Origin of the sequence: Streptomyces sp. NPDC046831 (genome assembly GCF_040645305.1) — a bacterium.
GTDB lineage: Bacteria > Actinomycetota > Actinomycetes > Streptomycetales > Streptomycetaceae > Streptomyces.
Map to the genome: position 1 here is coordinate 14,380 of NZ_JBEYXZ010000036.1, position 57,121 is coordinate 71,500.

The 57,121-nt window shown below is 73.4% G+C and carries 44 protein-coding genes, 2 pseudogenes and 2 riboswitches; of the genes and pseudogenes, 19 read left to right on the plus strand and 27 right to left on the minus strand.

Translation table 11 applies throughout. From position 1 onward, the window contains the following. Positions 1-310: 310 nt before the first annotated feature. The 5 genes from ABZ920_RS25350 to ABZ920_RS25370 form a co-directional block, all read right to left on the minus strand. Positions 311-2,548 carry a bifunctional diguanylate cyclase/phosphodiesterase gene (locus tag ABZ920_RS25350; protein WP_361509251.1) on the minus strand — a complete coding sequence of 746 codons (2,238 nt, stop codon included), beginning with the start codon at positions 2,546-2,548 and terminating at the stop codon, positions 311-313. Between the two features lie 260 nt (positions 2,549-2,808). Beyond that, positions 2,809-5,001 (minus strand): NAD-dependent DNA ligase LigA, encoded by a 2,193-nt coding sequence (gene ligA, locus ABZ920_RS25355; RefSeq protein WP_361509254.1) that lies wholly within the window; start codon positions 4,999-5,001, stop codon positions 2,809-2,811. 15 nt (positions 5,002-5,016) lie between these two features. Further along, on the minus strand, positions 5,017-6,021 hold the full coding sequence (locus ABZ920_RS25360; protein WP_361509257.1) for a methionine synthase: 1,005 nt from the start codon (positions 6,019-6,021) through the stop codon (positions 5,017-5,019). Positions 6,022-6,107: 86 nt separating this feature from the next. Then, entirely contained in the window at positions 6,108-6,806 is a 699-nt protein-coding gene (locus tag ABZ920_RS25365) for an SDR family oxidoreductase (protein WP_361509259.1), read from the minus strand. Between the two features lie 15 nt (positions 6,807-6,821). After that, a complete protein-coding gene (locus tag ABZ920_RS25370) occupies positions 6,822-7,361 on the minus strand; it encodes a TIGR00730 family Rossman fold protein (protein WP_361509261.1) in 540 nt (179 codons plus the stop codon). 51 nt (positions 7,362-7,412) lie between these two features. Between ABZ920_RS25370 and ABZ920_RS25375 the strand changes: the two genes are divergently transcribed. Then, positions 7,413-7,742, plus strand: a complete 330-nt coding sequence (locus tag ABZ920_RS25375; RefSeq protein WP_361509264.1) for a DUF427 domain-containing protein — start codon at positions 7,413-7,415, stop codon at positions 7,740-7,742. Between the two features lie 55 nt (positions 7,743-7,797). Continuing rightward, complete coding sequence (locus ABZ920_RS25380) at positions 7,798-8,577, plus strand: alpha/beta fold hydrolase (protein WP_361509267.1); 780 nt, start codon at positions 7,798-7,800, stop codon at positions 8,575-8,577. Between the two features lie 100 nt (positions 8,578-8,677). Here the strand turns inward: ABZ920_RS25380 and mnmA are convergent, their stop codons facing one another. After that, positions 8,678-9,802 (minus strand): tRNA 2-thiouridine(34) synthase MnmA, encoded by a 1,125-nt coding sequence (gene mnmA / locus ABZ920_RS25385; protein WP_361509270.1) that lies wholly within the window; start codon positions 9,800-9,802, stop codon positions 8,678-8,680. A gap of 60 nt (positions 9,803-9,862) precedes the next feature. Here mnmA and ABZ920_RS25390 point away from each other — a divergent pair, with 60 nt between their 5' ends. Then, a complete protein-coding gene (locus ABZ920_RS25390) occupies positions 9,863-10,567 on the plus strand; it encodes an N-acetylmuramoyl-L-alanine amidase (RefSeq protein ID WP_361509271.1) in 705 nt (234 codons plus the stop codon). Between the two features lie 51 nt (positions 10,568-10,618). Then, positions 10,619-10,791, plus strand: a riboswitch (TPP riboswitch). 55 nt (positions 10,792-10,846) lie between these two features. On the opposite strand, the gene ABZ920_RS25395 is transcribed toward ABZ920_RS25390, so the two are convergent. The 3 genes from ABZ920_RS25395 to ABZ920_RS25405 form a co-directional block, all read right to left on the minus strand. Next, the gene (locus ABZ920_RS25395) at positions 10,847-12,010 is read right to left on the minus strand and encodes a cysteine desulfurase family protein (RefSeq protein ID WP_361509274.1); all 1,164 of its coding nucleotides are present in this window, start codon (positions 12,008-12,010) and stop codon (positions 10,847-10,849) included. 123 nt (positions 12,011-12,133) lie between these two features. After that, the gene (locus ABZ920_RS25400) at positions 12,134-12,400 is read right to left on the minus strand and encodes a DUF4190 domain-containing protein (protein ID WP_361509277.1); all 267 of its coding nucleotides are present in this window, start codon (positions 12,398-12,400) and stop codon (positions 12,134-12,136) included. 39 nt (positions 12,401-12,439) lie between these two features. Further along, positions 12,440-12,607: a hypothetical protein gene (locus ABZ920_RS25405; RefSeq protein WP_361509280.1), complete on the minus strand. Its 168-nt coding sequence runs from the start codon at positions 12,605-12,607 to the stop codon at positions 12,440-12,442. A gap of 155 nt (positions 12,608-12,762) precedes the next feature. Between ABZ920_RS25405 and ABZ920_RS25410 the strand changes: the two genes are divergently transcribed. Beyond that, the gene (locus tag ABZ920_RS25410) at positions 12,763-13,389 is read left to right on the plus strand and encodes a TetR family transcriptional regulator (protein WP_361509283.1); all 627 of its coding nucleotides are present in this window, start codon (positions 12,763-12,765) and stop codon (positions 13,387-13,389) included. Between the two features lie 384 nt (positions 13,390-13,773). On the opposite strand, the gene ABZ920_RS25415 is transcribed toward ABZ920_RS25410, so the two are convergent. The 10 genes from ABZ920_RS25415 to ABZ920_RS25460 form a co-directional block, all read right to left on the minus strand. Then, positions 13,774-14,634, minus strand: a complete 861-nt coding sequence (locus tag ABZ920_RS25415; RefSeq protein ID WP_361509286.1) for a thioesterase family protein — start codon at positions 14,632-14,634, stop codon at positions 13,774-13,776. Positions 14,635-14,761: 127 nt separating this feature from the next. After that, a complete protein-coding gene (locus tag ABZ920_RS25420) occupies positions 14,762-15,418 on the minus strand; it encodes a trimeric intracellular cation channel family protein (RefSeq protein WP_361509289.1) in 657 nt (218 codons plus the stop codon). 254 nt (positions 15,419-15,672) lie between these two features. Then, on the minus strand, positions 15,673-17,343 hold the full coding sequence (locus ABZ920_RS25425) for a dipeptide ABC transporter ATP-binding protein (protein WP_361509292.1): 1,671 nt from the start codon (positions 17,341-17,343) through the stop codon (positions 15,673-15,675). 23 nt (positions 17,344-17,366) lie between these two features. Beyond that, the gene (locus ABZ920_RS25430) at positions 17,367-18,464 is read right to left on the minus strand and encodes an ABC transporter ATP-binding protein (RefSeq protein WP_361509295.1); all 1,098 of its coding nucleotides are present in this window, start codon (positions 18,462-18,464) and stop codon (positions 17,367-17,369) included. Next, positions 18,461-19,459: an ABC transporter permease gene (locus ABZ920_RS25435; RefSeq protein WP_361509298.1), complete on the minus strand. Its 999-nt coding sequence runs from the start codon at positions 19,457-19,459 to the stop codon at positions 18,461-18,463. The genes ABZ920_RS25430 and ABZ920_RS25435 overlap by 4 nt, the downstream gene beginning before the upstream one ends. A gap of 108 nt (positions 19,460-19,567) precedes the next feature. Beyond that, the gene (locus tag ABZ920_RS25440; protein ID WP_361509301.1) at positions 19,568-21,361 is read right to left on the minus strand and encodes an ABC transporter substrate-binding protein; all 1,794 of its coding nucleotides are present in this window, start codon (positions 21,359-21,361) and stop codon (positions 19,568-19,570) included. Positions 21,362-21,431: 70 nt separating this feature from the next. Then, entirely contained in the window at positions 21,432-22,439 is a 1,008-nt protein-coding gene (locus ABZ920_RS25445; protein WP_361509304.1) for an ABC transporter permease, read from the minus strand. Positions 22,440-22,764: 325 nt separating this feature from the next. Further along, positions 22,765-23,559 (minus strand): enhanced serine sensitivity protein SseB C-terminal domain-containing protein, encoded by a 795-nt coding sequence (locus ABZ920_RS25450; protein ID WP_361509307.1) that lies wholly within the window; start codon positions 23,557-23,559, stop codon positions 22,765-22,767. A gap of 222 nt (positions 23,560-23,781) precedes the next feature. Beyond that, entirely contained in the window at positions 23,782-24,573 is a 792-nt protein-coding gene (locus tag ABZ920_RS25455) for an enhanced serine sensitivity protein SseB (RefSeq protein WP_361509310.1), read from the minus strand. Positions 24,574-24,846: 273 nt separating this feature from the next. Next, on the minus strand, positions 24,847-25,536 hold the full coding sequence (locus ABZ920_RS25460; protein ID WP_361509373.1) for an AAA family ATPase: 690 nt from the start codon (positions 25,534-25,536) through the stop codon (positions 24,847-24,849). 177 nt (positions 25,537-25,713) lie between these two features. Continuing rightward, positions 25,714-25,813, plus strand: a riboswitch (glycine riboswitch). Positions 25,814-26,007: 194 nt separating this feature from the next. Here ABZ920_RS25460 and gcvT point away from each other — a divergent pair. The 5 genes from gcvT to ABZ920_RS25485 all read left to right on the plus strand — a co-directional run bounded on the left by gcvT (position 26,008) and on the right by ABZ920_RS25485 (position 31,237). Then, positions 26,008-27,135 (plus strand): glycine cleavage system aminomethyltransferase GcvT, encoded by a 1,128-nt coding sequence (gcvT, locus tag ABZ920_RS25465; protein WP_361509313.1) that lies wholly within the window; start codon positions 26,008-26,010, stop codon positions 27,133-27,135. A 150-nt stretch (positions 27,136-27,285) separates the two neighbouring features. Next, complete coding sequence (gcvH, locus tag ABZ920_RS25470; RefSeq protein ID WP_361509316.1) at positions 27,286-27,663, plus strand: glycine cleavage system protein GcvH; 378 nt, start codon at positions 27,286-27,288, stop codon at positions 27,661-27,663. A gap of 15 nt (positions 27,664-27,678) precedes the next feature. After that, the gene (gene glyA / locus ABZ920_RS25475) at positions 27,679-28,941 is read left to right on the plus strand and encodes a serine hydroxymethyltransferase (RefSeq protein ID WP_361509319.1); all 1,263 of its coding nucleotides are present in this window, start codon (positions 27,679-27,681) and stop codon (positions 28,939-28,941) included. 162 nt (positions 28,942-29,103) lie between these two features. After that, the gene (locus ABZ920_RS25480; protein WP_361509322.1) at positions 29,104-30,471 is read left to right on the plus strand and encodes an L-serine ammonia-lyase; all 1,368 of its coding nucleotides are present in this window, start codon (positions 29,104-29,106) and stop codon (positions 30,469-30,471) included. A gap of 211 nt (positions 30,472-30,682) precedes the next feature. Next, positions 30,683-31,237, plus strand: coding sequence for a glycoside hydrolase family 25 protein (locus ABZ920_RS25485; protein WP_361509325.1), 555 nt, complete (start codon positions 30,683-30,685; stop codon positions 31,235-31,237). 149 nt (positions 31,238-31,386) lie between these two features. On the opposite strand, the pseudogene ABZ920_RS25490 reads toward ABZ920_RS25485, so the two are convergent. The 7 genes and pseudogenes from ABZ920_RS25490 to ABZ920_RS25520 form a co-directional block, all read right to left on the minus strand. Then, positions 31,387-32,058, minus strand: a pseudogene (locus tag ABZ920_RS25490) (NAD(P)-binding domain-containing protein); the annotation flags it as partial. 209 nt (positions 32,059-32,267) lie between these two features. Then, positions 32,268-32,480 carry an EF-hand domain-containing protein gene (locus tag ABZ920_RS25495; RefSeq protein ID WP_361509327.1) on the minus strand — a complete coding sequence of 71 codons (213 nt, stop codon included), beginning with the start codon at positions 32,478-32,480 and terminating at the stop codon, positions 32,268-32,270. Positions 32,481-32,538: 58 nt separating this feature from the next. Next, entirely contained in the window at positions 32,539-32,778 is a 240-nt protein-coding gene (locus tag ABZ920_RS25500; RefSeq protein ID WP_361509330.1) for a hypothetical protein, read from the minus strand. A 108-nt stretch (positions 32,779-32,886) separates the two neighbouring features. Continuing rightward, positions 32,887-33,673: pseudogene (locus tag ABZ920_RS25505) on the minus strand (ATP-binding protein). Positions 33,674-33,934: 261 nt separating this feature from the next. Continuing rightward, positions 33,935-34,702 (minus strand): enoyl-CoA hydratase-related protein, encoded by a 768-nt coding sequence (locus ABZ920_RS25510; RefSeq protein WP_361509332.1) that lies wholly within the window; start codon positions 34,700-34,702, stop codon positions 33,935-33,937. Between the two features lie 98 nt (positions 34,703-34,800). After that, positions 34,801-36,036, minus strand: coding sequence for an Ig-like domain-containing protein (locus ABZ920_RS25515; RefSeq protein ID WP_361509335.1), 1,236 nt, complete (start codon positions 36,034-36,036; stop codon positions 34,801-34,803). Between the two features lie 165 nt (positions 36,037-36,201). Then, positions 36,202-37,431, minus strand: coding sequence for an Ig-like domain-containing protein (locus tag ABZ920_RS25520; protein ID WP_361509338.1), 1,230 nt, complete (start codon positions 37,429-37,431; stop codon positions 36,202-36,204). A gap of 153 nt (positions 37,432-37,584) precedes the next feature. On the opposite strand from ABZ920_RS25520, the gene glgX reads away from it, so the two are divergent. The 9 genes from glgX to ABZ920_RS25565 all read left to right on the plus strand — a co-directional run bounded on the left by glgX (position 37,585) and on the right by ABZ920_RS25565 (position 53,383). Continuing rightward, positions 37,585-39,858, plus strand: a complete 2,274-nt coding sequence (gene glgX / locus ABZ920_RS25525) for a glycogen debranching protein GlgX (protein ID WP_361509341.1) — start codon at positions 37,585-37,587, stop codon at positions 39,856-39,858. 90 nt (positions 39,859-39,948) lie between these two features. Continuing rightward, positions 39,949-41,895 carry an ABC transporter transmembrane domain-containing protein gene (locus ABZ920_RS25530; RefSeq protein WP_361509344.1) on the plus strand — a complete coding sequence of 649 codons (1,947 nt, stop codon included), beginning with the start codon at positions 39,949-39,951 and terminating at the stop codon, positions 41,893-41,895. Beyond that, positions 41,892-43,751, plus strand: coding sequence for an ABC transporter ATP-binding protein (locus tag ABZ920_RS25535; RefSeq protein ID WP_361509347.1), 1,860 nt, complete (start codon positions 41,892-41,894; stop codon positions 43,749-43,751). Before ABZ920_RS25530 ends, ABZ920_RS25535 begins: the two co-directional genes overlap by 4 nt. A gap of 13 nt (positions 43,752-43,764) precedes the next feature. Next, positions 43,765-45,531: an ABC transporter ATP-binding protein gene (locus ABZ920_RS25540; protein WP_361509350.1), complete on the plus strand. Its 1,767-nt coding sequence runs from the start codon at positions 43,765-43,767 to the stop codon at positions 45,529-45,531. Next, positions 45,528-47,471, plus strand: coding sequence for an ABC transporter ATP-binding protein (locus ABZ920_RS25545; RefSeq protein WP_361509353.1), 1,944 nt, complete (start codon positions 45,528-45,530; stop codon positions 47,469-47,471). The genes ABZ920_RS25540 and ABZ920_RS25545 overlap by 4 nt, the downstream gene beginning before the upstream one ends. 123 nt (positions 47,472-47,594) lie before the next feature. After that, entirely contained in the window at positions 47,595-47,945 is a 351-nt protein-coding gene (locus tag ABZ920_RS25550) for a DsrE family protein (RefSeq protein ID WP_361509356.1), read from the plus strand. 791 nt (positions 47,946-48,736) lie between these two features. Beyond that, entirely contained in the window at positions 48,737-50,776 is a 2,040-nt protein-coding gene (locus tag ABZ920_RS25555) for a M4 family metallopeptidase (protein ID WP_361509359.1), read from the plus strand. Between the two features lie 236 nt (positions 50,777-51,012). Beyond that, entirely contained in the window at positions 51,013-52,677 is a 1,665-nt protein-coding gene (locus ABZ920_RS25560) for a M4 family metallopeptidase (RefSeq protein ID WP_361509362.1), read from the plus strand. A 193-nt stretch (positions 52,678-52,870) separates the two neighbouring features. Further along, positions 52,871-53,383: a DUF1990 domain-containing protein gene (locus ABZ920_RS25565; protein WP_361509365.1), complete on the plus strand. Its 513-nt coding sequence runs from the start codon at positions 52,871-52,873 to the stop codon at positions 53,381-53,383. Positions 53,384-53,386: 3 nt separating this feature from the next. Here the strand turns inward: ABZ920_RS25565 and ABZ920_RS25570 are convergent, their stop codons facing one another. Then, the gene (locus tag ABZ920_RS25570) at positions 53,387-56,005 is read right to left on the minus strand and encodes a glycosyltransferase family 1 protein (protein ID WP_361509368.1); all 2,619 of its coding nucleotides are present in this window, start codon (positions 56,003-56,005) and stop codon (positions 53,387-53,389) included. Between the two features lie 427 nt (positions 56,006-56,432). Here ABZ920_RS25570 and ABZ920_RS25575 point away from each other — a divergent pair. Then, positions 56,433-57,121: maltotransferase domain-containing protein (locus ABZ920_RS25575; protein ID WP_361509370.1), on the plus strand; the 689-nt coding region annotated here is incomplete at its 3' end.

Sequence of the window (57,121 nt, forward strand, 5' to 3'; positions counted from 1 at the left end):
GGCGGATGTCGAGTGGCACAGGCCGCCCCGGTGGGCGGACCGGTCCGGGCCGGACGGCGCGGCCGGGCGCAGGTCGGCAGGTCACTCGCGGGGCGGGCGGCACGGCCGGGCGGCGCCGGAGGCCGGGCGCCGAGCGATCGGCACGGCCGGGCGGATGTCGAGTGGCACAGGCCGCCCCGGTGGGCGGACCGGTCCGGGCCGGACGGCGCGGCCGGGCGCAGGTCGGCAGGTCACTCGCGGGGCGGACGACACGACCGGGCGACGCCGGGCGGCGCGGCCGGGCGTGGGACGGGCGGCGTGGCTCGGTGGGTCACTCCTCGGTCGCCGCCGCCGGCAGCGCCGCGGCGGGCCGCTGCCAGCCCCGCGATCCCCGGGCGCGCAGCCACGCCGTGGTCTCGCCGGGCGGCATCGCGGCCGCGACCAGCCATCCCTGGACGGCGTCGCAGCCGAGGTCACGCAGCCGCTCCCAGGTCTCGTCGTCCTCCACGCCCTCGGCGACGACGAGCAGGCCGAGGGAGTGCGCGAGGTCGACCGTGCAGCGCACGATCTCGGCGTCCTCGGTGTCCACGGCCAGCCGGGCCACGAACGAACGGTCGATCTTCAGCTCGCTCACCGGCAGCCGGCGCAGGTGCACCAGCGAGGAGTAGCCGGTGCCGAAGTCGTCCAGCGACATCTTCACGCCGTGCCCGGTCAGCGCGTGCAGCGTGTCGGCGGCGCGCTGCGGGTCCTCCAGCAGGACGTGCTCGGTGATCTCCAGTTGCAGCGCTCCGGCCGGGACGCCGTGCCGCGCCAGCCGGGCGGCCACCGATCCGGCGAAGCCGGGGCTGTGGACGTCGCGCGGGGAGACGTTGACGGCGACCGGCACGACCAGGCCCTCGGCCCGCCACGCGGCGACCTGCCCGAGGGCGGTCTCCAGCACGTACTCCGTCAGATGGGGCATCAGCCCGGAGGACTCGGCGATCGCGATGAACTCGTCCGGCGGCACCTTGCCCCGCTCGGGGTGCACCCAGCGCACCAGCGCCTCCAGCCCGGCGACCTGCCCGTCGAAGCGGACCTTGGGCTGGTAGTGCAGCTCGACCTCGTGCGCGTCGAGGGCGCGGCGCAGGTCGCCCAGCAGGCCGAGCCGGTCGGGCGTGTTGGAGTCCCGTTTGGACTCGTAGACCTCCACGCCCGTGCGGTCCCGCTTCGCCTGGTACATCGCCACGTCGGCCCGGCGCAGCATCCCCTCGGCGTCCACGGCGTGGTCGGGGAAGACGGCGACCCCGGCGCTGGCCTCCAGCACCAGGGTGAGCCCGTCGAGGTCGAGCGGGGAGCTGAGCGCGGTGACCAGCGCGCGGGCGGCCCGGGTCGCGGATGTGGTGGAGTCGGCGACCGGGAGTAACACGGCGAACTCGTCGCCGCCGAGCCGCGCGGCCTCCGCCCCGCGCGGCAGCGCCAACCGCAGCCGGTCGGCGATCTGGAGCAGCAGCCGGTCCCCGGCGAGGTGACCGAGTGTGTCGTTGACGGACCGGAAGCGGTCGAGGTCGATCAGCACCAGGGCGGACCGGGCGCCGATGCGTTCGGCGTCGTCGAGCGCGGTCCAGATCCGCTCCAGCAGCCACTGCCGGTTGGGCAGCCCGGTGAGCGGGTCGCGCAGCTGCTCCTCGGCTCGGGCGCGGGCCATCCACAGGGTGGAGTCCAGGGCGATGAGCGGGACGGAGAACAGCGGCAGCAGCACGGGCTTGGCGACGGCGACCACGCAGATGAGGGGCGCTATGCCGAGCAGCGCGACCGCGACCAGGCCGTGCCGGAGGAGGGCGGTGCGGGCGACGGTGGGCACGCCCCCGCGCGGGGTGTTCAGGTACCACAGCAGGACGCGGGAGACCGTGAGGTAGGCGGCCGCGACGAGGACCACCTGGACCCCGGTGCCGACGTCCCAGGTGCCCGGGTCCCAGGGCTCCTCCACGGTCGGCACGCGGCCGGACGCGCCCAGCACCAGGGCGCCGGCGCCGATGCCGAGGAGGTCGACGGAGCCGAGGAGCACGCCCTGTCGGCGGCGGTGGCGGCGGGCCGCGCCGACCAGGACGACGACGGTGAGGCTGACCAGGCCGGCCGCGACCCAGCCGTAGAGCAGCAGCGCGGCGAGGGTGAGGGCGGCGCCCGAGCCGGTGCCGCCCCACCAGCGGGCGCGGCCGAGCGCGACGAGGTGGCCGACGATGACGCCGGTGAGCACGGCCAGGGACCAGCCGGCGGTGCCGGAGGGGAAGAGCGCGCGGCCGCCGGCGAACGCCCCGTACAGGCCCGCGCCGAGGGCGAGGCCGGCGGCCGCGACGACCACCGTGGGCAGTGCGGGCCAGGACCGGCGGCGTTCGGTGCCGCCGGGATGGGAGGGGCGGGGTGCGGCTTCGGCGGCGGGCTGCGCGGAGCCGCGCGCCTCGGTGACGGCGTACGGCCCGAGGGCGCACGCCTCCGTGCCCGCACGCTCCGAAGTCAGCCGCCGGCACCCCCGCCATGCGCCGGTCATCCGGCGCAACCGCGAGGGCGCGGTGGCGCTCTCGGTCGGTTCCATTCCCGTCCCTCTCACAACCGGCGGTGCCCACGCCACGCGGCCCGGTGCCCGACTCCCCTGCGGCGGCACCGCGTTGGAAACCCCTTCCCCGCGCCCGTGATGTGCGCGGGGAGGCCCCGACCGCAGCTGGGCACGGCAGGTGGCAACCTCAACAGTAGGCCGCTGAAGGCCGTCACGGGCAGCGGTCGCCGACGGTTGCCCGAATGCGCCCCGGCCACCCGTATGCAACTGGTATGCGCCGATCGGATGGCCTTCAACCGCTACTCCTCGGTCGGAAGGGCGACTTCGGCCGCGGCGTCCGGTCCCCGGTCCAGCAGGACGGCGAAACCTCCCTCGTTCAGCACCGGCACCTTGAGCTGCATCGCCTTGTCGTACTTCGACCCGGGGTTGTCACCCACCACGACGAACGAGGTCTTCTTCGAGACCGAGCCGGTCACCTTCGCTCCCCGGCTCTGCAGCGCGTCCTTGGCGCCGTCGCGCGTGAAGCGCTCGAGCGTGCCGGTGACCACCACGGTCAGCCCTTCGAGCGGGCGCGGGCCCCGGTCCTCGTCGGCGCCCTCCTCCTCCATCCGGACGCCGGCGGCCCGCCACTTGCGCAGGATCTCCTGGTGCCAGTCCTCGGCGAACCACTCCTTGAGGGAGGCGGCGATGATCGGGCCGACGCCGTCGGTGGCGGCCAGCTCCTCCTCACTGGCCTGTTCGATGCGGTCGACGGAGCGGAACTCGCGCGCGAGGGCCTCGGCGGCGACCGGCCCGACATGACGGATCGACAGGCCGGTGAGGATCCGGGCGAGGGGACGCTCCTTGGCGGCGGCGATGTTGTCCAGCATCGCCTGCGCGTTCTTCTTCAGTTCGCCCTGCTGGTTGGCGAAGACCGTGACGACCTTCTCCTCGCCGGTCTTCGGGTCGTGCTTGGGCAGACCGCTGTCCTGGTCGAGCACGTACGCCTTGATGGGCAGCAACTGCTCGACGGTGAGGTCGAAGAGGTCGCCCTCGTCCTTCAGCGGCGGCTCGGCGGGCTCCAGCGGCTTGGTGAGGGCGGCCGCGGCGACGTAGCCGAAGTGCTCGATGTCCAGCGCCTTGCGGCCGGCGAGGTAGAACAGGCGCTCACGCAACTGGGCCGGGCACGCCCGCGCGTTCGGGCAGCGCAGGTCGACGTCGCCCTCCTTCATCGGCCTCAGCGGCGTCCCGCACTCGGGGCACTCCGACGGCATCACGAACTCGCGCTCGGTGCCGTCCCGCAGGTCGACGACCGGGCCGAGGATCTCCGGGATGACGTCACCGGCCTTGCGCAGCACCACCGTGTCGCCGATCAGGACGCCCTTGGCCTTGACCACGTCCTGGTTGTGCAGCGTGGCGAACTCGACCTCGGAGCCGGCCACGGTCACCGGCTCGACCTGCGCGTACGGCGTGACCCGGCCCGTCCGGCCCACTCCCACCCGGATGTTGACGAGCTTGGTGTTGACCTCCTCCGGCGCGTACTTGTACGCGATGGCCCAGCGCGGGGCACGCGAGGTGGAGCCGAGCCGGCCCTGGAGCGGGATCTCGTCGAGCTTCACGACGACGCCGTCGATCTCGTGCGCCACGGAGTGACGGTGCTCGCCGTAGTGGGCGATGAACTCGCGCACGCCGTCGAGGTCGTCGACCACCCGGTTGTGCGGGGACGTGGGCAGGCCCCAGGACTCGAGCAGGCCGTAGGCCTCGGAGAGCCGGGAGAAGCCCTCGAAGCCCTCCAGCGCGCCGATGCCGTGCACGACCATGTGCAGCGGCAGCGTCGCCGTGACCTTCGGGTCCTTCTGGCGCAGCGAACCGGAGGCGGAGTTGCGGGGGTTGGCGTACGGCTTCTCGCCGGCGGCCACCCGGCGCGCGTTGAGGTCCTGGAAGGCCTCCATCGGGAAGTACACCTCGCCCCGGATCTCCACCAGGCGCGGGACGGAGTCGCCGCGCAGCCGGTGCGGGATCTCCGCGATCGTCTTGACGTTGGGCGTGATGTCCTCCCCGACCCGGCCGTCGCCGCGGGTGGCCGCCCGGGTGAGCCGGCCGTCCTCGTACGTCAGGTTCACCGCGAGGCCGTCGACCTTGAGCTCGCACAGGAAGTGGTGGTCGGGTGTGCCGACGTCCTTGGCGACACGGTCGGCCCAGGCGGCGAGCCCCGCGTCGTCGAAGACGTTGTCCAGGGAGAGCATGCGCTCGCGGTGCACGACCTCCGCGAGGCCCGTCTCGTACGCCACCGCGACCTTCTGGGTCGGCGAGTCGGGCGTGCGCAGCTCCGGGTACTCCTCCTCCAGCGCCTCCAGGGAGCGCAGGAGCCGGTCGAACTCGGCGTCGCTGATGACGGGCGCGTCCTTCACGTAGTACCGGAAGCGGTGCTCCTCGACCTGCTCCGCGAGCTGCGCGTGCTTCTCCCGTGCCTCGGCGGGCACCGTCGTCTCCGCTTGCTTGTCGCCGGCCACCGTGTTGTCCTCCCGTTACTCTGGGTTGTCCGCGAGTGATCTCGCCGCCCGGACGCAGTGGGCGAGCGCCTGGCGTGCGTACGCGGGAGAAACGCCCGCGAGCCCGCACGCCGGGGTCACGGTGACCGTCTCCGGGAGAAGCCCCGGACGCAGTCCCAGCCTGCGCCACAGCGTCCTGACACCCATGACGCTACCCGCAGGGTCCGACAACGGGCCCTCCGCCGACGGGACCACACCGGCGAAGAGGTGGGTACCCCCTTCCACGGCTTCCCCGATCGCCTCGTCGTCACGCTCGGTGAGGAGCGAGACGTCGAAGGAGATGCCGTCGACGCCGGCCCGGCGCAGCAGCGCGAACGGGACGTCCGGGGCGCACGAGTGCACGACGACCGGGCCGCGGTGGACGCCCGCGACGTCGCGCAGCGCCGCCTCGACGGCCTGCCGGTCCACGGCCCGGTGGGTCCGGTAGCCGCTGGCGGTCCGCACCCGGCCGCGCAGCACCGCGGTCAGGGAGGGCTCGTCGAGCTGGAGGACGGGCCGCGCCCCCGGCACGCGCCGCCGCACCTCGGCCAGGTGCAGGCGCAGCCCCTCGGCGAGGGAGGCGGCGAGGTCGCGGCAGGCGCCGGGGTCGGAGAGGGCGGCCTCGCCGTTCCTCAGCTCCAGGTTGGCGGCGAGCGTCCACGGCCCGACGGCCTGCACCTTCAGCGGGCCCTCGTAGCCCTGGGTGAACTCCTCCAGCGCGTCGAGGTCCTCGCCGAGCCACGAGCGCGCCCGCCGGGTGTCCCGGCCCGGCCGGTCCCCGAGCCGCCACCCGCTGGGCTCCACGCGCGCGTAGAGCTCGACGAGCATCCCCGCGGTCCGTCCGATCATGTCCGCGCCGGGCCCGCGCGCGGGCAGCTCCGGCAGAAAGGGGAAGTCCTCGAAGGTCCCGGTGACGGTCCTGGCGGCCTCCCGGGCGTCCCCGCCGGGCAGGGATCCGACGCCGGTGGCGGCCGCGAACCTGAACTCGCTGTTCTCACTCACGCGGGAAGCCTACGGAACGCCGCTCGAGCGGGCCGCCGCGGCCGCCTCCGGGCGCCGTCGAGGCGGGCCGGAGCGGCCGGGCCGCGTCACCGCCCCGGGCGCACGGTCAGGTCGTTGACCTCGGCGTCCCGCGGGAGGTCGAGGGCCATGAGGAGGGCCGTCGCGACGGACTCCGGGTCGATCCACCGGTCCGGGTCGTACTCCTTGCCCTCCTGCTGGTGGACCTTGGCCTGCATCGGGCTCGCGGTGCGGCCCGGGTAGACGGAGGTGACCCGGACGCCGGCCGCGTGCTCCTCCTGGCGCAGGGAGTCGGCGAGGGCCTTCAGGCCGTGCTTGGACGCGGCGTACGCGGCCCAGTCGGCGTTGGCGTTCAGGCCGGCGCCCGAGTTGACGAAGACGACGTGGCCGCGGGCCGCGCGCAGCTGCGGCAGCAGCAGCCGGGTCAGCTCCGCGGGCGCGATCAGGTTGACGTCGAGCTGGTGGCGCCAGGTCTTCGGGGTGAGCTCGCCCACCGGGCCGAGATCGACCACGCCCGCGATGTGCAGCAGCGAGTCCACGCGGTCCGGCAGTGTCTGGTGGGACAGGGCCCAGCTGAGCCGGTCGGGGTCCGCCAGGTCGCCGACCAGGGTCCGCGCGCCGGGGAACGCGGCCGCCAGTTCCTTCGCCCGGGCCGCGTCGCGTGCGTGCAGCACGACCTCGTCCCCGCGCGCGTGCAGGCGGCGGGCGACGGCCGCGCCGATGCCGGAACCGGCACCGGTGATCACATGAGTAGCCATGCCCGCCATGCTCGCACCCCCGTCTCAGCGGTCCGCGAGCGACTTCTCCAGGTAGGCCATGGCCTCGGCCGGCTCGTCGGCGAAGCACATCAGCTCGGCCAGCGGGCGGGGCAGGAACCCCTCGGCGTCCATGCGCTGGAACTGCTCCTTCAGCCCGTCCCAGAAGCCGGCCGTGTTGAGCAGCACCACCGGCTTGTCGGTGCGGCCGTGCTTCTTCAGCTCCAGGATCTCGGTGGCCTCGTCGAGCGTGCCGGTGCCGCCGACCAGGATCACCACCGCGTCGGCCTTCTCCAGCAGCAGCTTCTTGCGCTCGGCCAGGTCCCGCGCGATGACCATCTCGTCGGCGCCGGGCCGCGCCTTCGCCGACAGGAAGTCGACCGAGACCCCGACGAGCCGGCCGCCCGCCTCCTGCACGCCGTCCGCGACCACCTTCATCAGGCCGCTGTCGCTGCCGCCCCAGACCAGGGTGTGCCCGCCCTTGCCGATCAGCCCGGCGAAGTCGCGGGCGGGGCGGGTGTAGCGGTCGTCGAGGTCGGCGGCGGAGAGGAAGACGCAGATGTTCATGCGCTCAACGGTACGCGGGAAGAATCGCGGGCCCGCGGGCGCTTCCCTCACATGGGCTCTGCACACGAGATCACCATCGAGCACGGCACGCAGCGCGTACGGGTCGTCCGCGACGGCCTGGTCCTGGCCGAGAGCGACCGGCCGCTGGTGCTGCGGGAGACCGGCTGCCCCGCGCGCTACTACCTCCCCGCCGAGGACGTGCGCCTGGACCTGCTGACCGCGTCCGGGACGCACACCCACTGCCCGTTCAAGGGCACGGCGTCGTACTGGTCCCTGCCGGACGCTCCGGACCTGGTGTGGGCGTACCCCGACCCCAAGCCCGGCGTCGCCGAGATCAAGGACCACCTCTGCTTCTACGACGTGGAGGTCGTGACCGGCTGACTCCCGGCGCCTCGCCTCCCCGCCGACCCCGCCCCCGCGTGGCAGTCTCACAGTCATGGACAACAAGACCCTCTCGCGTGACGGCACCCCGCTCGCCCATCACCGCAGCGGACAGGGCCCCGCGGTCGTCCTGGTCCACGGCGCGATGTCGACGGGCGGCACGCTGGCGCCGCTGGCGGCGGCGCTGTCGGAGCGCTTCTCGGCGGTCGTCTACGACCGCCGGGGCCGGGGCGGGAGCGGGGACACGGCGCCCTACGCGGTGGAGCGCGAGGTCGAGGATCTCGCCGCGGTGATCGAGGCCGTCGGCGGGGAGGCGTCCCTGTACGGGATCTCCTCGGGCGGTGCGCTGGCGCTCAGGGCGGCGGCGAGCGGGCTGCCGGTGCGCCGGGTGGCCGTGTACGAGCCGCCCTTCGTCCTGGACGAGGACGGCGTGCGGGAGCGCGCGCAGTACAGCAGGGACCTGAACGAGGCGCTGGGGCAGGGCCGGCACGGGGACGCGGTCGAGCTGTTCCTCCGGCTCACCGGGCTGGCCCCGGAGGTCGTCGCGAACGCCCGCCAGGCGCCCCTGTGGGCGGGCATGGAGGCCCTGGCCCCGACGCTCGCCTACGACGACGCGGTGATGGGCGACGGCCGGATCCCGCGTGACCTGCTCGCCTCGGTCACCGTGCCGGTCCTGGCCACCGCGGGCGGGGCGAGTCCCGGCCCGCTGCGGGTGGCCGCCCAGCAGGTCGCGCAGCTCGTGCCGCGGGGCACGTTCCGCACGCTGGAGGGCCAGAGCCACGCCGTGGAGGCGGAGGTGCTGGCGCCGGTGCTGGCGGAGTTCTTCGGCTCCTGAGGAACCGAGCACGGGCGGGACTGGCAGGACGGGCGGGACCGCAACGGCGCTCGGGAGCCGGACGCCCGGACGGGCGCGCCGCCGGCGGAACGGGCGGCGGTCAGGCCGCCCCGGCCGTGGCACGGACCGTCGACGCGATGGTGGCCGAGCCCACCACGCGCGTGCCGTCGTACAGGACGATCGCCTGGCCGGGGGCGACCCCGCGCACCGGCTCGGTGAAGGCGACCCGGAGCTCGCCGTCGACCAGTTCGGCTCTCACCTCGGTCTCGCCGCCGTGGGCGCGCAGCTGGGCCGTGTAGGTGCCGGGGCCGGCCGGGGCGGCGCCGCACCAGCGCGGCCTGATCGCCGTGAGGGCCTGGACGTCGAGGGCGGAGGCCGGGCCGACGGTGACGGTGTTGGTCACCGGGGAGATGTCGAGGACGTAGCGGGGCTTGCCGTCGGGTGCGGGGGTGCCGATGCGCAGGCCCTTGCGCTGGCCGATGGTGAAGCCGTACGCGCCCTCGTGCGTGCCGACCCTGGCGCCGGACTCGTCGACGATGTCGCCCTGCGCCGTGCCGAGCCGGTTCGCGAGGAAGCCCCGGGTGTCCCCGTCGGCGATGAAGCAGATGTCGTGCGAGTCGGGCTTCCTGGCGACGGCGAGGCCGCGCCGCTCGGCCTCCGCGCGGATCTCGTCCTTGGTGGTGACGGTGTCCCCGAGCGGGAACATCGCGTGCGCCAGCTGCCGGTCGTCCAGGACGCCGAGGACGTAGGACTGGTCCTTGGCCATGTCGGAGGCGCGGTGCAGCTCGCGCGTGCCGTCGGGCAGCGTGACGACCTTCGCGTAGTGGCCGGTGCAGACGGCGTCGAAGCCGAGGGCGAGCGCCTTGTCGAGCAGCGCGGCGAACTTGATCTTCTCGTTGCAGCGCAGGCACGGGTTGGGCGTGCGGCCGGCCTCGTACTCGGCGACGAAGTCCTCCACGACGTCCTCGCGGAAGCGGTCCGCGAGGTCCCACACGTAGAAGGGGATGCCGATGACGTCCGCGGCGCGGCGGGCGTCCCGCGAGTCCTCGACGGTGCAACAGCCGCGCGCGCCCGTGCGGAACGACTGCGGGTTCGCGGAGAGCGCGAGGTGGACGCCGGTGACGTCGTGGCCGGCTTCCGCGGCACGCGCGGCGGCGACGGCGGAGTCGACGCCGCCGGACATGGCGGCGAGGACGCGGAGGGGGCGCTGCGGGGTCTCAGTCATAACCACTCCAGAGTACGGGGCGGCGGGAACCGTCACTCGCGCGTATCCGTTGTCGATCACATGGGGGAGACGAAGGACGGGGCGGGCCGGCGGACGGCACGGCGGGCGGTGCTGATCGGCGGCGCGGCGGCGGTCGTGGGCGGGGCCGCGCTGGCCCGTGGGCAGCTGTCCCACCTGTGGTGGCGGCTGCCGGGCGCGCAGCGGCCGCGGGTGGAGGGCGCGGTGGACTTCCGCGGCGCCCGCTGGGTGGCGGCCTCCCCGGCCAACTACCGGCGGGCCGACCGCCCGGACGACTACACGATCGACCGGGTCGTCGTGCATGTGACGCAGGGCAGCTACGCGAGCGCCGTGAAGGTGTTCCAGGACCCGGCCCACCAGGCCGCCGCGCACTACATCGTCGGCGCCGACGGGCACGTCACGCAGATGATCCGCGAGCTGGACGTGGCCTTCCACGCCGGCAGCCGCGCCTACAACGAGCGCAGCGTGGGCATAGAGCACGAGGGCTTCGTGGACAGGCCGTCGTCCTTCACGGACGCGATGTACGCCGCCTCGGCGCGGCTGACGGCGGGGATCTGCGCGCGCTACGGCATACCCGTGGACCGGGAGCACATCGTCGGCCACGTCGAGGTGCCGGGCACCGACCACACGGACCCCGGGCCGCACTGGGACTGGGACCGGTACCTGCGGCTGGTGCGGCAGGCGCGCACCGCGCCGACGCAGCCGACCGGAAACGGCACAGCGGAACCCGTCGGTACCGAAAAATAGCGCGACCCTCTTGTGCCCGATTTCATCCGTTCTATCCTGAATACAGGCCTACGGGACGAGTGAGGGAGTTCGACCGGAGTAGCCGACAGCGGCGTGAGACCACGGTGTCCGCCGGTGCCGACGTCGACGGTCGGGCTGAGAGGCCGGAAGGTCGCAAGACCGGACGGCGACCCCGAGAACCTGATCCGGACAATGCCGGCGAAGGGAACCCGTCTCGTAGGTTCCTTTCGTGTCCTCGCCCGCCCGGGGCCCGGCCGCCCCGGGCCCGGCACCCCGCTGTCAGCTCAGGCCCGCCGCGCGGGCGCGCTCCACGGCGGGGCCGATGGCCTTCGCGACCGCCTCGACGTCCGCCGGCGTGGAGGTGTGGCCGAGGGAGAAGCGCAGGGTGCCGCGCGCCAGGTCGGGATCGGCCCCGGTGGCCAGCAGGACGTGGCTGGGCTGGGCGACGCCCGCGGTGCAGGCGGAGCCGGTCGAGCACTCGATGCCCTGGGCGTCCAGCAGGAGCAGCAGCGAGTCGCCCTCGCAGCCGGGGAAGGTGAAGTGCGCGTTGGCGGGCAGGCGGTCCACCGGATCGCCGCCGAGGATCGCCTCCGGCACCGCCGTGCGGACGGCCTCGATCAGATCGTCCCGCAGGGTGCCGATCTCCCGCGCGAACCACTCCCGCCGCTCGGTGGCCAGCCGGCCGGCCACCGCGAAGGAGACGATCGCGGGGGCGTCGAGGGTGCCGGAGCGGACGTGCCGCTCCTGCCCACCGCCGTGCAGGACGGGCACGGGGGTGTACTCGCGGCCGAGGAGCAGGGCGCCGATGCCGTACGGTCCGCCGATCTTGTGCCCGGAGACCGTCATCGCGGCCAGGCCGGAGGCGGCGAAGTCGACCGGGACCTGTCCGAGGGCCTGGACCGCGTCGGCGTGCAGCGGGACGTCGAACTCCCGCGCCACCTCGGCCAGTTCACGGACCGGCAGCACGGTGCCGATCTCGTTGTTGGCCCACATGACGGTGGCGAGGGCCACGTCGCCGGGGTTGCGGGCGATGGCCTCGCGCAGGGCCTCGGGACGGACGCGGCCGTAGGCGTCGACGGGCAGGTACTCCACGGTGGCGCCCTCGTGCTCACCGAGCCAGTGCACGGCGTCGAGGACGGCGTGGTGCTCGACGGGGCTCGCGAGCACGCGGACGCGGGCCGGATCGGCAGCGCGGCGGGCCCAGTACAGGCCCTTGACCGCGAGGTTGTCCGCCTCGGTGCCGCCGGAGGTGAAGACGACCTCGCTGGGGCGGGCACCGAGGGCCTCGGCGAGGGTCTCGCGCGACTCCTCGACCGTGCGGCGGGCTCTGCGGCCGGATGCGTGGAGGGAGGAGGCGTTACCGAGGACGCTCAGCTGGGCGGTCAGCGCCTCTGCCGCCTCCGGAAGCATCGGGGTGGTCGCGGCGTGGTCGAGGTATGCCATGGTGAGGCCGATTCTACGGCGCCACCGTCGTGGCACCCGGACCGGCGTGCGCCGCGTCACGGCCGCCCGCCCCGCCCGCCCGGTCGTCCCCGGGGCGCCGGCCGCGGCCGGCCGCCGGACGGCTCAGAAGCTCCAGGAGACAGTGCTGTCGGCCTGCACGAACGCGAGCAGGACCAGCAGGTCGGCGACGCCCAGGACCAGCCCCAGCAGCGCGCGGCCGCGGCGGGCCGTGCCCCGCAACAGGGCGGCGCCGGCGAGGGCGATGGCGATCGGGCCGAGGAAGACGTTGAGGACCAGGAGGCCGAGCAGGCCGAGGACGAAGGACGCGACGGCCATGCCGTCGACGTCTCGGATCCCGGTACGGCGGGCGGCCGGTGCGGTCAGGTGCATGGTGGTCACTCCCGACGGTCGGTGGGACGGGACGGGTGGTCAGCGGGCGGACGTGCCCCGCCGGCGGCCGTGCCGCTCGCGGAACGCGAAGACGGTGAGCCAGACGGCGATGACGGCGGCGGCGACGGCGCTGAAGCCGAGCGGCGCGTGGGCCACGGTGCCCATGACGACGCCGAACAGCATGAGTGCGGCGACGAGGAACAGCATGGGATCGGATCCCCCTCCGGTGTGCGTCCGAGGACGTTCGGGTGAACTCCCGGAGCGTTTCGGTGAACGCTTGTGGTTACATTTGTTCACTGACTCTCCAGTCTAGCGCGCCACCGGTCTTTGCAATTCCGGAGAACAGTTGTTAACTGCATGGCATGAGTCACACCCCCGGCGTCCGGCAGGCGCAGAAGCAGCGGACCCGGCAGGCGCTCCTCGACGCGGCGCTGGCGCTGCTGGAGGAGCAGAGCCTGAGCAGCCTGGGTCTGCGCGAGGTCACGCGCGCTGTCGGCGTCGCGCCCACGGCCTTCTACCGGCACTTCCGCTCCACGGCGGACCTCGGTGTGGCCCTGGTCGAGGAGGCCCTGGGCAGCCTGCACCCGATGATCCGGACGGCGGTGTCCACGGCGGACGACAGCGGGGAGCGCATCGCCCGCGCCGTCGAGGTGATCGCCCGTCATGTGGAGGCGCACGCCGCCCACGTCCGGTTCGTCGCGCGGGAGCGGCACGGCGGGGTGCAGCAGGTCCGGGACGCCATCCGGGAGCAACTGGCCCGGTTCGCGCGGGAGGTGAAGGACGAACTCGCCAAGGACCGGGAGTCCGCGGGCTGGGACGACGCCGACCTGCTGATGCTGGCGCACCTGTACGTGGACCAGATGCTGGTGACGGCCTCCCTGTTCCTGGAGGCCCTGGACGCTCCGTGGGAGGAGCGGGAACGCGTGGCCCGGCTGGCGACCCGGCAGTTGCGCCTGATCAGCCTGGGCCGGCGGCACTGGCTGGACTGACGGGGGCACGTGGGGTGGACGACGGCCGGTGCGCGGCCCGGACTGACGGCCGGTGTGCCGCCCGGACTGACGGCCGGTGCGCGGCCCAGGCCGACGGGGGCTCGCGGCGGCTGGACCGACGGGCGGTGTGCGCCCCGGACTGACGCGCGGTGTGCGCCCCGGACTGACGCGCGGTGTGGCCCCGGACTGACGCGCGGTGTTCGGCCTGGGCCGACGGGGGCTCGCGGCGGCTGCCCCGTGTCCGGCGGGTCCGCGCGAGGCGATCTGACGGCGCCGGTGCGCCGCGGTCGCGGCGTGGCCGAGATCGAGGGTTGTGGTCGAGATGTGGCCCGCGGTCCGGGCCGCCGCCTGTCGTGGCGGCGGCCCGGACCGTGGGGCAGTCGGTCAGCTCAGCCGGACGCGTGCCAGCTGCCGGGACTGGGCCACCAGGCGGTCGGCGCTGTCCCAGACCTCGGCGTCCTCCTCCAGGAAGCCGCCGGCCAGGTTGCGGGTGGTGATGGACACGCGCAGCGGCCCGGGGGCGGGGCGGGAGCGGACGTGCACGGTCAGTTCGACCGTCGGCACCCAGCCGCTCAGGCCGAGTTCGAAGGCGGTCGGGGGCAGCGCGTCCACCGCCAGCAGCAGGGAGAGCGGGTCGGCGTCCCGGCCGTCGGCGAGCCCGAACCAGGCCCGCATCTCCCCCTTGCCGGACGGCGCGCCGAGGGCCCAGCCCAGAGTGGCCGGATCCAGTTTCAGCATCAGGCGGTCGGTGATGGCCGAGCTGCCGGGGACCGGGGCCGGGCCGTCCTCGGGCCCGAAGCACTGGTCGACCGGCGGGATGGCGGGCGGCTTCGCGCTGGTGCGGACGTCGTCGGGCAGGGCGCCCAGGTCGCCGTACGAGGCGAGGACGCGCAGGCGCTCGACCTCCCGGCCCTCCTCGTCGTACTGGAAGAGGGAGGCCTGGCCGGTGGAGAGGGTGCGGCCGGTGCGGACGACGTCCGTGCGGACGACCGCCGGGCCCGGCTGCGACGCGGTCAGGTAGTGCGCCGAGACGGTGAACGGGTCCGGGTGGGGCAGGGCGTGGGCGAGGGCCCGGCCGAGCACGGCCAGCAGGTAGCCGCCGTTGACGGCGTTGATGATCGTCCAGCCGGCCGAGAGGTCGATGTCGTAGACGCCGGGCGCGCGCGGGGTGACGGCGGTGTCGCGGTCGAACTCGCTGTCGCCGATCGTGGCCGCTGCGGCCGGTACGGAAGCTGCTTCGGGCATGCGTGAACCGTACAACAGGTAACTACTAAGCGGTAGCTTTTCCCGAGAGGCCGGCCGTGGCCGCCCCACTTGTCCGCCGCCGGCGCCCGGGAGGGCCGAGGCGACGCCCGGGGCGCGTCCCGGACGGCTACTCCTCGCTGACCGTGGACCGCCGGTTCCAGGCGCGCGGAGCCCGCCAGTGGAACCGCATCGCGAGCAGGCGCAGGACGAACGCCACGACCACCGCGAGCCCCGTCGTGAGCGGGGTCAGCGCGCCGTAGCGGATGCACAGCGCCACCATGGCGGCGCCGACGATCGCCGGGACCGCGTACAGGTCGCGGTCCCAGCGCAGGAGCGAGGGCACCTCGTTGGCGAGCACGTCCCGCAGCACACCGCCGCCGACGGCGGTGGCCAGGCCGAGGGCCGCGGAGGAGGTGAGGCCCAGGCCGTACTCGTAGGCCTTGGTGGTGCCGGCCACGCAGAACAGGCCGAGACCGGCCGCGTCGAAGACGTTGACCGCGACCTGGATGCGCTCCACGTGCGGATGCAGGAAGAACACGAGCAGCGCGGCGAGCAGCGGGGTGATGAAGTACCCCAGGTCCGTGAAGGCGGCCGGCGGCACGGCCCCGATGACCAGGTCGCGGAGCAGTCCTCCGCCGAGCGCGGTGACCTCGGCGAGCACGGCTATGCCGAAGACGTCGAAGTTCTTGCGAACGGCCAGCAGCGCGCCGGAGATGGCGAACACGAAGATGCCGATCAGGTCCAGGGTGTGCTGGACGGAGGGACTGAACAGTTGGGGCAGCACCCATACATTCTTACTCAGATATGAGTGCCCGCCTTGCGATGGAAGGCTCAGGGGTGGTTGCGGCCCCGTAGTGCCGGGCTCGGCGTCTCGTGCATCGCCCTGCCGCCGTGGTGCTGGGCGGTCGGGCGGCGCGCGGACGGCGAACGGGAGAGCGCCTCGGGCCGGGCCCTCCTCGGGCGTGTGCCCGTCGGAGGGGCCGGGCCGGCTCCGCGCTCTCCCGTCGGGGTGGCCGCGTGACCGTGGCAGGTCACACGTCAGTCGTCGCCCGGCTCCCGGCCGTCGGACCCCGCGGACTCGCCGGACTCGGCGGGCGCCTTGGGGGCGTCGTCGCGGGCCTCCTCGGCGGCGGGGGACGCCTTCGCCTTGGCCGGTGCGTCCGCCTTGACGGATGCCTCCGCCGCGGCCGGTGCGTCCGCCGCGGCGGGCGCGTCAGCCTTCGCGGGGGCGTCGCCCTCGACCGGAGCGGCGTCCTTCACGGGCGCCTCGCCCACGACCGGAGCGGCGTCCTTCACGGGCGCCTCGCCCACGACCGGAGCCTCGCCCTTCGCAAGGGCGTCGCCCTCGACCGGAGCCTCGCCCTTCGCAAGGGCGTCGCCCTCGACCGGAGCCTCGCCCTTCGCAAGGGCGTCGCCCTCGACCGGAGCCTCCGTCGCAGCAGCCTCCGTCGCAGGAGCTTCCTTCGCAGGTGCCGCTTCCTCGGCGGACGCCTCCTTCGCGGGAGCGTCGTCCTTCCCGGCGGCCTCCGCGGCCACTTCCGCGGCCACCGCCGCCGACGTCGCCGCCGACTCGGCCAGGACCTCGTCGGAGACCGACTCCGCCGCCTTCTTCGCGTCCAGGAGCAGCACCGTGTCCTGCGGCGCCTGGTCCTCGAAGTTCTCGGGGTGGTGGCAGGCCACGCGCTGGCCCGGCTTGAGCTCCTTCAGCGGCGGCTCGGCCGTCCGGCAGATCTCGGTCGCCTTCCAGCACCGGGTGTGGAAGCGGCAGCCGCTCGGCGGGGCGATCGGCGAGGGCACGTCGCCCTGGAGCAGGATGCGCTCGCTCTTGGCGTTCCGGCGCCGCGGGTCCGGGACGGGTACGGCGGACATCAGCGCCTTGGTGTACGGGTGCATCGGCGCCCGGTACAGCGAGTCCCGGTCGGCCAGCTCGACGATCTTGCCGAGGTACATCACCGCGATCCGGTCCGAGACGTGCCGGACGACGGACAGGTCGTGCGCGATGATCACGTACGTCAGGCCCAGCTCCTGCTGGAGGTCGTCGAGCAGGTTGACGACCTGTGCCTGGATCGACACGTCCAGCGCGGACACCGGCTCGTCCGCCACGACCAGCTTCGGCTTGAGCGCGAGCGCGCGGGCGATGCCGATGCGCTGGCGCTGGCCGCCGGAGAACTCGTGCGGGTAGCGGTTGTAGTGCTCGGGGTTGAGACCCACGACCGACAGCAGCCGCTGGACTTCCTTCTTGATGCCGCCCTCGGGCTCGACGCCCTGCAGCCGGAAGGGAGCGCCGATGATCGTGCCGATGGTGTGGCGCGGGTTCAGCGACGAGTACGGGTCCTGGAAGATCATCTGCACGTCGCGGCGCAGCGGGCGCATCCCGCCGACGCCCAGGTGCGTGATGTCCTGGCCCTCGAACTCGATCGTGCCGCCGGTCGGCTCGAGCAGCCGGGTGATCAGCCGGCCCATCGTCGACTTGCCGCAGCCGGACTCGCCCACGACGCCGAGGGTCTCGCCGGAGCGCACCTCGAAGTCGAGGCCGTCGACCGCGCGCACGGCGCCGGCCTGACGCTGGAAGAGGCCCTTCCTGATCGGGAAGTGCTTCTGCAGCCCGGTCACCTTCAGCAGGACCTCGCCGGGCGCGGTCTCCTTGGTGAGGGTGCCCGTGCCGGCGGCCGCGGCCGTCTCGCCGTCGCTCTGAGCAGGGATGCTCACTGCCTTGTCCTCTGCGTTCTCACTCACAGCTTCGGCGCAATCTCTTCGGTCCAGATCCGCTGCCGCTGCTCCCGCGTCATGTGGCAGGCGGCCCAGTGCTGGTCGCCGACCTCGGTCAGCTCGGGGCGGACCGTGCGGGTGACGTTGTCCTTGGGCACGTCGGCGTACGGGCAGCGGGGGTTGAAGGCGCAGCCGGACGGGACGTTGATCAGGGAGGGCGGGGAGCCCTTGACCGGGATCAGGCGGTCCTGCTGCTCACGGTCCAGGCGCGGCATCGAGCCGAGCAGGCCCCAGGTGTAGGGGTGCCGGGGCTCGTAGAACACCTTCTCCGCCGGGCCCCGCTCGACGCAGCGGCCGCCGTACATCACCAGGATGTCGTCGGCCAGCTCGGCGACGACGCCCAGGTCGTGGGTGATGACGATGACCGCGGAGCCGAACTCCTTCTGCAGGTCGCGGATGAGGTCGAGGATCTGCGCCTGGACGGTCACGTCGAGGGCGGTCGTCGGTTCGTCCGCGATCAGCAGCTCGGGGTTGTTGACCAGCGACATGGCGATCATGGCGCGCTGGCGCATGCCGCCGGAGAACTCGTGCGGGTAGTTGTCCACCCGCTTGTCCGGCTGCGGGATGCCCACCCGGTCGAGCATCTCGACCGCGCGCCTGCGGGCGGTCTTCTTGTCGACGTCGTGGTGGATGCGGTACGCCTCCACGATCTGCTGGCCGATCGTGTAGTACGGGTGCAGCGCGGACAGCGGGTCCTGGAAGATCATCGCCATCTCGCGGCCGCGCAGCTTGCGGACGTGGTCCGGGTCGGCCGACAGCAGTTCGGTGCCGTTCAGCCAGATCTCTCCGGAGATCTGCGCCTTGCGCTTGCCGTACTGGCCGGCGGTGTGCAGGCCCATGATGCCGAGCGAGGTCACCGACTTGCCGGAGCCGGACTCGCCCACGATGCCGAGGGTCTTGCCCTTCTCCAGCCGGAAGCTGAGCCCGTCGACGGACTTCACCAGACCGTCGTCCGTGGGGAAGTGCACCTTCAGGTCGCGCACTTCCAGGAAGGCGGTCGGGGCGGGCGAGGTGCCGGTGGGCTCGCCCACGGCCGCTCCGCTCTTGCTGAGTTCGGTCATGAGAGCCTCACTCGGGGGTCGATCACGGCGTACAGGACGTCCACCACGAGGTTGGCGATGAGTACCGCGAGGGAAGTGATCAGGGTGACGCCCAGGATGACGGGCAGGTCCTGGTTCTTGATCGCGTTGAGCACGGCCTGGCCGAGTCCGGGCAGGCTGAACGTGGTCTCCGTCAGGATCGCTCCGCCGATGAGGGCGCCGAGGTCCATGCCGAGCATGGTGAGGATGGGCGTCATCGTCGAGCGCATGGCGTGCTTCCTGATGACGACCTGCTCACGCAGGCCCTTGGCCCGGGCGGTGCGGATGTAGTCCTCGCCCAGGATCTCCAGCATGGTGGCCCGGGTGATGCGGGCGTACATCGCCGCGTACAGGAAGGCCAGGGTGATCCAGGGCAGGATCATGCCGCCGAGCCAGCCGGTGAAGGAGTCCTCCAGGGGCACGTACTCGGCGTCGATCCAGCCGAGGCCGTAGGAGAAGATCGCCAGGCTGAGCAGGCCGGTGAAGTAGATCGGCAGGGAGACACCCGCGAGGGCCACGATCATCGCGCCGCGGTCCCACAGGCTGCCCCGCTTGAGGGCGGAGAGCACACCGGCGGCGATACCGAAGATCAGCCACAGCACGGCGGCGCCGAGCGCGAGACCCAGCGTCACCGGGAAGCGGTCGGTCAGCACCGGCCAGATGGCCTGTTCGCTGCGGAAGGAGTAGCCGAAGCACGGCGCGGCGCAGTGGGTGATGTCACCGCCGGCCGCGTAGGTGCGGCCCGCGAAGATGCCCTTGAAGAACTCCCAGACCTGGGAGTAGATCGGGTCGCCCAGACCCAGCTTCTCCCGGATGGCCTCGACAGCGGCAGGGTCGGCCTGCTTGCCCACGAAGCTCGTGGCCACGTCGACGCCCGCCCACTTCGGGACGAGGAAGAAGATGCCGAAGACCACCATGATGATGACCACCAGCATCACTGCGGCGGCGAACAGCCGCCTGATGAGGTAAGCGAGCACAGCTTACGGCCCGCCGCGGACCGCGGGCCCCGGAGATCGTCCAGGGCCCGCGGTCACGCCGCGCCGGCCTTCACCTGCCTTTCGTGCCGTACGGCGGGTGTGCCGGGTTTACTTCGCGGACTTCAGACCGAGGTTGACGAAGTCGTACATGCCGCTGTAGGCGTCGGTCGTGTACACGTTCGCCAGTCGGTTCGAGCGCCAGTTGATGAACTTCTCGAAGACGAAGGGCAGGTAGTAGCCGCCCTCCATGACCTTGTGGTTGATCTCCGTGGCGATCTTGGTCTTGCCGGCGTCGTCCAGCGTGTTGACGTACTGGTCGAACAGGCCGTCGATGGCCTTGTCCTTGATCAGGGCGTAGTTGTTGTTACCGCTCTGCAGGATGTACTTGCTGTCCCACAGCGGCAGACCGAAGCCCTGGACGGACGGGAAGTCCGGGCCCCAGCCCATGATGATGATGCCGTAGCCCTTCTTCTTCACGTTCGCCGGGCTGCCGATGATGCCGGTGGTCTGCGAGCCGTCGTACTGGTCGATCTGGACGTTGATCCCGATCTTCTTCAGCGACGCCTGCAGGGACTCGGCGGTGGCCACCTCGACCGGCTTGTTGTTGCGGACGGCGATGGTGGTGCTGAAGCCGTTCGGCTTGCCGCAGGCCTTCAGCTCCTCCTTGGCCTTGGCGGCGTTGCCGCTCTTGTTGGCGCCGGCCAGCTCGTAGGGGTCGTACTTCTGGCCCTCGGCGCCCGGCACGGACGGCGGCAGCATGTTGGTGCCGATGTCGCCGCCGGCGACGGGGCCGCCACGCGCGGTCTGCAGCGACACGTGGTCGGCGCCGTAGATGACGGCCTTGCGGCAGTGGATGTTGTCGAACGGCGCCACGCTCTGCGGGAAGACCGCGTAGCGGATGTAGCCGGAGACCGGGTTGTCCAGGTTGCCGCGGTGCTGCTTCAGGGCGGTGGTGCGGCCCTGCGGCGACATGCCGGTCTGGTTCAGGTCCAGGTCGTAGTCACCGGCGATCAGACGCGCGTCCAGGTCGTTGGCGTTCGAGAAGAACTTGATCGTGATCTTGTCCGGGTACGCCTTGCGGATCGGGTCCGAGGACTGCTTCCACGCGGTGTTGCGGACGAGCGTCAGGTCCTTGCCGGGGTTGTACGACTGGAACTTGTACGGGCCGGAGGAGAAGGGGCGCAGCGCGTACTTGGACTTGGTGTCCTTGTCCTGGCGGACCGGGGAGGCCGAGGTCAGGCCCAGCATCTCCTCGAAGTCCGAGTTGGCCTTCGGCAGCTTGAAGACGATGGTCTTGTCGTCCGGCGTCTCGATGGCCTTCAGGCCCAGCTTGTCCGGGGCCTTGTCCTTGTACGGGCCCTGGTAGGTGCCCGCGGGGTCGAGGACGTCCTTCAGGTAGGTCGGCCCGCCGGACAGCACGTCCTGCGCCCACACGCGCTCGATGCCGTACTTGACGTCCTTGGAGGTGATCGGCTTGCCGTCCTCCCAGGTGACGCCGTCGCGCAGCGTGTACGTGTAGGTCTTGCCGCCGTCGGTGACCTTGGCGAGACCCGTGGCGAGGTCCGGGGTGAGCTCGGCGCCGGTCTTGCCGGGCTCGGTCTTGTTCGTGACGAGCTGACGGCTGTAGTAGCGCGAGAAGTTCCACATGAAGCCGTAGTAGCCGCGCGTGGTGTCCCACGAGTCGGCGTCCTGGGCCGCACCGAACTTCAGCACGCCGCCCTTCTTGGCCGCGGAGGCCTGGGCGATCTTGTTGTTGGCGGCGTCGAAGCCGGCCGCACCGTTCTTCGAACCGCCCTTGCCGTCGTCGCCGCCGCCGCACGCCGCCGTGGTCAGCAGCGCGGCGACCACGGCGGCAGCGGCCATGGCCTGCTTGCGCCGCCCTGAGGTGCGTTGGGTAGTCACGATCTCGGATCCTCCGGTTTTGATGAGAGACCCCGTGGGCAGTGCCACGGGAGGCTTGGGGTACGGCAGTTCAGCGGGAGCCCTTCGGGTCCAGCGCGTCGCGCACGCCGTCGCCGAAGAGGTTGAAGGCAAGAACGGTGATGAAGATCGCCACGCCCGGGATGACCATGTACATGGGGTCCGAGTCGTAGTAGTCGATCGCGCTCGAGAGCATCTGCCCCCAGGAGGCCGTGGGCGGCTTGACGCCCACGCCCAGGAAGCTGAGTGCCGCCTCGGTGAGGATGTTGGTCGGGATCATCATGGTCGTGTACACGATGATCGGCGCGACGAGGTTGGGCAGCAGCTCCTTGAAGAGGATGTAGAAGCGCCCGGCGCCCAGGGAACGGGCGGCCTCGACGTACTCGCGCTCACGCAGCGAGAGTGTCTGGCCGCGCACCACGCGTCCGATGTAGGGCCAGCCGAAGAAGCCGATGACCAGGATCATCACGAAGACGCGTACACCCGTGCCGGTGAGACCCAGCATCGCGTTGGGCATGACGGAGACCAGCGCGATGATGAACAGCAGCTGCGGAAAGGCGAGCAGACCGTCCATCACGCGGCTGATGACCGCGTCGACCCAGCCGCCGAAGAAGCCGGCCAGGATGCCGAGGATCGTGCCGAGGACGACGGCGACCAGTGCGGACAGGAAGCCGACCAGCAGGGAGATGCGGGCGCCGTGGACGATGCGGGCGAAGATGTCGCGGCCGCTGACCGGCTCCACGCCGAAGAGGTGGTCGCCGCTGATGCCGCCGAGGGAGCCCGTGGGCGTGCCGAACAGCGGGTCGATCAGGTCCTCGTGGTGGGTCTCCGGGTCCTGGCCGACCAGGTGCGCGATCACCGGCGCCAGGATCGCGACCAGGATCAGGAAGAGCACGACGACGCCGCCCGAGAGGGCGAGTTTGTCCCGCTTAAGGCGTTCCCAGGCGATCCGGCCCAGGGAGCGTCCCTGGACGGCCTTCGCGCCGGTGGTGGCTACCGCCGCTTCGTCGGCCGCGCTCGGGGCCGCTTCCGCGGTCGGCTCGTGCAATGGTGCCGTCATCAGGCAGGGACCCCTCTCAACCGGCGGTAGCCGGCCCGCACTTGCCGCTGTGGCGGCATGATCAGTCCGTCGTACACAGGGGTAGGAACCCCCTTGTTGCGGGAGTCTTCAACGCTTTGGCGATCTGTTGCCAGACTTGACGGTGAATGGATGCGTAAACGTGATGCTGTCTGGGGTGTTCCGTTATCCGGACAGTGGGTAACGGGGGTCGGACGCGGACCAGTTGGGGCAATCAGTGAGATAAGCGGATGTTTCCCCTGCATCTACGCGCGAAGAAGGGCTCCCGGATCCGGAAGCCCTCGGTGCCGGCGGACGCTGCCGCGCGTCAGTAGCCGCCGCGGGCCGGCGGGTAGCCGTACCCGGTCGCCGGCGGCTGCGCGGGGGCGCCGTGCGCCTCGCGGTCGTAGAACGGGCGGGCGTTGGCACGCAGCCACATCGCGACCGGGTCGTACTCGTCGGACATCGCGACCGTGGAGACCGGCAGGCCGTCGGGGACGGCGGCGACGGACTGCTGCATCATCGCGCGCACCGAGTCGACGGCCGGCGGGGAGGTGTCGTACACGTCGAGGCCGATGGCCAGGTACGGCGCCCCCAGCGCGGGCTGGACCCAGGCGCGGCGCAGCGAGCGGACCGCCGGGGTGCGGTGGGCGTTCTGCGCGAGCAGGGCGTAGAACTGCGCGACGTCGATGGCCGGTTCGGACAGCCGCAGCGGTCCGGCCGGCTGGCGGTCCAGGCCGGTGGCGATGCGGCGCAGGTCGAGCCAGGGGATGCCGACGCCGCCGCCGGGGGCGTGCGGGTTCAGCCAGAGGCCGTAGTGGTCGGGGTAGAGGGTGCGGGCGACGTCGAGGCCGTCCACCACCTCGTACGACCGCATCCAGCCGCTGGCCGACAGCTCCTGGGCGGAGGTGACGCACGGCGCGTAGCCGTGGCCGTCGACCTCCATGTGACCGTACTGCGCGTCGGGGGAGCCGGCCTGGCCGTGCCAGAGCAGCATCCACACCTGGCCGGAGGAGGGCGTCGCGAGCGCGCGCAGGAGTGCCTCGTAGGCGTCGTACCGCCCGGGCGTCACCTGGCGCAGCATCTGCTCGACCTGCCCGGCCGCGGCGGTGCCAGCGCTCACCTTTTTACCGCCCCTTCATACAACCAACACTCCGACCGAGCCGTGCGTCCGGTGCCCCGGCAGGCCGCGTTCACGCGACGTCGCCCGGGAGCCACTAGCTTAAGCCGACGCGCAGCGCCGGACAGGCCGCCGTCGGCCCGCGACCGCGGATCGCCCGGGCCGCCGGCGCCCTCAACGGCCGCGCCGCACGCGGCCGCCGCCCGCGCCGTGGCCGGGGCCCCGTCAGCGGCCCTGCTGGTAGAAGGGCCGGACCGTCCCGCGCATCCACTCCCCCACCGGGTCCTGGGCCACGTCGAGGAGGACCAGGTTCACCGGCCACGCGACCGGGACCCTGCCGAGGGCGCGGCCGAGCGCCTCCAGCGGCCGGGCCCGCAGGTCGCCCTCCCACTGCGACAGTTCCACGCCGACGAACATGACCGGGTCGGCGGTCTCGACGGCGGCGAGGCAGCGGCGGGCGGTGAGCACCACGCCGGTCGCGGCGAACTCCGCGGAGGCGGCGGCGAGGAAGTCCACCGGGTCGTCCTGCCAGTCCGGTTCGAACAGCCGGACCCGGCCGCCGCTCACCGGGCCGTCCAGCGACGTCCGCCCCGCCCGGCACAGTTCGGCCACGGCCGGCGGGGGCAGCGGCACGCCGACCACGCCCTCGGGGTTCAGGGCGATGCCGACCTGCGGCGGCAGCCCGCGCGCGAACTCCACGGCGGGCGCGACGGTGCAGGCCATGTGGGCGCCGGCGACCTGCCGGAACTGCTCCTCGGAGCTGAAGACCGGCACGTACGCCTGGCCCTCGATCTCCAGCGTGGGCAGGTCGAGCGGACCGCTGTGCGGTCCGCCGCCGTTGGGCAGCGGCACCCAGACGAAGCTCCGGCCGAGCACCTCGATGATGCGCCCGCCGGCCGAGGGGATGCCGAGCGACGCCGACAGCACCTCCTCCAGCTCGTTGCCGGGCCAACCGCCGTGCGGCTGGGGGTGCGCCTGTGCCGGGAAGTCAGCGGGGATGTCCGCCGGGAAGTCCATCTGCCTACCGCCTGCTGGGAACCACGGGTGTGGCTGAAAAGGCTAACGGGTGCCGCGCCGGCCCCTGCGGGCCCGCACCGCCGGAACGGGCCCCCGCGGACCGCACCGCGGAACGGCACCCGCGGACCGCACCGCGGAACGGGAGCGCCGCCCCCGGGGCCACGCGGCGTCCGCGCCCGTCCGGGCGGCCCCGCGCCGGCTCCGGCACGGCCGCACACCCGTCGGGCGGGGGACCCCCGCGGGCGGACGCCGCCCCCTTGCCGTCCGCCCGCCTCATCCGGTGAAGTCGATGCGCCGCAGCGTGTCCGCCGCGTCCCGGTCCAGCAGGACGGCCGAGCCGCAGCCGTCGGGCAGGCGGCCCCGTTCGGCGGCGCGCAGCAGGCGCTCGGCGGCCCTGCGGTGGCGCAGGAAGGCGTACCGCGAGACGCCGCGGCCGCGCTCGCGCTGGCCGGCCAGGGCCGCGGCGGGCGGGACGTCGAGCAGCACCAGGTGCAGCGTGCCGCCGCGGCGGCGGGCGGCGCGGGCCAGCCAGTCGCGCACCCAGGCCTGCGTCCCGCAGTCGTGCACCACGACCCCCTCGCCGGTGCGCAGGGCGCGGCGCAGCCCCGTGTAGTGGGCGAGCCGGACGAGGGGCCGGTAGACCGCGTACGGCAGGAACCGCGCGAGCCGGTCGTCGAAGCGGTCGCGGGTGTCCTGGGAGTCGATGCGCCTGCCCCGCACCGCCCGGCGCATCAGGGTCGACTTGCCGCTGCCGGGCAGGCCGGTCACCACGACGAGGTCGCGGGGCCCGAAGAGCAGGGCGCGCGGACTGCGGCCGGCCCGCCGGCGCAGATCGCGGACGACGGGCGCGGGGCGCTCGCCGGCCCGCGCGCGGGCCTGGGCCGCCCGGCGCCCCGGCAGGGCGAATGCCCGTTCGGGCAGCGCGAGTGGCGGAGCCGTGGCGCGTGCCGTGGTGCTGTTCACCGTGATCGCCTCCCCTGGGGTGGTCACAGATCCCCTCCCCCTCCAGTGTAAAAAGAAGGTAATACCCGGTGTCTCGCGTTTTCGTGCGCGTACCGCCACAAGCCGGTTACAGATGCGGTCCTGCCAGGAGCGTGCGGGCCGTGCAATGATGTCCGCGCCAACTGCATACCGGCCGTTTGAATCCGCGCGGGAGAGTCCCCGGCAGCCGTTTCGCCGGGGCGCCGAAGGAGCAAGTCCCTCCCTTGAATCTCTCAGGCCCCGTTACCGCGCGGGCGAGGCACATCTGAAAAGCGGGCCGCCGGTGCGGCCCCACCCAAGGTGCAAGCCGTGACCCGGCCGCGGTTCCCTCCCGCGGACCGGCGGTCATGGCGAACCTCTCAGGTTCCGATGACAGATGGGGAGGAACGTTCCTCGCCCTGCCTCCGCCGGCTTCGCCCGCGCGGGGGACCCCCATCGCCTGGAGACCGACCGATGAGCAGTACCGAACCCTCACAGAAGCGCCGTACCGCGCTCGACGCGCTGCACCGCTCCCTCGGCGCCACGATGACCGACTTCGCCGGCTGGGACATGCCGCTGCGCTACGGCTCCGAGCGGGACGAGCACCTCGCCGTCCGGACCAGGGCGGGCCTGTTCGACCTGTCCCACATGGGCGAGATCACCGTCACCGGCCCGCAGGCCGCGCCGCTGCTGAACCACGCCCTCGTCGGCAACATCGCCTCCGTCGGCGTCGGCCGCGCCCGCTACACCATGATCTGCCAGGAGGACGGCGGCATCCTCGACGACCTGATCGTCTACCGGCTCGGCGAGAGCGAGTACCTGGTCGTCGCCAACGCCTCCAACGCCCAGGTGGTGCTGGACGCGCTCACCGAGCGGGCCGCCGGCTTCGACGCCGAGGTGCGCGACGACCGCGACGCCTACGCCCTGATCGCCGTGCAGGGACCGCAGTCCCCCAGCATCCTGAAGTCGCTGACCGACGCCGACCTCGACGGCCTGAAGTACTACGCCGGCCTGCCCGGCACGGTCGCCGGCGTCCCCGCGCTGATCGCCCGCACCGGCTACACCGGCGAGGACGGCTTCGAGCTGTTCGTCGCCCCGGCCGACGCGGAGAAGCTCTGGCAGGCGCTGACCGACGCCGGCGCCCCCGCCGGGCTGGTCCCGTGCGGGCTGTCCTGCCGCGACACGCTCCGCCTGGAGGCGGGGATGCCGCTGTACGGGCACGAGCTGACGACCTCGCTGACCCCGTTCGACGCGGGCCTCGGCCGGGTGGTGAAGTTCGACAAGGAGGGCAGCTTCGTCGGGCGCGAGGCCCTGCTGGCCGCCGCCGAGCGCGCCGAGAACGACCCGCCGCGCGTGCTGGTCGGCCTGGTCGCCGAGGGCCGCCGCGTCCCGCGGGCCGGCTACCCCGTCGTCGCCGGCGGCGAGGTGATCGGCGAGGTCACCTCCGGCGCCCCCTCCCCCACCCTCGGCAAGCCGATCGCCATGGCCTACGTCGACGCCGCGCACGCGGCGCCGGGCACCACGGGCGTCGGCGTGGACATCCGGGGCAGCCACGAGCCGTACGAGGTCGTGGCGCTCCCGTTCTACAAGCGCCAGAAGTAGGCACCGGCGGGCGGGGACCGCCACCGCGCGCCCGGCCGCCCGGCGGCCCCCGGCCACACGTGTGACACCGGGCACTTTCTCCCCGCTCACCAGCACCTTCGTCCCTCCCCCCGTCACGAGCACCGACCCGCGTACAGGAGAATTCACGCCATGAGCAACCCCGAGCAGCTGCGTTACAGCAAGGAGCACGAGTGGCTGTCGCCCGCCGAGGACGGCGTCGCGACGATCGGCATCACCGAGTTCGCGGCCAACGCGCTCGGCGACGTCGTCTACGCCCAGCTCCCGGAGGTCGGCACCCAGGTGGCCGCGGGCGAGACCTGCGGCGAGCTGGAGTCGACCAAGTCGGTGTCCGACCTGTACTCCCCGGTCAGCGGCGAGGTGACCGAGATCAACGAGGACGTCGTCAACGACCCGTCGCTGGTGAACTCCGCGCCGTTCGAGGGCGGCTGGCTGTTCAAGGTGCGGGTGACGGAGGAGCCGGCCGAGCTGCTCTCCGCCGACGAGTACGCCTCCCACACCGCCGGCTGAGGAAGACATAGCGACATGTCGATGCTGAACACCCCCCTGCACGAGCTCGACCCCGAGGTGGCCGCCGCGGTCGACGCCGAGCTGCGCCGCCAGCAGTCCACGCTGGAGATGATCGCCTCGGAGAACTTCGCTCCCGTCGCGGTCATGGAGGCCCAGGGCTCCGTCCTGACCAACAAGTACGCCGAGGGCTACCCCGGCCGCCGCTACTACGGCGGCTGCGAGCACGTCGACGTCACCGAGCAGATCGCGATCGACCGGGTCAAGGAGCTGTTCGGCGCGGAGTACGCCAACGTGCAGCCGCACTCCGGCGCCTCCGCCAACCAGGCCGCGCTCTTCGCGCTGGCCCAGCCCGGCGACACCATCCTCGGCCTGGACCTGGCGCACGGCGGCCACCTGACCCACGGGATGCGGCTGAACTTCTCCGGCAAGCAGTTCGACGTGGTCGCCTACCACGTGGGCGACGACGGCCTGGTCGACATGGCCGAAGTCGAGCGGCTGGCCAAGGAGCACCGCCCCAAGGTCATCATCGCCGGCTGGTCCGCGTACCCGCGGCAGCTGGACTTCGCCGCCTTCCGCCGCATCGCCGACGAGACCGGCGCCCACCTGTGGGTCGACATGGCCCACTTCGCGGGCCTGGTCGCCGCCGGTCTGCACCCGAACCCGGTGCCGTACGCGGACGTGGTCACCTCCACCACCCACAAGACGCTGGGCGGCCCGCGCGGCGGCATCATCCTGGCGAGGAAGGACTTCACCAAGAAGCTGAACTCCTCGGTCTTCCCGGGCTTCCAGGGCGGTCCGCTGGAGCACGTCATCGCGGCCAAGGCGGTGTCCTTCAAGGTCGCCGCCTCGGACGAGTTCAAGGAGCGCCAGCGCCGGACGGTCGAGGGCGCGAGGATCCTCGCCGAGCGGCTCACCGCGCCGGACGCCCGCGAGGCCGGGGTGAACGTCCTGTCCGGCGGTACGGACGTCCACCTGCTCCTGGTCGACCTGCGCGACTCCGAGCTGGACGGACAGCAGGCCGAGGACCGCCTCCACGAGGTCGGCATCACGGTCAACCGCAACGCCGTCCCGAACGACCCGCGGCCGCCGATGGTCACGTCCGGCCTGCGCATCGGCACGCCCGCCCTGGCGACCCGCGGCTTCACCGCCGAGGACTTCGCCGAGGTCGCGGACGTGATCGCCGAGACCCTCAAGCCGTCCTACGACGCCGAGGCGCTCAAGGCGCGGGTGAAGGCGCTGGCCGACAAGCACCCGCTCTACCCGGGTCTGAACCGGTAGGACCCGTTCGCCGGGCACCGCGCACACTGGACCGTGGGCGCGGTGCCCCTCGCGCGCCCGCCGGCACCCGGCGCCCACCCCGCGCCGCGGTGCCGCCGCCGCACGTCCCGCACACCCGTACGCGGTGCCCACCCCGCACCATCCCCGCCCTGAGGAGTCACCGTGGCCATCTCGGTGTTCGACCTGTTCTCGATCGGCATCGGCCCGTCCAGCTCCCACACGGTCGGCCCGATGCGCGCGGCGCGCATGTTCGCCCGCCGGCTGCGCAACGAGGACCGGCTCCCCTCCGTCGCGTCGCTGCGCGCGGAGCTCTACGGCTCGCTCGGCGCGACCGGGCACGGCCACGGCACGCCGAAGGCGGTGCTCCTCGGCCTGGAGGGCGCCTCGCCCCGGACGGTCGACGTGGAGAGCGCCGACGAGCGGGTGGAGACCATCCGGACCACCGGCCGGATCAGCCTGCTCGGCGAGCACGAGATCCCCTTCTCCTTCGACGACGACCTCGTCCTGCACCGCCGCAAGGCGCTCCCCTACCACGCCAACGGCATGACCCTGTGGGCGTACGACGCCTCCGGGGCCGAGCTGCTGAGCAAGACCTACTACTCGGTGGGCGGCGGCTTCGTCGTCGACGACGACGCGGTCGGCGCGGACCGGATCAAGCTCGACGACACGGTCCTGAAGTACCCCTTCCGCACGGGCGACGAGCTGCTGCGCCTGACCGAGGAGACCGGCCTGTCGATCTCCTCGCTGATGCTGGAGAACGAGCGCGCCTGGCGCACCGAGGAGGAGATCCGCGCGGGCCTGCTGGAGATCTGGCGGGTCATGCAGGCCTGCGTGCAGCGCGGCATGACCCGCGAGGGCATCCTGCCGGGCGGCCTGCGGGTGCGCCGCCGCGCGGCCGTCACCGCACGCCAGCTGCGGGCCGAGGGCGACCCGCTGGCGCACTCCATGGAGTGGATCACGCTGTACGCGATGGCGGTGAACGAGGAGAACGCGGCCGGCGGCCGGGTCGTGACCGCCCCGACGAACGGCGCGGCCGGCATCATCCCGGCGGTCCTGCACTACTACATCAACTTCGTGCCGGGCGCCGACGAGGACGGCGTGGTCCGCTTCCTGCTCGCCGCGGGCGCCATCGGCATGCTGTTCAAGGAGAACGCCTCCATCTCCGGCGCCGAGGTCGGCTGCCAGGGCGAGGTCGGCTCGGCCTGCTCGATGGCCGCGGGCGCGCTCGCGGAGGTCATGGGCGGCACCCCCGAGCAGGTGGAGAACGCCGCCGAGATCGGCATGGAGCACAACCTCGGGCTGACCTGCGACCCCGTCGGCGGGCTGGTCCAGATCCCCTGCATCGAGCGCAACGGGATGGCCGCGGTGAAGGCGGTCACGGCCGCGCGCATGGCGCTGCGCGGCGACGGCTCGCACAAGGTCTCCCTCGACAAGGTCATCAAGACCATGAAGGACACGGGCGCCGACATGTCGGTCAAGTACAAGGAGACGGCCCGCGGCGGCCTAGCCGTGAACATCATCGAGTGCTGAGACCCTGCGCGGAGGGCCGGAAGCGGCGGCTGCGGTCGCCGCCGCCGGACGGCCGGTGAGGCCGTCGGTGCCGCGCCCGGGGACCGCCCGCGGCCGGACCGCGGTGGAGTGGTACGGGTGTTCGGGCCGCCGGCAGGGATCGGCTGGGGCGGGACGGGGCAGAAGACCTACACCAACTCCTTTTCCCCCACGGCACTTTCAGGGAGTTCCCATGCTTCGCGGCATCGACGTGAGCGCGTACCAGTCCTCCGCCTACGACACGGACGGTCTCTCCTTCGTCTTCATCAAGGCGACGGAGGGCCGCAGCTACGTCAACCCCAAGCTCGCCGCCCAGACGAAGCGCGGCCGCGACGCCGGTCTGGTCGTCGGCTTCTACCACTTCCTGTGGCCGGGCAACCTCACGGCCCAGGCCGAGTACTTCGTCTCCAAGGCCCCGGAGCGGGCCGGCGACATCCTCGCGGTGGACTGGGAGACCACCGGTGACGGCACTCACGCCTCGAACGCCGAGAAGGACCGCTTCATCCGCAAGGTCAAGGAGCTGCGGCCCCACCACCGGGTGCTCCTGTACTGCAACCGCCACTTCTGGCTGAACGTGGACGACACCTCCTACGCGGGCGACGGCCTGTGGATCGCCGACTACGTCACCGCGGGCAAGCCCCGCATCAAGGCCCCGTGGCGCTTCCACCAGTACACGAGCGATCCCCACGACAAGAACGTGGCCGCGTTCTCCACCCGCGCGGCCCTGCGCGACTGGGCGACTCCGTAGGGCGGCCACAGGGGCGGGACGACCGCCGCGGTCGGCAGCAGCCGGACGTGCCCCGGTGGGGGCCGTGCTGCCCGCCCGGCCCGCACCGTCCGCCGGCGACCCTCCTGCACCGCGTCCGCCTCCCGGGCGGACGGCTCGGGACGCCGGCCTTACGCCCGCCAGTCCGCCGTGCGCTCCGGGGAGGCCTCGGCGAGGGCGCGGGTGACCTCGGCGGTGCCGGCCTGCAGGCCGTAGACCGGGGTGCCGGGCTGCTGGCGCCAGGAGTCGTCCAGGCCGCCGGCGTCCACGGTGTCGAAGCCGAGCTCGTCGATCAGGGCGCGGACCTTGCGCTTGGCCGCCTCGTCGTCGCCGGCCACCGGGAGCGTCGTCCGCGCCGGGTCACCGGCCGGCCGGGGGCGGTCCAGGATGTCCTGAGCGTAGGTGCCGTTGAAGGCCTTGATCACGGGGTGGCCGATCTGGCGTTCGGTCCAGCGGCTCTCGGTCAGTCCGTCGTCCTCGATGCCCGCGATCTTCCCGTCGCGCTGCTGCGGGTAGTAGTTGCCGGTGTCGATGACCGCCACGTCCGCGGCAGCCCCGTCGAGCAGACCGGAGGGCAGGTCCGGCACCGCCTTCATCGGGACGGTGACCACGACGATCTCGGCGCCGCGTGCCGCGTCCTCGACGCGGACGGGCGTCGCGCCGGTCTCCTCGGCCAGTGCGGTGAGCGTCTGGGGACCGCGGCTGTTGGCGACGGAGACGTCGTGCCCGAGGGCGGTGAGCCGCCGGGTGAGGTTGCCGCCGATGTTGCCCGCCCCGATGATGCCGATCTTCATGTCTGAACCCGCCTCGCCCTTCCAGGGGTCGGTGTCCTTGCGGACGTCCTGTCAGGCACGGCAACCCATGTGCGGGGCGGGCTATTCCGGACGAGTCCGAACGGGTGGCGGCCCGGGCGGGACGGCGCGACGCGGGACGGCACGACAAGGGCCGCACCACGTCGGGGGCACGACGAAGGGGCGCCCGGCCGTGACGGCCCGGCGCCCCTTCCGTCCGGTCACTTGCTCAGGTACGCCCAGAACTCGTCGAACGACAGGATCTTGTCGCCGTTCAGGTCACGCGTCCTGATGACGGCCTCGGCCACCGTCTCGGTGACGTGCCAGTCGCCTCCCCGCGCGAGGGCGGACTTGAACTCGGCGGCGGTGATGAACCCGTCACCGTCCGCATCGATCCGCTGGAACTGCTTGCGTGCTTCCTCGATGTCCGCCACCGGTCCGCCCCTTTGTGTCGCGTTCTTCTGTCTCGCTGTCGTAGTGACGCAGGTCAGATTAACGGCCCGTGCGCACGCGCAGTGCGGCGACCACCCCGGCGAACTCCTCGCGGTGCGGACTCAGGGGGCGGCCGATCACGGCACACAGCAGTTCGCGGTAGCGGGCCATCCGGTCGTCGCAGGCCGTCTCCAGCCGCTCCAGCACGGCGGCGGAGTCGGCGTGCCCGAAGAGTTCGCGCAGCACGGCGTCGGCCTCGGGCGCCTCGGGTGCGACGCCCCGCCGCCGGGCGGCCCCCACCGTGTCGACCAGGCGCCGGGCGAACCACAGTGAGGCTCCGGCGGGGGCGCCGGTGGGCCGCGCGTCGCCGCCGGTGCTACGGCGGCCGCCCGTCCAGCCGGGCGCCGGTCAGCGGAAGACGCCCGTGTGGCCCGGTGAGCACCGGCCCGGCTGCGGGAAGACCGCGAGGCCGTGCGGCCCGCTGCCGACCTTGATGCGGGCGAGCAGCGCGCCGGTGCGGGTGTCGATCGCGTACATCTCCGCGTCGTAGCGTCCGGACAGCCACAGGACCTTAGCCGTCGGCGGAGACGCCGCCCATGTCGGGGCTGCCGCCGTCGGGCAGCCGCCACTTCCGGATGAGCCGACACGGTGCGCGGCGGACGGTGCGCGGCGGAGGGCGTCAGCGCTCGGGCACCCGCATCTCGAACCAGGTGGTCTTGCCGCGGGGCAGCAGGTCCACGCCCCAGCGGTCGGAGAGGGTGTCGACGAGGAACAGGCCGCGGCCGCTGACGTCCAGCTCCTGAACGGGCATCAGGCAGGGCAGGCCGCGGGAGGGGTCGCGGACCTCGACGCGGATCCAGCCGCGGCGGCGGCGCATGCGCAGGCCGAAGACGCGGGCGCCGGTGTGGCGCACGGCGTTGCCCACCAGTTCCGAGACGAGCAGGACGGTGTCCTCCGTCGTCTTCGGCGACAGTCCCCAGTGGCGCAGGACGACGACCTGGACCAGCCGGCGGGCGGTGGCGGCGGACTCCGGGAGGGACGGCAGCGGAACCTCGGACTCCGTCGGATTGCCGAACAACTCCAGCGCCTTGAGCGCCCGTTCGTCCTCGACCGTGGGCGACCAGCGCGCCGCGGCCGCACGTTCCTGTCCCCGCGGCTGTTCGATACCCTCCAGCCCCGCCATGCCCCCCATCATGGCCGTCCGGGCCGCGCTCCGGGGCCGATCCCGGGGAATACGCCCCCCGGGCGCCCCGCCCCGCGCCGGGCCCCTGTCATGTGCCGGCGGCACTTCGGCGGCCGGGGCGGCACCCCTGAGCTGCGCGGACGGCTCGGCGCGCGGCAGGCGCCGGGCTCCCTCGACGAAGCGGGCCGGCGAGCGCCTCAGGCGCCCGGAATCCGCCCCATCGAGGGACCCGGAACGGACGTCACGTCCGTGGCAGGGGGGACGGCGGTCGCCTCAGAGGAACTTCGCCTTGCCGGGGCCCTCCTCGACGAAGCTGCGCATGCCCCGCTCGCGGTCCTCGGTGGCGAACAGGCCCGCGAACCAGTTCCGTTCCACGGTGAGGCCCGTGTCGATGTCCGTCTCCAGGCCGGTGTCGACCGACTCCTTGGCGGCGCGCAGCGCGATCGCCGGGCCCTGGGCGAGCTTCGCCGCCCAGGCGTGCGCCTCGGTGTACACCTCGGCGGCCGGCACGACCCGGTCCACCAGGCCGAGCGTCAGGGCCTCGTCGGCCTTGACCTGACGGCCCGTGAAGATGAGGTCCTTCGCCCTGGACGGGCCGATCAGGCGGGCCAGGCGCTGGGTGCCGCCGGCGCCGGGGATCAGCCCCAGCAGGATCTCCGGCTGGCCGAGCTTGGCGTTGTCCGCGGCGATGCGGTAGTCCGCGCAGAGGGCGAGTTCGCAGCCGCCGCCGAGCGCGTAGCCCGTCACCGCGGCCACCACCGGCTTGGGGATGCGGGCCACCGCCGTGAAGGAGTCCTGCAGGGCACGGGCGCGCAGGACCATCGCCGTGTGGTCCATCGCCTGCATCTCCTTGATGTCCGCGCCCGCCGCGAACACCCGCTCGCCGCCGTAGATCACCACGGCGCGCACGTCCTCGCGGCGGGTGGCCTCCTCGGCGAGTTCCCTGAGCCGGTCCTGCGTGGCGACGTCGAGCGCGTTCATGGGCGGGCGGTCCAGGCGCAGCGTGCCGACGCCCTCGGCGACTTCCAGAGTTACGGTCATGCCCAGCAGGTTAACGGCCACTAACGGGGAACGGCCCGGTGCGCTCCGTCACACCGGGCCGCGTCCCCGGCCCCGGGGGCCGGGGCGGAGGCAGGGCCTCAGGCCGTCCACTTGTCCCAGGACATGTTCCAGCCGTTGAGCCCGTTGTCCGGGGCGACGGTGCCGTCGTGGGAGTTCTTGACGACGACCACGTCGCCGATCATCGAGTGGTCGAAGAACCAGGCGGCCGGCACGCCGCTGTCGTGGCCGCCGCGCACGTCCCTGATGCCGACGCAGCCGTGGCTGGCGTTGTAGTTGCCGAAGGCGCCGCCGCCCCAGTAGTTGCCGTGGACGAAGGTGCCGGAGGTGGTCAGGCGCATGGCGTGCGGGACGTCCTTGATGTCGTACTCGCCGCCGTAACCGACCGTCTCGCTGTTCATGCGGGTCACCGTCAGCTTCTCGCTGATGACCATCTGGCCGTTCCACGTCTCGTAGCCGGGCTTGCCGGTGGTGACGGGCAGGGTCTTGAACAGCTTGCCGTCGCGCATGACCTTCATCGTGTGCTTGCCGGCGTCCACCACGGACACCTGGCTGCGGCCGATGGTGAAGGAGACGGTCTTGGACTGCTTGCCGTAGACGCCGGGCCGGCCCTCGACCCCGTCGAGGGCGAGGCGGACGGTGACCTTCGTGCCGGCCTTCCAGTACTGCTCCGGGCGGAAGTCGAGGCGGTCGTTGCCGAACCAGTGGCCCTGGACGTCGACGGCGGGCACGGTCGTGATGCGGATGGCCTTCTCGACGTCCTCGGGGTGGGTGATGCCCCGGGTGAAGCGGAGGGAGAACGGCATGCCCACGCCGACGGTGGAGCCGTCCTCGGGGGTGAAGGTGCCGACGAAGGTGTTCTTCGGCGTCAGGGTGGTGAAGCTGGAGTCCTCGGCCGCCTGGCGGCCCGCGGAGTCCTTGGCGACCGCGTGCACCGTGTACGTGGTGGCCGCGGCCAGGTGGCCGGCGGGCGTCCAGGCGGTGCCGCCGCCGGTGATCGTCCCGGGTATCGCGGTGCCCTGGTCGTCCTTGACCACCACCCGGGTCAGCGTGCCCCTGCTCGCGGCGACCTTCAGGGTGCCGCTGGTGTCCACGGACTTCGCGCCGTCCTTCGGCGCGATGGTGACGACGGCCTGCGACTGCGCGCTCCCGGCCTGCTCGGAGTCCTTGTCCTTGCCCCCGCCGGACTCCGGCCCCGAGCCTGACCCGCCGCACGCCGTCAGCGTGACCAGCAGCGCCCCCGCCACGAGCGCCAGTCCCCTGCGCACCCGCGCTCGCGCGTCAACCGACGCCCCCCGTATCGGCCGCACGTTCAAGTTGGTCTCCCCTCCCCCGGCCTGGTCATCAGGCCCGTACACCAGCGCGACAGCGCGCGTGCGCGCATGGTAACTGCAAGGTCAGGGCGGTGGGCGAGCGGGAACTGTCACTGTTCCGTTCCAACTTCGGCCCCCGCGGCGGGGGTCGGCCGCGCGGGGCCCGGGTCACTTGACCGCGCTGCCGCGCTTCCAGTCGGCCCAGCTCATGTTCCACCCGCCGAGGCCGTTGTCCGGGGCGACCTTCTTGTCCCTGCTGCCGACCACTTCGACGACGTCGCCGACGAGGCTGCGGTCGAAGAACCAGCCCGCCGGGGTGTCGGACCCGCCGCCTTTGACGTCCCGCAGGCCCACGCAGCCGTGGCTGACGTTGACCCGGCCGAAGACGTCCTCCTCGGCCCAGTAGTTGCCGTGCACGAAGGTGCCCGACTCGGTCAGCCGGATGGCGTGCGGGACGTCCGGGATGTCGTACTCGCCGCCGAAGCCGACCGTGCTGCCGTTCATGCGGGTGACCTCGAGCATCTCCGTCATCACCATCGTGCCGTTGTACGTGGTGGCGCCGGGCGCGCCGGCGGTGATCGGGAGAGTGGCCAGCAGCGCGCCGTCGCGCCGGACCTCCATGGTGTGCGCGGCCGCGTCGACCCGGGAGACCTGGCTGCGGCCGATGGTGAAGGAGAAGCGCCGGTACTGCTGCCCGTAGACGCCGGGCGCCCCCTCGACGTCCCGCAGCCGCAGGTCGACGGTGACCCGGGTGCCCGGCTTCCAGTAGTTCCGGGGGCGGAAGTCGACGCGGTCCCCGCCGAACCAGTGCGGGCGGATCTCGACGGGGGGCCTGGCCGTGACGTGCACGGCGCGCTCGACGGCCGCGCGGTCGGTGATCTTCCGGTTGAACTCCAGCGAGACGATCATCCCGGTGCCGACGGTGGAGCGGTTCTCCGGGGTGACGTAGCCGATGAAGCGCTGCTCGGGGACGAAGGTGGTGAACGTGGTGTGCCGCGCGGAGCGGCGCCCGCCGCCGTCGACGGCGACCGCGTCGACCGTGTACCTGGCGGCGAGGGCGAGCCGGTCCTCCCCGGGTTCCCAGTGCCGGCGGTCGCGGGAGAAGTGCCCGGGCACCGGGGTGTCCTGCGCGTCCCGGGACTTGACGACCTTCACGGACTCCAGCCGTCCGCCGGCCGCCCGGACCCGCAGCCTGCTCCCGGGGCGGACGTCCTTGCTGCCGTCCCGCGGGGAGACGCGGATCACGTCCTCGGCCGACGGCTGTTTGCCGAACATCCCGCCGAATCCGCCCGTGCCGCCGGAGGTGCAGCCGGCGGCCGCGGCCAGCAGTCCTGCCCACGTCAGTACGGCGGCCAGCGCGGCCCTCGCGCGCCGTGCGCGCCCTTGTACGTGCCTCACGGACTGCCCAACGACCGGGCACGCTCCGGGGAAACGTGAGTGCGACCCGAGCTTTGGGCAGAACAGAGGGGAGGACGACGCACCGAGGGAACCGCGGCCGGGACGCCGCACGCCCTTTTCCCTGTCGTTCCAGGAGCCGCGGGAGGCGCACAGGTGTCCAGCGCAGCCGAGCAGGAGGCGGTCGCGGGCGGGCGGGCCGCCGGGGAATGGCGCCCGGCCGCCGTCGCGCACGGCACCCGCCGGGCCGTCCCGCCGCCGGGTCCGGCCGTGTGGCCGGGTGCGCCGACGCCGCTGGGCGCCCGTTTCCGGACCGGCCCCGACGGGGTGGCGGGCACCAACTTCGCGCTGTGGGCGGGCGGGGCGGAGGCGGTCGAGCTGTGCCTCTTCGACGGGCCGGGACCGCACGGCAGGGAGACCAGGGTCCGCCTGACCGAGCTGACGCACGAGATCTGGCACGGCTTCGTGCCCGGCGTGATGCCGGGGCAGCGCTACGGCTACCGGGTGCACGGCCGCTGGGACCCGTGGACGGGCGCCCGCTGGAACCCGGCGAAGCTGCTGCTGGACCCGTACGCCCGGGCGGTGGACGGCGAGTTCCGGCTGCCGCCGGAGGTGTACGGGCACGTGCGGGACTGGCCGGACCAGTCCGTCGCCGACACCGTGCGCGACGAGCGCGACTCCGCTCCCCATGTGCCCAAGGGCGTCGTGGTGCACGACGACGCCGGCGCCGACGACGAGTGGGCGCACGACCGGCGTCCCAAGACACCGTGGGCGGACTCGGTCATCTACGAGCTGCACGTGCGCGGTTTCACCCGGCTGCACCCGGACATACCGCCCGCACTGCGGGGCACCTACGCGGGCCTCGCGCACCCGGCGGCGATCGAGCACCTGGTGAAGCTGGGCGTGACGGCGGTGGAGCTGCTGCCGGTGCACCAGTTCGCGCACGAGGACCACCTGCTGCGCCGGGGCCTGCGCAACTACTGGGGCTACAACTCGATCGGCTACTTCGCCCCGCACGCCGCCTACGCCGCCTCCGGCACGGCCGGGCAGCAGGTCGGCGAGTTCAAGCGCATGGTGCGCGCCCTGCACGCGGCCGGGATCGAGGTCGTCCTGGACGTCGTCTACAACCACACGGCCGAGGCGAACGAGCTGGGCCCCACCCTCTCCCTGCGGGGCATCGACAACCGCGGCTACTACCGCCTGACGCCGGACGCCCGCCGGTACGCCGACTACACCGGCTGCGGCAACACCCTGCACGTGGTGCAGCCGCACGTGCTGCGCCTGATCACCGACTCGCTGCGGTACTGGGTGACGGAGATGGGGGTGGACGGCTTCCGCTTCGACCTGGCGGCCGCGCTCGCCCGCTCCATGCACGACGTCGACATGCTGTCGCCGTTCCTCGCCGTGATCGCCCAGGACCCGGTGCTGCGCCGGGTGAAGCTGATCGCCGAGCCGTGGGACGTCGGCTCGGGCGGCTACCAGGTGGGGGCCTTCCCGCCGCTGTGGACGGAGTGGAACGACCGCTACCGCGACACCGTCCGGGACTTCTGGCGCCACGCCCTGCCCGACGTGCGGGAGATGGGCTACCGCCTGTCGGGCTCCAGCGACCTGTACGCATGGGGTGGGAGGCGCCCGTACGCGTCGGTCAACTTCGTCACCGCGCACGACGGTTTCACCCTGCGGGACCTGGTGTCGTACGAGCGCAAGCACAACGAGGCCAACGGCGAGGCCAACCGGGACGGCACGAACGACAACCGCTCCGCCAACCACGGCGTGGAGGGCGAGACCGGCGACGAGGACGTGCGGGCGCTGCGGCGCCGGCAGCTGCGCAACCTGATGACCACGCTGCTGCTGTCGACGGGTGTGCCGATGCTGGTCGCCGGCGACGAGATGGGCCGCACCCAGCGCGGCAACAACAACGCCTACTGCCAGGACAACGAGATCGGCTGGCTGGACTGGGGGCTGCTGGAGGAGCCGGGCTGGCAGGCCCTGTTCCAGCTCACCTCCCGCCTGATCGGCCTGCGCCACCGGCACCCGGTGCTGCGCCGCCGGGCGTTCTTCTCCGGCCGGGCGCACTCGGCGGACGGGCTGCGGGACCTGGCCTGGTTCACCCCGCGGGGCACGGAGATGACGGAGGGCGACTGGTACGCGCCCGCGGCCACCCTGGGGATGTACCTGTCCGGCCGGGACATCCCCGGCCGGGACGAGCGCGGCGCGGCGATCGTCGACGACAGCTTCCTGGCCGTCCTGCACGCCGGGGAGGGCCCTGTGGACTTCGAGCTGCCGGGGCCGCCGTGGGCGACGCGCTACGACGTCGTCGTCGACACCTCCCGCGAGGACCAGTCCGGGGCGCCGGGCACCGGGCACCGGGCGGGGACGGCGATCACCGTGCCCGCCCGCTCGGTGCTGCTGCTGAGGGTGGCCGCCTGACGTCCACGCAGGTCGTAGGACCAGCGACGGAGAGAAGTCCGGCAGAAACTCGGTGGGCGGCGCCCGGGCCAGTCCGTACGCTCCCTTCTGATGGCCACTCACCCCACACCCCCCGAGGACCGTACCGGCCGGAGCGCCGTCCGCACCCTGCTGCGGCTGTGGCCGTACGTGCGGCCCGTGCGCCTGCGGCTGTTCACCGCCGCGTTCGTCGCGGTCGTCGCCTCCTGCCTGGGGCTGGTGATACCGCTGGTCCTGAAGTGGATGGTCGACGGGCCGGTCGCCCACCGGGACCCCGGCGGCGTGTGGCTCGGCGCGCTGTACCTGCTGCTGCTCGGACTGGCCGAGGCGCTGCTGTTCGGGCTGCGGCGGTGGCTGGTGGCCCGGCCGCTGTCGCACGTCGAGGCGCGGATGCGGGCGGACCTGTACGGGCACCTGCAGCGGCTGCCGGTGGCCTTCCACGACCGGTGGGCGTCCGGGCAGTTGCTGTCGCGGGGCACGACGGACCTGATGCTGCTGCGGATGTTCCTCGCCTTCCCGCTGACGTTCCTGCTGGTCAACTCGGTGACGATCGTCGTCGGCGTCGTCGTCATGCTGCTGCAGGACAGGACGCTGGGGCTGGTCGTCCTCGGACCCGCCCTGCCCGTGCTTCTCACCTGCGTGGTCTTCGAGAAGCGCTACGCCGACGCGGCGCGGCGCGCCCAGGACCAGGTGGGCGACCTGACGACCGTGGTCGAGGAGAGCGTGCTCGGCATCCGCGTCGTCAAGGGCTTCGGGCGGCACCGGAGCCAGGCGCGGGCGTTCGGTGAGCTGGCGCGCACGCTGCGGGAGACGGAGCTGCGCAAGTCCCGCCTGCTGGCCTCGATCTGGGCGGTCATCATGACCCTGCCGGAGGTGTCCGTCGGGGCGGCACTGGTGGTGGGGGCCGTACGGGTGGCGGACGGGCAGTTGTCGGCGGGCACCCTGGTGGCGTTCCTGTCGACGGCGCTGGCGCTGCGGTGGCCGGTGGAGTCCATCGGGTTCCTGCTGGCGATGAGCCAGGAGGCGGCGACGGCGACGGAGCGGTACTTCGAGGTGCTGGACGCCGAGCCGGAGGAGCCCGGCGGCTCCCCCGCCGCGGCCGCGGGCCGTCCTCGATCCCCGGGCGCCGCACGCCCGCAAGGCACCGGGCCGGCACGGACGGGCGAAGCGGGCGCTCCCCGTTCGGGCGACGCCCACGCGGGCGCGTCCGCGCGCCCGGCCCGCGGCGCCGGCCCGCGCGACGTCCCCCGGCCGGGCGCGGGCGCCGGGCGCGGGGACGGCCTGCGCTTCGAGCGGGTCCGCTTCCGCCACCCCGACGCCCCGCCCGGCTCCCCGCCGATCCTCGACGGCGTCGACCTCCACGTCCGCTCGGGCGAGTCCATGGCCCTGGTCGGCGCGACCGGGAGCGGCAAGACCACTCTCACCGCCCTGGTGCCCCGCCTGTACGAGGTGACCTCGGGCCGGATCACCCTGGACGGCGAGGACATCACGGCCATGCCCCGCGAGGAGCTGCGGGCCAGGGTCGCCGTGGCCTTCGAGGAGCCCACCCTGTTCTCCGCGAGCGTCGGCGAGAACGTCCTGATGGGCGCCGGCGACCGGGCGGGCGCCGCCGAGCTGGACCGGGCGCTCGCCGTCGCGCAGGCCGACTTCGTGCACGCCCTCCCGCAGGGCGCCGGCACCCGCGTCGGCGAGCAGGGCCTCAGTCTCTCCGGCGGCCAGCGGCAGCGGGTCGCCCTCGCCCGCGCCGTCGTCGGCAGCCCCCGCTTCCTCGTGCTGGACGACCCCCTGTCCGCCCTCGACGTGCACACCGAGGCCGCCGTGGAGGCCGCGCTGCGGCAGGTCCTCGCCGGCACGACCGCGCTGATCGTGGCGCACCGCCCCTCCACGGTCCTGCTCGCCGACCGGGTCGCCCTGCTCTCCGGCGGCCGGATCGCCGCCGTCGGCACCCACCACGAACTGCTGCGCGGCAACCCCGAGTACGCGCACCTGATGTCCGGGGAACAGGAGGACGCCCGATGACGGCCCCCACGACGTCCGTCGCCGTCGCCGACGACGAACCGGACCGGCCGGGCGGGAAGGACACCGGCGACCCCTTCGACCGCGATGTCCTGCCCACGCCGCCGGGCGCGACCACCGCCCTGCTGCGCTCCCTGCTCGCGCCGATGCGGGCCCGTGTCGCCCTCACCACGCTCCTGCTGCTGCTCCAGCAGGCGGCGGTCCAGGCGGGCCCGCTGCTGGTCGCCTACACGATCGACCGGGCCGTACCGGCGCTGCGCGACGGGGACCGCGGCCCGCTGGCCGCGGTCGCCGTCGCCTACCTGCTGTGCGCGGCGGCGTCCGGCGCGCTGCAGTACGCCTTCATCGTCACCTCGGCCCGCGTCAGCCAGGACGTGCTGCTGGACCTGCGCGGCCGGATCTTCCGGCACGCGCAGGCACTCAGCGTCGACTTCCACGAGCGGTACACCTCGGGCCGGCTCATCTCCCGGTCCACGACGGACGTCGAGTCGCTGCGCGAGCTGCTGAACGAGGGGCTGCAGGAACTCGTCACCGTCGTCCTGTCGTTCGGGTACATCTCGGCGACGCTGCTGTGGCTGGACCTCGGGCTCGGCGCGGTCGCGGTGGCCTCCTTCGGGCCGCTGTACCTGCTGATCCGCCTCTACCAGCGGCGCGCGGGACGTGTCTTCCGGGCGCGGTCCACCGCGATCGCGGCGGTGATCGTGAAGTTCGTGGAGACGATGAACGGCATCCGGCCGGTCCGGGCGTTCCGCCGCGAGGCCGCCAACGACGCCGGATTCGGCGTCCTGAACCGGCGGCACCAACGGACCAACGGCGACTCGCTCCTGGAGATGGCCCGCTACGTCGTCGGATCGCGGCTGGTGGCCAACACGGCGGTCGCGCTGATCGTGCTGTGGGGCGCGCACCGGGTGGCGGGCGGATCGCTGGAGCTGGGCGTGCTGGCGGCCGCGGTGCTGTACCTGCGCCGTCTGTACGACCCGATCGACCGGCTCGGCATGTTCCTCAACTCCTACCAGTCGGCGGCGGCCTCGCTGGAGAAGATCGCGGGGCTGCTGGCCCAGACGCCGTCCGTGCCCGAGCCCTCCGCGCCGAAGCGGCTGCCGGCCCGCCGCTCGGAGCTGCCCGGCCGCGAGGTCGTCTTCGACGGGGTGGCTTTCGGTTACCGCACCGGCGGCGAGGTGCTGCCCCGCTTCGACCTGACCGTCCCGGCCGGGCAGACGGTCGCGGTGGTCGGCTCCACCGGCGCGGGCAAGTCGACGCTGGCCAAGCTGCTGGCCCGGTTCCACGACCCGACCGCCGGGCGGGTCCTGCTCGACGGGGTCGACCTGCGCGACCTGACCGTGCCCGAGCTGCGGCGCGGGGTCGTGATGGTGACGCAGGAGGCATTCCTGTTCTCCGGCACGGTCGCCGACAACATCGCCATCGGCCGCCCCGACGCGACCCGCGAGGAGATCGAGCAGGCGGCGAAGGCGATCGGCGCCCACGACTTCATCGCCGCCCTGCCCGACGGCTACGACACGGACGTCCGCAAGCGCGGCGGCCGCGTCTCCGCCGGCCAGCGCCAGCTGGTGGCGTTCGCCCGGGCGCTGCTCGCCGACCCGGCGGTGCTGATCCTCGACGAGGCGACCAGCTCGCTCGACGTGCCGGGCGAGAAGGCGGTGCAGCGCGCGATGGCCACGGTGCTGACGGGCCGTACGGCCGTGGTGATCGCGCACCGGCTGTCCACGGTGGAGATCGCCGACCGGGTGCTGGTGATGGAGCGCGGCCGGATCGTGGAGGACGGCCGCCCGGCCGACCTGATCGCCGGCACGGGCCGCTTCGCCGCCCTGCACCGGGCCTGGCGCGACAGCCTCGCGTGAGCCGGGGGCCGCGGTGATCGACGCGTACGAGGACCCCGGCACCCCCGACTGCCGGGGCGGCGCCCGGTACCTGTGGTGGCTGGTCGCCCGGCAGCCGGGACGGTGCCTGGCGGGGGCGGTGCTGGCCAGTGCCTGGATGGTGCTGCTGGCGGCGGCGCCCTATCTGCTGTCCCGGGCGATCGACGACGGGCTCCAGCGGGGCGACACGGCCGCGCTGGCCGGCTGGACGGGTGCGCTGGTCGCGACCGGGACGGTCAACGCCTGGGTGGGCGTGATGCGGCACCGCACGATGACGCTGGTGCGCATGGACGCCAACTTCCGCACGGTCAAGGTCGTCGTCCAGCAGGCCGTACGGCTCGGGGCGGCGCTGCCCGGGCGGGTGGGCGCCGGGGAGGTCGTCACCATCGGCGTCGGCGACGTGCAGACGATCAGCCAGTCGCTGACGATGGTGGGCCCCGGCATCGGCTCGGTCGTCGTCTGCGCGGTCGTCGCCGCGCTGCTGCTGTCGCTCTCGCCGCTGCTGGCCGTGGTGGTGCTGCTCGGGGTGCCGCTGACCGCCGTGGTGGTGGGCCCGCTGCTCGGGCGCCTGCAGGGCGCGGAGGGCGAGTACCGCGAGCGCCAGGGTGTGCTGACCGCGCGGATCGGCGACCTCGCGGGCGGTCTGCGCGTCCTGGGCGGCCTCGGCGGCAAGGACCTCCTCGCCGGCGCCTTCCGCCGGGACTCCGGCCGGCTGCTGGCCCAGGGCTACCGGGTGGGCGCGGTGACCAGCTGGATCCAGTCACTCGGGGTGGGGCTGCCCACCCTGTTCCTCGCCGCGGTGACCTGGCCGGCGGCCCGGCTCGCCGCCCGCGGGGAGATCACCGTGGGGGAGCTGGTGTCGGTGTACGGGTACGTCGCGGTGCTGGTGGGGCCGGTGGCGTTCCTCATCGAGATGGGCCGGCAGCTGAGCCGCGCCCTGGTGGCCGCCCGCCGGGTCGTGCGGCTGCTGCGGCTGGAGCCGGCCGCGGACACCGGCACGCGCGAGGCCCCCGCGGAGCCGTCGGTGCTGCACGACGCGGACTCCGGGGTCCGGGTGCTGCCGGGCCGGCTGACGGCGCTCGTCTGCGCCCGCCCCGCCGACGCGGTGGCCGTCGTCGACCGGCTGGGCCGGTACGCGCCCTCGGCGGCGACCTGGGGCGGCGTCCCGCTGGCCGACGTCCCGCTCGCCCAGGTCCGCGCGCGGATCCTGGTCGCCGACCACGAGGCCGACCTGTTCGCCGGGCCGCTGCGGGAGCTGGTCGACGGGCGCGGGGAGCACACGGAGGAGGAGCTGACGCGGGCGGTGCACGCGGCCGCGGCGGACGACATCGTGCGGCACCTGCCCGACGGCCTCGACTCACCGGTGGCGGCCCAGGGCCGCAGCCTGTCCGGCGGCCAGCGGCAGCGGGTGCGGCTGGCGCGGGCACTGCTGGCCGACCCCGAGGTGCTGCTCGCCGTGGAGCCGGCCTCGGCGCTCGACGCGCACACCGAGGCGGTGGTCGCCGAGCGGCTGCGGCGGGCGCGCCCGGGCCGTACGACCGTGGTGACCACCACGTCCCCGCTCCTGCTCGACCACGCGGACACCGTGCACTACCTGGTCGACGGCAAGGTCGCCGCCACCGGCCGCCACCGCGAGCTCCTCACCCGGGAGCCCGGTTACCGGGCGCTGGTGGCGCGGGAGGCGGAGGCGGAGCGGACGGGAGCGGCGGAGGGCACCGGCAAGGCCGGGCGGGCCGGCGGCGCCGAGGGGGCCGTCCGGTGACCGCGGCGGTGGACGGCTCGGGGCGGCTTCCCGTCGCCTCCCGCGGCCAGGTGCGGCGGGCCGCCGTACGGCTGGTACGGGCCGACGGGCGGGCGTTCGCCGCCGCGGTCGCCCTGAACGCGCTGACCGCCGCGGCCGGGCTCGCCGGACCGTGGCTGCTCGGGAGGATCATCGACGGGGTCCGGGCCGGACGGGGGACGGACGCCGTGGACGGGCCGGCGCTGGGCATCCTCGTGTGCGCGACGGCGCAGGTGCTGCTGGCGCGCTGGGCGCGGTACGTGGGCCACCGGTTCGGGGAGCGAACGCTCGCCCGGGTGCGCGAGGAGTTCGTCGACCGGACGCTGGCCCTGCCCGCGTCGGTGGTCGAGCGGGCCGGGACCGGTGACCTGACGGCGCGTGGCACCGCCGACGTGGCCACCGTCGGCACCACCCTGCGCGACGCCGGACCCGAGCTGGTGATCAACGGGGCGCAGGCGCTGTTCCTGCTCGGCGCGGTCGTCGTGCTCGACCCGCTGCTGGGCGCGGTCGCGGTGCTCGGGGTGGCGCCGATCTGGTGGGGCCTGCGCTGGTACCTGCGCCGGGCGCGGGACGGCTACCTCGCGGAGGGCGCGGCCACCTCCGACGTCGCCGAGGTCCTCGCGGCGACGGCGGCCGGGGCCCGCACGGTCGAGGCGTTCCGGCTCGGGCGCCGGCGGACGTCGGCCGGCCGCGACGCGCTGGAGACGTCCCGCCGCACCCGCCTGTACACCCTGCACCTGCGCTCGGTGTTCTTCCCCGTGGTGGATGTGTCGTACGTGCTGCCCGTGGCGGGCGTGCTGCTGATCGGCGGGATGCTGCACGCGCGCGGCGCGGTCAGCCTGGGCGAGGTGGTGGCGGCCGCGCTGTACCTGCGGCAACTGGCCGAACCGCTGGACCAGGTGCTGATGCGGGTGGAGCAACTGCAGAGCAGCGGAGCCTCGTTCGCGCGGGTGGAGGGGCTGGCCGCCGCCACGCGGTCGCCCGGCCCCCGGGCCCCGTCCGGGCGGGCGGGCGGCCCCGGTCCCGCCGCCGCGCCGGGAGCGGCGGAACCTGCGGAGCCGGTGGAACCTCCGGAGCCGGCGGACGACCGCATCGAGGTGTCGGGCGCCCGGTACGCCTACGAGCACGGAGGCGAGGTGCTGCGCGGGATCGACCTGGCGGTGCGGCCGGGTGAACGGCTGGCCGTGGTCGGCCCGTCCGGCGCCGGCAAGACCACGCTCAGCAGACTGCTGGCGGGTGTCGACGCGCCGACCGCGGGGTCGGTGACGGTCGGCGGGGTGCCGGTCGCCGCCCTCGCGCCCGAGCGGCTGCGCCGGCAGGTCGTCCTGGTCACCCAGGAGCACCACGTGTTCCTCGGCACGGTCCGCGACAACCTGCGCATCGCCGCGCCGGACGCCGGTGACGCGGAGCTGTGGCAGGCCCTGGCCGCGGTCGGCGCGGACGAGTGGGTCCGGCGGCTGCCGGACGGCCTGGACACCGTGCTGGGGCCGGGCGGCTGCCGCACCGACGGCTCGCAGGCGCAGCAACTCGCCCTCGCCCGCGTGGTGCTGGCCGACCCGCACACGCTGATCCTGGACGAGGCCACGGCCCTGCTCGACCCCGCGACCGCCCGGCACACCGAGCGCGCCCTGGCCGCCGTGCTGCGCGGCCGCACGGTGATCGCCATCGCGCACCGCCTGCACACCGCGCACGACGCGGACCGGGTCGCCGTGATGGAGGACGGCCGGCTGACGGAACTCGGTACGCACGACGAACTGGTGGCGGCGGACGGGGCGTACGCGGCCCTGTGGAGGACGTGGCACGGGGACGGGGCGGCACCCGGGGACGGAGCGGCGCGAACCGGCCATGGGGACCAGGCGGTCGCCGCTCGGGAGACCGCTCACGGGGAGGACGGGGCCGCCGCTCGCGGGGACCGGACGTGACGGCGCTCCTGTCGCGAGCAGAAGCCATCCCCGCGGGAAGACGATCCGACTTTTCCCGGGCGCCCGCGGGCCACCGCTGCGCGGCGTCGCCCGACCCCGGCCGCCGTGTGCCAGGGTGGGCCCATGAAGGCGGCAACAGCTTCCACCGGTCCCGTACGCGCCGTCGTGGCCGCGCCCCGGCCCGAACACGTGGTGCGGGCGGTGACGAACCTGCTGACGGCGGCCGACCGCCCGGTCGAGGTGGAGGTCGTCCTCTACGGAGCGGGCCTCGACCTGGTCCTCGGCGAGGAGGCCGCGGAGCAGACGGCGCGGCTGCGCCAGGCCGGGGCACGCCTGTTCGCGTGCGCCGACAGCCTGGCCGGCCGCGGCCTGGGAGCCGGTCACGTCCTGCCCGGCGTCGAGGTGGTGCCGGCGGCCGTGTGGCACGTGGCCCTGCGCCAGCACGAGGGATGGTCGCTCGTACCGGTGTGGTGAGCACGGCCCGCACCGAGGCCGATGCCCGGGCGCGGGCGGGCACGCTAGCGGGACGCGCCTGCCCCGGTCCGCGGGGCCGGGCGGCGTCCCGGCCGGAGCGGCGACCCGCACGGAGCGCCGGCCCGCGGGTGCGTGCGGCTGCCCCCCGTGGAAGGGCACCTCGCGCCTGACAGCGCCCGCACCCGCGCTTTCGCCGACACGCCGACTTCACCCACTCCGCACCGCGTTCCTGGGTGGCCTGGCACGCCGCCGCGCGGCGAGCTGAGCGACCGTCGTCCGCGCCCGGGCAGTGCCGCAGGCGGGCGGGGCGCCCCGGGGCCGGAAGCACACACCGGGTGACGCGGCCGTCCCCGTGCACGGACCCCGCTTCGGCGGTCCCGCCCGCCCGGCCCGACCGCCTCGACTCCGCTCAGGAACAGGCTCGGACACCGACGCCGGAGTGCGCCGAGCACCAGGCCGGACCGATGCGATCCGGCCACCGCGGCGGCACGGGCAGCCGGCGCCTTGTACCCACACCCGGCAGCTTGTCCGTATACCGAACATGAACATCCGGACAACGAACGATTTCCGGCCAAGTTCCTGACGCGCTCCTGACAGAAACCGTGATCTCCTGCCACGCTTCCCACGGCCACCCTCACAGCAACGTCACAGGACTCCCACGGTTCCGCCTGTGGTCCGGCCCGGCACTTCCGCACCTGGTTCCGCGCTCCGCCCCGTTCTGCCCGGACGGCCGACCCGCCGCCCGGTCTCCCCTGGCCGCGCGATCCGCGGCCGCGCAGAAGGAGTCAGTGTTGAGAAGCAGTTCCTCCCGCAGACGCACCTCCCACACCTCGCGCCGCCGCACGGCCGGTGTCGCTCTCGCCGGCGTCGCCGCCCTGGTCGCCGCGGCCGTCCAGTCCGGCACCGCGACCGCCGCCCCCGGCCAGGCGTCCGCCGGCCGGACCGCCTCGGCCCACACGGCGGTGAAGCTCACCCCCTCGCAGCGCGCCGAACTGATCCGGGACGCCGACGGCGCCACGGCGCGGACGGCGGCCGACCTCGGGCTCGGCGCCCGGGAGAAGCTCGTCGTCAAGGACGTCGTCAAGGACGCCGACGGCACCCTCCACACCCGTTACGAGCGCACCTACGCGGGCCTGCCCGTCCTCGGCGGCGACCTCGTCGTGGAGACGACCCCCTCGGGGAGGACCACGAACGTCATCAAGGCCACGCGGGCCGCGCTGAAGGTCTCCGACCTCACCCCGGACGTGTCGCGGGCGGCCGCCGAGAAGCAGGCCGTCGAGCGGGCCAAGGCCCTCGGCGGCACCCGGTCCGCGGCGGACAGCGCCCGCAAGGTGATCTGGGCGGCGAGCGGCACGCCGGTCCTGGCGTACGAGACGGTCGTCGGCGGCCTGCAGGACGACGGCACCCCGAACAAGCTGCACGTCGTCACCGACGCGGCCACCGGCGCGAAGCTGTACGAGTACCAGGGCATCGAGACCGGCACCGGCAACACGATGTACAGCGGCACGGTGCCGCTGACCACCACGCTGTCCGGCTCGACGTACACGCTCAACGACGGCGCGCGCGGCGGCCACAAGACGTACAACCTCAACCGCGGCACCTCCGGCACCGGCACCCTGTTCTCGCAGACCAGCGACACGTGGGGCAACGGCACGGCGTCCAACGCGGCCACGGCGGCCGCCGACGCGCACTACGGCGCCGCGGTCACCTGGGACTTCTACAAGAGCACCTTCGGCCGCAGCGGCATCCGCAACGACGGCAAGGCCGCCTACTCCCGCGTCCACTACGGCAACGCGTACGTCAACGCCTTCTGGGACGACAGCTGCTTCTGCATGACCTACGGCGACGGCTCGGGCAACACCCACCCGCTCACCTCGCTGGACGTGGCCGGCCACGAGATGAGCCACGGCGTCACCTCCAACACCGCGGACCTCAACTACAGCGGCGAGTCCGGCGGTCTGAACGAGGCGACCTCCGACATCTTCGGCACGGGCGTGGAGTTCTACGCCGGCAACTCCTCGGACATCGGTGACTACCTCATCGGCGAGGAGATCGACATCAACGGCGACGGCAGCCCGCTGCGCTACATGGACAAGCCCAGCAAGGACGGCGCGTCCAAGGACAACTGGTACTCCGGCATCGGATCGGTGGACGTGCACTACTCGTCCGGTCCGGCCAACCACTTCTTCTACCTCCTGTCCGAGGGCAGCGGCGCCAAGGTCGTCAACGGCGTCAGCTACAACTCGCCCACGGCGGACGGGCTTGCGGTCACCGGCATCGGCCGGGACAAGGCGCTGGCGATCTGGCACCGGGCGCTGACCACGAAGTTCACCTCCACGACCAACTACGCGGGGGCCCGCACCGGCACGCTCGCGGCGGCGGGTGAGCTGTACGGCACCTCCAGCGCCGAGTACAAGGCGGTGCAGGACGCGTGGGCGGGCGTCGCGGTCGGCTCGCGGTCGGGCGGTGGCGGCGGTGGCGGCACGTCGTTCGAGAGCACCACCGACGTCGCCATCCCGGACCGCGGCTCGGCGGTCACCTCGTCGATCACCGTCTCCGGCCGGAGCGGCAACGCCCCCTCCAACCTCCAGGTCTCGGTCGACATCGTGCACACCTACCGCGGTGACCTCGTGGTCGACCTGGTCGGCCCGTCCGGCACCGCCTACCGGCTGAAGAACTCCAGCAGCTCCGACTCGGCGGACGACGTGCACGCGACCTACACGGTCAACGCCTCCACCCAGCCCGCCAACGGCACTTGGCAGCTGCGCGTCCAGGACGTGGCCAGCTACGACACCGGCTACATCGACGGCTGGAAGCTGACCTTCCCGTAGGCCCCACGGGCGTCGGCGGACAGGGCGCCGTTCCGGAGGTCACAGGCCCGGAACGGCGCCCGTTCACATGCCCGCAACGTTTACCGGACAGTCAAGTTTTGGCCAACATCACTTGTCGCCCATGACATGTACGCGGCGGAGGTGCCAGTCTTCGTGCACCGCCGCACGAGCGCAGAACCCCCCATCCATTCCGGCCGGTGCCCCACGCCGTCCCGGACTCCCCCCAAGGAGCTTGTGTGACTCCCCGCTACGCGCGTAACAAGCGCATCACCCTGGCCGCCGCCACCGCTGTCGCGGCCGGAGCCCTCCTCGGCACCGCTCTGACCACGAGCGCCTCGGCCCAGGCCGCGGCAGCCGCCCCCGCCGGAAGCACGGCCCTCGCCGCCGCGCCCACCGCGCTCACGCCCTCCGCCCGCTCCTCGCTGATCCAGCAGGCCCAGGCGGACGTCGCGGAGACGGGCCGTCAGATAGGCCTCGGCGCCGAGGAGAAGCTGGTCGTCAAGGATGTCGTCAAGGACGCCGACGGCAGCCTCCACACCCGTTACGAGCGCACCTACGCGGGCCTGCCCGTCCTCGGCGGCGACCTCATCGTCCACACCGACAAGTCGGGGAAGACGCAGGGCGTGACGAAGGCGACCAACGCGTCGCTGAAGGTCGCCTCGCTCAAGCCGCAGATCGCCGCCGCCAAGGCGGAGAAGCAGGCGCTGACCGCGGCGCAGGCCGCCGGCTCGGAGAAGACCGTCGCCGACCAGGCCCCGCGCAAGGTGATCTGGGCGGGCGAGGGCACGCCGGTCCTCGCCTACGAGACGGTCGTCGGCGGCCTCCAGGACGACGGCACCCCGAACGAGCTGCACGTCGTCACCGACGCGGCCACCGGCGCGAAGCTCCACGAGTACCAGGCCATCGAGACCGGCACCGGCAAGACCCTGTACTCGGGCACGGTGACCCTCAACACCTACAACTCGGGCACGTCGTACCAGCTGTACGACACCACGCGCGGCGGCCACAAGACCTACAACCTCGCCCGCGGCACCTCCGGCACCGGCACGCTGTTCACCGACGCCGACGACATCTGGGGCACCGGCACCGCCTCCAGCTCCAGCAGCGACCAGACGGCCGCCGCCGACGCCGCCTACGGCGCCGCGGTCACGTGGGACTTCTACAAGAACACCTTCGGCCGCAGCGGCATCCGCAACGACGGCAAGGCCGCCTACTCCCGCGTCCACTACGGCAACGCGTACGTCAACGCCTTCTGGGACGACAGCTGCTTCTGCATGACCTACGGCGACGGCTCGGGCAACACCCACCCGCTCACCTCGCTGGACGTGGCCGGCCACGAGATGAGCCACGGCGTCACCTCCGTCACCGCCGGCCTCAACTACAGCGGCGAGTCCGGCGGTCTCAACGAGGCGACCTCCGACATCTTCGGCACGGGCGTGGAGTTCGCCGCGGGCAACGCGAGCGACGCCGGTGACTACCTCATCGGCGAGAAGATCGACATCAACGGCAACGGCACCCCGCTGCGCTACATGGACAAGCCCAGCAAGGACGGCGCGTCCGCCGACTACTGGTCCTCCACCCTCCGCAGCAAGGACGTGCACTACTCGTCCGGCCCGGCCAACCACTTCTTCTACCTGCTGTCCGAGGGCAGCGGCGCGAAGACGATCAACGGCGTCAGCTACAACTCGCCGACGTACAACGGCTCCACCGTCACCGGCATCGGCCGCGCCAAGGCGCTGCAGATCTGGTACAAGGCGCTGACGTCCTACATGACGTCGTCGACGAACTACAAGGGCGCCCGCTCGGCGACCCTGAGCGCGGCGTCGGCGCTGTACGGCTCCGGCAGCGCCGAGTACAACGCGGTGGCCGCGGCCTGGACCGCGGTCAACGTCAGCGGCTGACGCGGAACAGCCACGCAACGGCACCCGGGAGGCCGGTCCTCCCGGGTGCCGTCCCGTCTCCGGGCCGGACTCCCGCCGCGCGGGGGCGCGGCGGGAGTCCGGCCGCGGCACCCGGCCCCTGTCGTTCGGATCACCCCGGCACCGCACCTGACCACCGGCCCGATCCGCACCGGAGACCCTAGGCTTGGGGCCCATGTCCTTCACCTACGAGGAGGTCGGCGCGACCCGCAAGGATCCCGCCTCCTTTCCCCCGGGCTTCCACACGATGCACGTGCGCACACGCGTCGGCGAGGGCCACGACGTCTTCGACCGGGCCGCCGAGGCCCTCCTCACCTGGCAGATGCACCGGGCCGTCGGCGTCGGCGTCGACGCCACCGCCGAGCGGGCCGCGCCCGGCGTCGACGTCACCGTCACCCTCGCCGGCGTGATCAAGGCCCCGTGCCGTGTGGTGTGGACGGTCGAGGAGTCCCGCCGCGCCGGGTGGGCCTACGGCACCCTGCCCGGGCACCCGGAGACCGGCGAGGAGTCCTTCGTCGTGGACCGCACCGGCGACGGCACCGTCTGGCTGACGGTGACCGCCTTCAGCCGCCCGGCGAAGTGGTACTCCCGCGCGGGCGGCCCGGCGACCCGGGGCCTGCAGCACGCCTACGCCCGCCGGTGCGGCATGGTGCTGAGGCGGCTGTGCGGGCAGGACGGCGAGGACTGACGGTCACCTCATCAGCACCCCGCCGCCCTCCCCCGTCTCCTCCGACGGCACCGCCACCAGACCCGCCTCGGCCGCCGAGGCGAGCAGGCGGTGCGCGGGCAGGACGCGGACCGTGTAACCGAAGGGCCCGGTGCGGTCCAGGGAGAGCGCGCCCTCGTAGACCCAGCGGCCGTCGGCGTCCGGCCCGCCCGCCGGCTTCAGCGGGACCGGGGTCGCGTCCGCGATCCGGTCCTCCTCGTCCACCCGCCCCGACACCGCCTGCACCTCGACGTCGTCCGGCCCGAGCTCGCCCAGGCCGACGCGCACCCGCAGGCCGAGGCTGGCGCCCAGCTCCGCGGTCGCCGTCGCCGCCGACGTCTCCACGTGCTCGACCCGCACGCCGGGCCAGGCCGCGCGCACCCGCCGCTTCCACGCCGCGAGCTCGCGCGCCGCGTCCGCGTCCATCGCGCGGTGCGCCAGGGCCGCCGGGGTGTACAGGCGCTCGACGTACTCACGAACCATCCGGCCGGCCAGCACCTTCGGGCCGAGCAGGGACAGCGTCCGGCGGACCATCTCGATCCAGCGTTCGGGCAGCCCGGCCCGGCCGCGCTCGTAGAAGCGCGGGGCGACCCGCCGTTCGAGCAGGTCGTACAGGGCCGCCGCCTCGACGTCGTCGCGGTGGTCGGGATCGTCCCCCGCCCCGTCCGCGGTGGGCACGGCCCACCCGAAGTCCGGCTGGTACCACTCGTCCCACCAGCCGTCCAGCACCGACAGGTTCAGGCAGCCGTTGAGCGCGGCCTTCATCCCGGAGGTGCCGCACGCCTCCAGCGGCCGCAGCGGATTGTTCAGCCAGACGTCGCAGCCGTGGTACAGCTTCTGCGCCATCCCCATGCCGTAGTCCGGCAGGAAGACGATCCGGTGGCGCACCCGCGGGTCGTCGGCGAACCGCACCAGCTCCTGGATGAGCCGCTTGCCGCCGTCGTCGGCCGGGTGCGCCTTGCCCGCGACCACGATCTGCACCGGCCGCTCCGGGTGCAGGAGCAGGCTCATCAGCCGGTCCCGGTCCCGCAGCATCAGCGTCAGCCGCTTGTACGACGGCACCCGGCGCGCGAAGCCGATCGTCAGCACCCCGGGGTCCAGCACCCCCTCGATCCAGCCGAGCTCGGCCTCCCCGGCGCCGCGCTGGCGCCAGGAGGCGCGCAGCCGCCGCCGCACCTCCATCACCAGCTGCTCCCGCAGTTCGCGGCGCAGGTCCCAGACGTCCTGGTCGGGGATGTCGGCGACGGAGTCCCAGCGGGGCGAGTCGCCGACGGACAGCGCGTCCTCGGCGCGCTGGGCGCCGATCTGCCGGGCTCCGAGCCGGAACACCTCCGGGGCCACCCAGGTCGGGGCGTGCACCCCGTTGGTCACCGAGGTGATCGGCACCTCCTCGGGGTCGAACCCCGGCCACAGCCCGGAGAACATCTCGCGGCTGACCCGGCCGTGCAGCAGGGAGACGCCGTTGGCGCGCTGCGCCAGGCGCAGGCCCATCACGGCCATGTTGAACAGGTCGGGCTCGCCGCCCGGATAGGTCTCCATGCCGAGCTGCAGGATGCGCTGGACGTCGATGCCCGGCAGCTCGGCGCCGGGCCCGAAGTGGCGGGCGACCAGCTCGCGGTCGAAGCGGTCGATGCCGGCCGGGACGGGCGTGTGCGTGGTGAAGACGGTCCCGGCCCGCACCGTCTCCAGCCCGGCGTCGAAGTCCAGCCCCTGGCCGCAGAGCTCGGCGATGCGCTCCAGGCCGAGGAAGCCCGCGTGCCCCTCGTTGGTGTGGAACACCTCCGGCTCGGGGTGGCCGGTGAGCCGGCAGTACGTGCGCACCGCCCGGACGCCCCCTATGCCGAGCAGCATCTCCTGCAGCAGGCGGTGCTCGCTGCCGCCGCCGTAGAGCCGGTCGGTCACCCCGCGCTCGCCGAGGTCGTTCTCCTCGACGTCGGAGTCCAGGAGCAGCAGCGGGATCCGGCCGACCTGGGCCAGCCAGAGCCGGGCGTGCAGCGCCCTGCCGCCGGGCAGGGCGAGCGAGACGCGCGCCGCGGTGCCGTCGGCCTCCTCCAGCTGGGTCAGGGGCAGCTCGTGGGGGTCGAGGACCGGGTAGTGCTCCTGCTGCCACCCGTCCCGGGACAGGGTCTGGCGGAAGTAGCCGTGCCGGTACAGCAGCCCGACGCCGATCAGCGGTACGCCGAGGTCGCTGGCGGCCTTCAGGTGGTCGCCGGCCAGGATGCCGAGGCCGCCGGAGTACTGCGGCAGGGCGGCGGTGATGCCGTACTCGGGCGAGAAGTAGGCGACGGCCGCGGGCAGCTCGGCGGACTGGGTCTGGTACCAGCGCTCGCCGCTCAGGTAGTCGTGCAGGTCGTCGGCGGCCGCCCGCAGGCGTCGCAGGAAGTGGCGGTCCCCGGCCAGCTCGGTGAGCCGCTCGGGCGCCACGCCGCCGAGCAGCCGCACCGGGTCGCCGCCGCAGGCGGCCCAGCGTTCGGGGTCGACGGACTGGAAGAGGTCGCGCGTCTCTGCGTGCCAGGACCAGCGCAGATTGCGCGCCAGCTCGCCGATGGGCCGCAGGGGCTCGGGGAGGACAGGACGGACGGTGAACCGGCGGATCGCCTTCACATTCCACCTCAGCGCGTTCGAGGGTGACGCACGGCGATGTGCGTCTCGTCGTCTAACTTGACGGTACCGGCGTTCGTGTCGCCCTCGCCGGGGAGTGCGCCCGCATGCCCCCGCGCGACCCCCGTCCGCCCGCCTGCGCCCACCGGTCGGCCGGTTTCCAAACCGTGCCGGTCAGATCCTCCGGTCCGGGGGGCGTCGAACACAGTTTTGCGGGTACCGCGCTCGTAGCGGCGGAAGCCCGGGCAGTGGCTCCCGCGCGTAGGAGCCGGTCCCGGGTGCGGAGATACGCGTGAGTAGTTAACAAAGTGCCGGATTGCTCACCCGAACAGGGTGGGAAGGCTCCACCGGTACACCTCACCGGACCACTCAGGACCTTTCTCCCCCAGACATCCGCCCACACCCTCGTTGACGCGGACAGGAGCGGTTCATGCCCGCCACGCACCACTCGGCACCACCCCCGACCACCAGCACACCCGGCGCTGCCGCGCCACCCGGGCGGCGCGGCAGCTCCCCGGCCGCCGCCGCGGATCCGCATGCCACGGGCGAGGCCACCGCCGTGGGGCGGATCCCCGTCCTCGACGTCCGCCCGGTCGTCCAGCGCGGCCGGCGCCCCGCCAAGGCGGTCGTGGGCGAGACGTTCCAGGTCACCGCCACCGTGTTCCGCGAGGGGCACGACGCCGTGGCGGCGAACGTGGTGCTGCGGGACCCGCGGGGCCGCCCCGGACCGTGGACCCCGATGCGGGAACTGGCCCCCGGCACCGACCGCTGGGGCGCCACGGTGTCCGCCGGGGAGCCCGGGCTGTGGACGTACACGGTCGAGGCCTGGGGGGACCCGGTCACCACCTGGCGCCACCACGCCGGAATCAAGATCCCGGCCGGGCTCGACACCGAGCTGGTGCTGGAGGAGGGCGCCCGGCTGTACGAGCGGGCGGCCGCCGGCGTGCCCGAGGAGGACGGGCAGCGGGACGTCGTGCTGGCCGCCGTGGACGCCCTGCGGGACGGGGACCGTCCGGCCTCCGCACGGCTGGCGGCGGCGTTGACGCCGGAGGTGGACGCGGTGCTGGCCCGCCATCCGCTGCGGGAGCTGGTCACCGCCTCCGACCCGCTGCCCCTGCA

Excerpts from the sequence above, each read along its gene's own strand:
- ABZ920_RS25535 (WP_361509347.1), top strand. The coding sequence starts at position 41,892 with ATGACGGCCCCCACGACGTCCGTCGCCGTCGCCGACGACGAACCGGAC.
- ABZ920_RS25410 (WP_361509283.1), top strand. The coding sequence starts at position 12,763 with ATGAGTCACACCCCCGGCGTCCGGCAGGCGCAGAAGCAGCGGACCCGG.
- ABZ920_RS25400 (WP_361509277.1), bottom strand. The coding sequence starts at position 12,400 with ATGCACCTGACCGCACCGGCCGCCCGCCGTACCGGGATCCGAGACGTC.
- ABZ920_RS25455 (WP_361509310.1), bottom strand. The coding sequence starts at position 24,573 with ATGGACTTCCCGGCGGACATCCCCGCTGACTTCCCGGCACAGGCGCAC.
- ABZ920_RS25370 (WP_361509261.1), bottom strand. The coding sequence starts at position 7,361 with ATGAACATCTGCGTCTTCCTCTCCGCCGCCGACCTCGACGACCGCTAC.
- mnmA (WP_361509270.1), bottom strand. The coding sequence starts at position 9,802 with ATGACTGAGACCCCGCAGCGCCCCCTCCGCGTCCTCGCCGCCATGTCC.
- ABZ920_RS25350 (WP_361509251.1), bottom strand. The coding sequence starts at position 2,548 with ATGGAACCGACCGAGAGCGCCACCGCGCCCTCGCGGTTGCGCCGGATG.
- ABZ920_RS25550 (WP_361509356.1), top strand. The coding sequence starts at position 47,595 with ATGAAGGCGGCAACAGCTTCCACCGGTCCCGTACGCGCCGTCGTGGCC.
- ABZ920_RS25395 (WP_361509274.1), bottom strand. The coding sequence starts at position 12,010 with ATGGCATACCTCGACCACGCCGCGACCACCCCGATGCTTCCGGAGGCG.
- ABZ920_RS25485 (WP_361509325.1), top strand. The coding sequence starts at position 30,683 with ATGCTTCGCGGCATCGACGTGAGCGCGTACCAGTCCTCCGCCTACGAC.
- ABZ920_RS25390 (WP_361509271.1), top strand. The coding sequence starts at position 9,863 with ATGGGGGAGACGAAGGACGGGGCGGGCCGGCGGACGGCACGGCGGGCG.
- ABZ920_RS25405 (WP_361509280.1), bottom strand. The coding sequence starts at position 12,607 with ATGCTGTTCCTCGTCGCCGCACTCATGCTGTTCGGCGTCGTCATGGGC.
- ABZ920_RS25565 (WP_361509365.1), top strand. The coding sequence starts at position 52,871 with ATGTCCTTCACCTACGAGGAGGTCGGCGCGACCCGCAAGGATCCCGCC.
- ABZ920_RS25430 (WP_361509295.1), bottom strand. The coding sequence starts at position 18,464 with ATGACCGAACTCAGCAAGAGCGGAGCGGCCGTGGGCGAGCCCACCGGC.
- ABZ920_RS25530 (WP_361509344.1), top strand. The coding sequence starts at position 39,949 with ATGGCCACTCACCCCACACCCCCCGAGGACCGTACCGGCCGGAGCGCC.
- glyA (WP_361509319.1), top strand. The coding sequence starts at position 27,679 with ATGTCGATGCTGAACACCCCCCTGCACGAGCTCGACCCCGAGGTGGCC.
- ABZ920_RS25415 (WP_361509286.1), bottom strand. The coding sequence starts at position 14,634 with ATGCCCGAAGCAGCTTCCGTACCGGCCGCAGCGGCCACGATCGGCGAC.
- ABZ920_RS25510 (WP_361509332.1), bottom strand. The coding sequence starts at position 34,702 with ATGACCGTAACTCTGGAAGTCGCCGAGGGCGTCGGCACGCTGCGCCTG.
- gcvH (WP_361509316.1), top strand. The coding sequence starts at position 27,286 with ATGAGCAACCCCGAGCAGCTGCGTTACAGCAAGGAGCACGAGTGGCTG.
- ABZ920_RS25380 (WP_361509267.1), top strand. The coding sequence starts at position 7,798 with ATGGACAACAAGACCCTCTCGCGTGACGGCACCCCGCTCGCCCATCAC.
- ABZ920_RS25375 (WP_361509264.1), top strand. The coding sequence starts at position 7,413 with ATGGGCTCTGCACACGAGATCACCATCGAGCACGGCACGCAGCGCGTA.
- ABZ920_RS25365 (WP_361509259.1), bottom strand. The coding sequence starts at position 6,806 with ATGGCGGGCATGGCTACTCATGTGATCACCGGTGCCGGTTCCGGCATC.
- ABZ920_RS25445 (WP_361509304.1), bottom strand. The coding sequence starts at position 22,439 with ATGACGGCACCATTGCACGAGCCGACCGCGGAAGCGGCCCCGAGCGCG.
- gcvT (WP_361509313.1), top strand. The coding sequence starts at position 26,008 with ATGAGCAGTACCGAACCCTCACAGAAGCGCCGTACCGCGCTCGACGCG.